The organism is Cryobacterium tepidiphilum (assembly GCF_003716325.1).
Lineage (GTDB): Bacteria > Actinomycetota > Actinomycetes > Actinomycetales > Microbacteriaceae > Cryobacterium > Cryobacterium tepidiphilum.
Genome location: NZ_RDSR01000025.1, coordinates 1 through 50,690, shown reverse-complemented (window position 1 = coordinate 50,690; position 50,690 = coordinate 1). Strand labels below are relative to the sequence as shown.

Annotated in this window: 52 protein-coding genes, 2 tRNA genes and 1 riboswitch; of the genes, 25 read left to right on the top strand and 29 right to left on the bottom strand. The window is 68.9% G+C overall.

Annotation, left to right across the window (positions count from 1 at the left end):
* Positions 1-180 precede the first annotated feature (180 nt).
* Genes EEJ31_RS12740 through EEJ31_RS12730 form a run of 3 tightly spaced genes read right to left on the bottom strand, consistent with a single transcriptional unit; the run spans position 181 to position 2,855 of the window.
* Positions 181-948 (bottom strand): amino acid ABC transporter ATP-binding protein, encoded by a 768-nt coding sequence (locus tag EEJ31_RS12740; RefSeq protein WP_123046666.1) that lies wholly within the window; start codon positions 946-948, stop codon positions 181-183.
* Complete coding sequence (locus EEJ31_RS12735; RefSeq protein WP_233563889.1) at positions 948-1,934, bottom strand: amino acid ABC transporter permease; 987 nt, start codon at positions 1,932-1,934, stop codon at positions 948-950. The genes EEJ31_RS12740 and EEJ31_RS12735 overlap by 1 nt, the downstream gene beginning before the upstream one ends.
* 3 nt (positions 1,935-1,937) lie before the next feature.
* The gene (locus EEJ31_RS12730; protein WP_123046665.1) at positions 1,938-2,855 is read right to left on the bottom strand and encodes an ABC transporter substrate-binding protein; all 918 of its coding nucleotides are present in this window, start codon (positions 2,853-2,855) and stop codon (positions 1,938-1,940) included.
* 179 nt (positions 2,856-3,034) lie between these two features.
* Between EEJ31_RS12730 and EEJ31_RS12725 the strand changes: the two genes are divergently transcribed.
* The 3 genes from EEJ31_RS12725 (at position 3,035) to EEJ31_RS12715 (ending at position 5,535) form a co-directional block, all read left to right on the top strand.
* Positions 3,035-3,277, top strand: a complete 243-nt coding sequence (locus tag EEJ31_RS12725; RefSeq protein ID WP_123046664.1) for a hypothetical protein — start codon at positions 3,035-3,037, stop codon at positions 3,275-3,277.
* Between the two features lie 70 nt (positions 3,278-3,347).
* Positions 3,348-4,556, top strand: coding sequence for an MFS transporter (locus EEJ31_RS12720; protein WP_123046663.1), 1,209 nt, complete (start codon positions 3,348-3,350; stop codon positions 4,554-4,556).
* A gap of 154 nt (positions 4,557-4,710) precedes the next feature.
* A complete protein-coding gene (locus tag EEJ31_RS12715) occupies positions 4,711-5,535 on the top strand; it encodes an aldo/keto reductase (protein ID WP_123046662.1) in 825 nt (274 codons plus the stop codon).
* Positions 5,536-5,559: 24 nt separating this feature from the next.
* On the opposite strand, the gene EEJ31_RS12710 is transcribed toward EEJ31_RS12715, so the two are convergent.
* Entirely contained in the window at positions 5,560-6,552 is a 993-nt protein-coding gene (locus EEJ31_RS12710) for an aldo/keto reductase (protein ID WP_123046661.1), read from the bottom strand.
* 90 nt (positions 6,553-6,642) lie between these two features.
* Here EEJ31_RS12710 and EEJ31_RS12705 point away from each other — a divergent pair, with 90 nt between their 5' ends.
* Both EEJ31_RS12705 and EEJ31_RS12700 read left to right on the top strand, forming a co-directional pair.
* On the top strand, positions 6,643-7,824 hold the full coding sequence (locus EEJ31_RS12705) for an acyl-CoA dehydrogenase family protein (protein ID WP_233563888.1): 1,182 nt from the start codon (positions 6,643-6,645) through the stop codon (positions 7,822-7,824).
* A gap of 28 nt (positions 7,825-7,852) precedes the next feature.
* Entirely contained in the window at positions 7,853-9,196 is a 1,344-nt protein-coding gene (locus tag EEJ31_RS12700; protein ID WP_123046660.1) for a threonine/serine exporter family protein, read from the top strand.
* Here EEJ31_RS12700 and EEJ31_RS12695 read toward each other — a convergent pair.
* A complete protein-coding gene (locus EEJ31_RS12695; protein ID WP_123046659.1) occupies positions 9,193-9,432 on the bottom strand; it encodes a hypothetical protein in 240 nt (79 codons plus the stop codon). The genes EEJ31_RS12700 and EEJ31_RS12695 overlap by 4 nt on opposite strands.
* Positions 9,433-9,590: 158 nt before the next feature.
* Between EEJ31_RS12695 and EEJ31_RS12690 the strand changes: the two genes are divergently transcribed.
* The 4 genes from EEJ31_RS12690 to EEJ31_RS12675 all read left to right on the top strand — a co-directional run bounded on the left by EEJ31_RS12690 (position 9,591) and on the right by EEJ31_RS12675 (position 12,714).
* Entirely contained in the window at positions 9,591-10,553 is a 963-nt protein-coding gene (locus tag EEJ31_RS12690; RefSeq protein ID WP_123046658.1) for an alanyl-tRNA editing protein, read from the top strand.
* A 60-nt stretch (positions 10,554-10,613) separates the two neighbouring features.
* A complete protein-coding gene (locus tag EEJ31_RS12685) occupies positions 10,614-11,303 on the top strand; it encodes an SOS response-associated peptidase (protein WP_123046657.1) in 690 nt (229 codons plus the stop codon).
* 98 nt (positions 11,304-11,401) lie between these two features.
* The gene (locus tag EEJ31_RS12680) at positions 11,402-12,487 is read left to right on the top strand and encodes an iron-containing redox enzyme family protein (protein ID WP_407643247.1); all 1,086 of its coding nucleotides are present in this window, start codon (positions 11,402-11,404) and stop codon (positions 12,485-12,487) included.
* On the top strand, positions 12,487-12,714 hold the full coding sequence (locus EEJ31_RS12675) for a CDGSH iron-sulfur domain-containing protein (RefSeq protein ID WP_123046656.1): 228 nt from the start codon (positions 12,487-12,489) through the stop codon (positions 12,712-12,714). The genes EEJ31_RS12680 and EEJ31_RS12675 overlap by 1 nt, the downstream gene beginning before the upstream one ends.
* 97 nt (positions 12,715-12,811) lie before the next feature.
* On the opposite strand, the gene EEJ31_RS12670 is transcribed toward EEJ31_RS12675, so the two are convergent.
* Complete coding sequence (locus EEJ31_RS12670; protein ID WP_123046655.1) at positions 12,812-13,288, bottom strand: ATP-dependent zinc protease family protein; 477 nt, start codon at positions 13,286-13,288, stop codon at positions 12,812-12,814.
* Between the two features lie 25 nt (positions 13,289-13,313).
* On the opposite strand from EEJ31_RS12670, the gene rimK reads away from it, so the two are divergent.
* The gene (gene rimK / locus EEJ31_RS12665; RefSeq protein WP_123046654.1) at positions 13,314-14,501 is read left to right on the top strand and encodes a 30S ribosomal protein S6--L-glutamate ligase; all 1,188 of its coding nucleotides are present in this window, start codon (positions 13,314-13,316) and stop codon (positions 14,499-14,501) included.
* Positions 14,502-14,566: 65 nt separating this feature from the next.
* Positions 14,567-15,496, top strand: a complete 930-nt coding sequence (locus EEJ31_RS12660; protein WP_123046653.1) for a DUF4349 domain-containing protein — start codon at positions 14,567-14,569, stop codon at positions 15,494-15,496.
* Between the two features lie 65 nt (positions 15,497-15,561).
* Here the strand turns inward: EEJ31_RS12660 and EEJ31_RS12655 are convergent, their stop codons facing one another.
* The 5 genes from EEJ31_RS12655 to galU form a co-directional block, all read right to left on the bottom strand.
* Entirely contained in the window at positions 15,562-15,810 is a 249-nt protein-coding gene (locus EEJ31_RS12655) for an SCO4226 family nickel-binding protein (protein WP_123046652.1), read from the bottom strand.
* Between the two features lie 194 nt (positions 15,811-16,004).
* Positions 16,005-16,080 (bottom strand) — tRNA-Ala (locus EEJ31_RS12650).
* Positions 16,081-16,204: 124 nt separating this feature from the next.
* On the bottom strand, positions 16,205-17,155 hold the full coding sequence (locus tag EEJ31_RS12645; RefSeq protein ID WP_123046651.1) for a hypothetical protein: 951 nt from the start codon (positions 17,153-17,155) through the stop codon (positions 16,205-16,207).
* 63 nt (positions 17,156-17,218) lie between these two features.
* Positions 17,219-17,878 carry a GNAT family N-acetyltransferase gene (locus tag EEJ31_RS12640; RefSeq protein ID WP_123046650.1) on the bottom strand — a complete coding sequence of 220 codons (660 nt, stop codon included), beginning with the start codon at positions 17,876-17,878 and terminating at the stop codon, positions 17,219-17,221.
* Between the two features lie 10 nt (positions 17,879-17,888).
* Positions 17,889-18,785: a UTP--glucose-1-phosphate uridylyltransferase GalU gene (galU, locus tag EEJ31_RS12635; RefSeq protein ID WP_123046649.1), complete on the bottom strand. Its 897-nt coding sequence runs from the start codon at positions 18,783-18,785 to the stop codon at positions 17,889-17,891.
* Between the two features lie 32 nt (positions 18,786-18,817).
* Here galU and EEJ31_RS12630 point away from each other — a divergent pair, with 32 nt between their 5' ends.
* From EEJ31_RS12630 to mscL, 3 genes are all read left to right on the top strand, one after another.
* A complete protein-coding gene (locus tag EEJ31_RS12630) occupies positions 18,818-19,396 on the top strand; it encodes a 5-formyltetrahydrofolate cyclo-ligase (protein WP_123046648.1) in 579 nt (192 codons plus the stop codon).
* A 42-nt stretch (positions 19,397-19,438) separates the two neighbouring features.
* Positions 19,439-19,765, top strand: a complete 327-nt coding sequence (locus EEJ31_RS12625; protein WP_123046647.1) for an FmdB family zinc ribbon protein — start codon at positions 19,439-19,441, stop codon at positions 19,763-19,765.
* Positions 19,766-19,830: 65 nt separating this feature from the next.
* Positions 19,831-20,256, top strand: a complete 426-nt coding sequence (gene mscL, locus EEJ31_RS12620; RefSeq protein WP_123046646.1) for a large conductance mechanosensitive channel protein MscL — start codon at positions 19,831-19,833, stop codon at positions 20,254-20,256.
* Between the two features lie 224 nt (positions 20,257-20,480).
* Here mscL and EEJ31_RS12615 read toward each other — a convergent pair whose 3' ends face one another.
* The 5 genes from EEJ31_RS12615 to EEJ31_RS13920 form a co-directional block, all read right to left on the bottom strand.
* Entirely contained in the window at positions 20,481-20,690 is a 210-nt protein-coding gene (locus tag EEJ31_RS12615) for a hypothetical protein (RefSeq protein WP_123046645.1), read from the bottom strand.
* Between the two features lie 5 nt (positions 20,691-20,695).
* Positions 20,696-24,421, bottom strand: a complete 3,726-nt coding sequence (locus EEJ31_RS12610) for an AAA family ATPase (RefSeq protein ID WP_233563886.1) — start codon at positions 24,419-24,421, stop codon at positions 20,696-20,698.
* A 139-nt stretch (positions 24,422-24,560) separates the two neighbouring features.
* On the bottom strand, positions 24,561-25,190 hold the full coding sequence (locus EEJ31_RS12605; RefSeq protein WP_123046643.1) for a hypothetical protein: 630 nt from the start codon (positions 25,188-25,190) through the stop codon (positions 24,561-24,563).
* A gap of 99 nt (positions 25,191-25,289) precedes the next feature.
* Positions 25,290-25,841 carry a flavin reductase family protein gene (locus EEJ31_RS12600; RefSeq protein ID WP_123046642.1) on the bottom strand — a complete coding sequence of 184 codons (552 nt, stop codon included), beginning with the start codon at positions 25,839-25,841 and terminating at the stop codon, positions 25,290-25,292.
* On the bottom strand, positions 25,841-25,978 hold the full coding sequence (locus EEJ31_RS13920) for a hypothetical protein (protein WP_158603958.1): 138 nt from the start codon (positions 25,976-25,978) through the stop codon (positions 25,841-25,843). Before EEJ31_RS13920 ends, EEJ31_RS12600 begins: the two co-directional genes overlap by 1 nt.
* 104 nt (positions 25,979-26,082) lie before the next feature.
* Between EEJ31_RS13920 and EEJ31_RS12595 the strand changes: the two genes are divergently transcribed.
* Positions 26,083-27,378, top strand: coding sequence for an MFS transporter (locus EEJ31_RS12595; RefSeq protein WP_199727350.1), 1,296 nt, complete (start codon positions 26,083-26,085; stop codon positions 27,376-27,378).
* Positions 27,379-27,384: 6 nt separating this feature from the next.
* On the opposite strand, the gene EEJ31_RS12590 is transcribed toward EEJ31_RS12595, so the two are convergent.
* Entirely contained in the window at positions 27,385-27,651 is a 267-nt protein-coding gene (locus EEJ31_RS12590) for a CBU_0592 family membrane protein (protein WP_123046669.1), read from the bottom strand.
* 12 nt (positions 27,652-27,663) lie between these two features.
* A riboswitch (guanidine-III (ykkC-III) riboswitch) is annotated at positions 27,664-27,733 on the bottom strand.
* Between the two features lie 61 nt (positions 27,734-27,794).
* Between EEJ31_RS12590 and EEJ31_RS12585 the strand changes: the two genes are divergently transcribed.
* From EEJ31_RS12585 to EEJ31_RS12575, 3 genes are all read left to right on the top strand, one after another.
* The gene (locus tag EEJ31_RS12585) at positions 27,795-29,009 is read left to right on the top strand and encodes a glycoside hydrolase family 3 N-terminal domain-containing protein (protein ID WP_123046641.1); all 1,215 of its coding nucleotides are present in this window, start codon (positions 27,795-27,797) and stop codon (positions 29,007-29,009) included.
* Between the two features lie 95 nt (positions 29,010-29,104).
* Positions 29,105-29,986 (top strand): Rieske 2Fe-2S domain-containing protein, encoded by an 882-nt coding sequence (locus tag EEJ31_RS12580; protein WP_123046640.1) that lies wholly within the window; start codon positions 29,105-29,107, stop codon positions 29,984-29,986.
* A 236-nt stretch (positions 29,987-30,222) separates the two neighbouring features.
* Positions 30,223-31,224, top strand: coding sequence for a glycoside hydrolase family 3 N-terminal domain-containing protein (locus tag EEJ31_RS12575; RefSeq protein ID WP_158603957.1), 1,002 nt, complete (start codon positions 30,223-30,225; stop codon positions 31,222-31,224).
* Positions 31,225-31,387: 163 nt separating this feature from the next.
* Here EEJ31_RS12575 and EEJ31_RS12570 read toward each other — a convergent pair whose 3' ends face one another.
* The 6 genes from EEJ31_RS12570 to EEJ31_RS12545 form a co-directional block, all read right to left on the bottom strand.
* Complete coding sequence (locus tag EEJ31_RS12570) at positions 31,388-33,004, bottom strand: ATP-dependent nuclease (RefSeq protein ID WP_123046638.1); 1,617 nt, start codon at positions 33,002-33,004, stop codon at positions 31,388-31,390.
* Between the two features lie 313 nt (positions 33,005-33,317).
* Positions 33,318-33,389: transfer RNA gene (locus EEJ31_RS12565), tRNA-Arg, on the bottom strand.
* A gap of 36 nt (positions 33,390-33,425) precedes the next feature.
* Positions 33,426-34,271, bottom strand: coding sequence for a CHAP domain-containing protein (locus tag EEJ31_RS12560; RefSeq protein ID WP_123046637.1), 846 nt, complete (start codon positions 34,269-34,271; stop codon positions 33,426-33,428).
* A 274-nt stretch (positions 34,272-34,545) separates the two neighbouring features.
* On the bottom strand, positions 34,546-35,043 hold the full coding sequence (locus EEJ31_RS12555; protein ID WP_123046636.1) for an HNH endonuclease: 498 nt from the start codon (positions 35,041-35,043) through the stop codon (positions 34,546-34,548).
* A 399-nt stretch (positions 35,044-35,442) separates the two neighbouring features.
* Entirely contained in the window at positions 35,443-36,297 is an 855-nt protein-coding gene (locus EEJ31_RS13785; RefSeq protein ID WP_233563885.1) for a C40 family peptidase, read from the bottom strand.
* Positions 36,298-36,527: 230 nt separating this feature from the next.
* Positions 36,528-37,235, bottom strand: a complete 708-nt coding sequence (locus EEJ31_RS12545; protein ID WP_123046635.1) for a metal-dependent transcriptional regulator — start codon at positions 37,233-37,235, stop codon at positions 36,528-36,530.
* A gap of 85 nt (positions 37,236-37,320) precedes the next feature.
* On the opposite strand from EEJ31_RS12545, the gene serC reads away from it, so the two are divergent.
* Complete coding sequence (serC, locus tag EEJ31_RS12540) at positions 37,321-38,436, top strand: phosphoserine transaminase (protein ID WP_123046634.1); 1,116 nt, start codon at positions 37,321-37,323, stop codon at positions 38,434-38,436.
* A 68-nt stretch (positions 38,437-38,504) separates the two neighbouring features.
* Here serC and EEJ31_RS12535 read toward each other — a convergent pair whose 3' ends face one another.
* Together EEJ31_RS12535 and EEJ31_RS12530 are read right to left on the bottom strand one after the other, a co-directional pair.
* Positions 38,505-39,179: a DUF3027 domain-containing protein gene (locus EEJ31_RS12535; protein ID WP_123046633.1), complete on the bottom strand. Its 675-nt coding sequence runs from the start codon at positions 39,177-39,179 to the stop codon at positions 38,505-38,507.
* Positions 39,172-39,552, bottom strand: coding sequence for a cold-shock protein (locus tag EEJ31_RS12530; protein ID WP_123046632.1), 381 nt, complete (start codon positions 39,550-39,552; stop codon positions 39,172-39,174). The genes EEJ31_RS12535 and EEJ31_RS12530 overlap by 8 nt, the downstream gene beginning before the upstream one ends.
* 95 nt (positions 39,553-39,647) lie before the next feature.
* Between EEJ31_RS12530 and EEJ31_RS12525 the strand changes: the two genes are divergently transcribed.
* The 3 genes from EEJ31_RS12525 to EEJ31_RS12515 all read left to right on the top strand — a co-directional run bounded on the left by EEJ31_RS12525 (position 39,648) and on the right by EEJ31_RS12515 (position 43,644).
* Positions 39,648-39,923, top strand: a complete 276-nt coding sequence (locus EEJ31_RS12525) for a hypothetical protein (protein WP_123046631.1) — start codon at positions 39,648-39,650, stop codon at positions 39,921-39,923.
* 7 nt (positions 39,924-39,930) lie between these two features.
* Positions 39,931-41,820, top strand: a complete 1,890-nt coding sequence (locus tag EEJ31_RS12520; protein WP_123046630.1) for a helicase-associated domain-containing protein — start codon at positions 39,931-39,933, stop codon at positions 41,818-41,820.
* A gap of 180 nt (positions 41,821-42,000) precedes the next feature.
* Entirely contained in the window at positions 42,001-43,644 is a 1,644-nt protein-coding gene (locus EEJ31_RS12515; RefSeq protein ID WP_123046629.1) for a DNA repair helicase XPB, read from the top strand.
* Positions 43,645-43,680: 36 nt separating this feature from the next.
* On the opposite strand, the gene EEJ31_RS12510 is transcribed toward EEJ31_RS12515, so the two are convergent.
* Genes EEJ31_RS12510 through folE form a run of 4 tightly spaced genes read right to left on the bottom strand, consistent with a single transcriptional unit; the run spans position 43,681 to position 47,298 of the window.
* A complete protein-coding gene (locus EEJ31_RS12510) occupies positions 43,681-44,391 on the bottom strand; it encodes a pyrimidine reductase family protein (protein ID WP_123046628.1) in 711 nt (236 codons plus the stop codon).
* Positions 44,391-45,308, bottom strand: a complete 918-nt coding sequence (folP, locus tag EEJ31_RS12505) for a dihydropteroate synthase (RefSeq protein WP_123046627.1) — start codon at positions 45,306-45,308, stop codon at positions 44,391-44,393. Before folP ends, EEJ31_RS12510 begins: the two co-directional genes overlap by 1 nt.
* A gap of 1 nt (position 45,309) precedes the next feature.
* The gene (locus EEJ31_RS12500) at positions 45,310-46,569 is read right to left on the bottom strand and encodes an NAD(P)/FAD-dependent oxidoreductase (protein WP_199727349.1); all 1,260 of its coding nucleotides are present in this window, start codon (positions 46,567-46,569) and stop codon (positions 45,310-45,312) included.
* A 42-nt stretch (positions 46,570-46,611) separates the two neighbouring features.
* Positions 46,612-47,298, bottom strand: a complete 687-nt coding sequence (folE, locus tag EEJ31_RS12495; protein ID WP_233563884.1) for a GTP cyclohydrolase I FolE — start codon at positions 47,296-47,298, stop codon at positions 46,612-46,614.
* A gap of 89 nt (positions 47,299-47,387) precedes the next feature.
* On the opposite strand from folE, the gene EEJ31_RS12490 reads away from it, so the two are divergent.
* The 3 genes from EEJ31_RS12490 to EEJ31_RS12480 are packed head-to-tail and all read left to right on the top strand — an operon-like array spanning position 47,388 to position 50,623.
* On the top strand, positions 47,388-48,149 hold the full coding sequence (locus EEJ31_RS12490; RefSeq protein WP_123046625.1) for a helix-turn-helix transcriptional regulator: 762 nt from the start codon (positions 47,388-47,390) through the stop codon (positions 48,147-48,149).
* Positions 48,150-48,167: 18 nt separating this feature from the next.
* Positions 48,168-48,860, top strand: a complete 693-nt coding sequence (locus EEJ31_RS12485; RefSeq protein WP_123046624.1) for a response regulator transcription factor — start codon at positions 48,168-48,170, stop codon at positions 48,858-48,860.
* A 29-nt stretch (positions 48,861-48,889) separates the two neighbouring features.
* The gene (locus tag EEJ31_RS12480; protein ID WP_123046623.1) at positions 48,890-50,623 is read left to right on the top strand and encodes a sensor histidine kinase; all 1,734 of its coding nucleotides are present in this window, start codon (positions 48,890-48,892) and stop codon (positions 50,621-50,623) included.
* The last annotated feature ends 67 nt before the right edge of the window (positions 50,624-50,690 follow it).

Below are 50,690 nucleotides of genomic sequence, written 5' to 3'. Positions count from 1 at the left end.
CGATAGTCACAGCCAGGCGAGATGACCCCGTTGTCGCACCACAGAATGCTGACTCAACACGCCGCTTGACGGCCATTGGCGGCATCTCGCCCACCGCCAACACCCCCATTCTTCAGCAGCCTCCTAGTCGGCGAGCCGAAACACTAGGCGTTGTTGGCCCCTCACGGTAGCGGGGCGGGGCTAGAGCACCTTCGAGAGGAACGCCTGCGTGCGCTCGTGCTTCGGGTTCGACAGCACCTCGCGCGGATCGCCGGACTCCACGACCACGCCGCCGTCCATGAACACCAGCTCGTCGGCGACTTCCCGGGCGAACCCCATCTCGTGCGTCACCACGATCATGGTCATACCCGAGCTGGCGAGGCCCTTCATGACGTCGAGCACCTCACCGACGAGTTCCGGGTCGAGGGCACTCGTGGGCTCGTCGAAGAGCATGAGCTTCGGCTCCATGGCCAGGGCCCGGGCGATCGCCACGCGCTGCTGCTGCCCGCCGGAGAGGTGCGCCGGGTAGTAATCGGCCCGTTCGGCCAGCCCCACCCGGTCGAGCAGCTCCAGCGCGCGCTGACGCACCTGCGCCTTGGGTTGCCCCTTCACGAGCACCGGCGCCTCCATGACGTTCTCGACAGCCGTCATGTGTGGGAACAGGTTGAACCGCTGGAAGACCATGCCGATATCGCGGCGCTGCCTCGCGGCCTCCCGCGGGTGCATCTCGTAGAGCTTGCCTCCCACTTCGCGGAAGCCGATGAGCTCGCCATCCACGCTGAGGCGCCCGGCGGAGAGCACCTCGAGGTGGTTGATGCAGCGCAGGAACGTGGACTTCCCCGACCCCGACGGGCCGAGCAGGCACATCACCTCGCCGCGCCTGACCTCGAGCGAGATGCTCTTGAGCACCTGGTTCGATCCGAAGCTCTTCGAGACTCCCTCGGCAAGCACCATGGGCACGTCGGTCATCAGTGGCCTCCGGATTCGTTCGGGGGGAGCACGACGGTCGGCTTGTCGACGCCGACAGCCGGCGCGACGCCGGTGAGGTCGTCACCCTTGCGGTCGGGTCGCCGGTCGCCCACGCCGCGCGCGAACCGCTTCTCGAGGAAGTACTGCCCGATCATGAGCACCGATGTGAAGGCGAGGTACCAGATCGACGCCACGATGAGCAGCGGAATCGGGTTGAACGTCTCCGCGGAGATGTCACGGGAGCGTCCGTACAACTCGAGGCTGAACGGAACAGCGGTGACCAGCGACGTGGTCTTCAGCATCGAGATGACCTCGTTGCCGGTCGGTGGAATGATCACGCGCATCGCCTGCGGAATGATCACGCGACGCATGGTCTGGAACCAGCTCATGCCGAGCGCCGTCGCCGCCTCCTCCTGCCCGCGGTCGACCGAGAGCAGGCCGGCGCGCACGATCTCCGCCATATAGGCGGCCTCGTTCAGCGAGAGGCCGATGATGGCGAGCGTGAACGTGTTGAGCGCCACCTTGGTGTCGAACGACACCCACGGCTCCATGAACGGGATGCCGATGTCGATCGTCTGGTAGATGATCGCGATCAGGCCCCAGAACACCAGCTGCACGTACACGGGCGTTCCGCGGAAGATCCAGAGGTAGAACCAGGCGACGCTCTTGACCACCGGGTTCGGCGACAGCCGCATGATCGCGAGGGTCACACCCAGGATGATCGCGATGATCATCGAGTAGACGGTCAGTTGCAGCGTGTTGAACGCCGCCATCGAGATCCGCCGGTCGAACACGTACTTGGCCACCGTCGGCCAGTCGTACGCCTCGCGCCCGGCCGCGTCGATGACGAACAACGCGAAGATGACCACGAGCACCACGGCGAAGGCCATCCGCCACGGATGCCGCAGGCGGATCGCCTTGATGGGTTCCGAGTCGGGCTCCTGGGGCGAGCGTGCGCCCGCCCCAGGAGTGTTCGTGGTTGTCACCACTTAGCCCTTCGTGGCTGCGTTGACCGTGATCTCGTCGAGCGCTCCCGCTTCAACACCCCACTCCTTGAGGATGTCCATGTAGGTGCCGTCCTCGAGCATCGACTGCAGCGCCGCCTGCACGGCCTTGGTCATGTCCGAGTCCTTCTCGGTCGCGATGCCGTACGGGGCGACGTCGAAGCTCTCGCCCGCAGGCTGCAGCTTGCCGTCGGTCTTCGAGATTGCGTAGAAGGTGACCGGCGAGTCGGCGCTGAGAGCGTCGGCCTTGCCCAGCACGACGGCGTTGGTCGCCTGGTCCTGCGAGTCGTACTTCTGCACCTCGATGGCGGCCTTGCCCGCGTCGAGGCAGGCCTTGTTCTTGGCGGGAAGCTCGTCGGTGTCCTCGACGGTCGTCGCCTGAACGGCGACCTTCAGGCCGCAGGCGTTGTCCGGGTCGATGTCCGTTCCGGTCTTCGACGCCCACTGGATGCCGGCGGTGTAGTAATTGACGAAGTCGACCTGCTTCTCACGCTCGACGTTGTCCGTGAACGACGACTCGCCGATGTCCACCTTGCCCCCGGTGATGCTGGGGATAATGTTGTCGAACTTGGAAACCTGGTAAACCGGCTCCAGCCCGAGCTTGGCGGCGATGGCATCCGAGATCTCGATGCCCCAGCCAATGGGGTTGCCGGCCTCGTTCTTGTACTCGTTGGGCGGGTAGGCGGCGTCGGTGCCGATGATGAGCTTGCCGGCCTTGGCGACGTCGTCCGGCAGCAGGGCGGCCGCGGCGTCGTCCTTGGCGACCGCGGGGGGCGTGCTGCTGGCGTTGCCGGCACCATTGCCGGCAGAGCTACCCGGTTCGGGCGCCGAGTTGTCGACACAGCCGGTGAGGGCCAGGGCGGCAACGGCAGCCAGTGCCGGGAGTACGTATCGTGCTCGCATGTGAGTCCTTCGTGCGGGGAATGGGACAGTGCCATCCGGCGGACCGGTAAATGACACAGTGAGCCTATTACACGCGCTGCGGCGGGAGACCGCGCGCGGATAACGTTTTTGCGGCTGATCTCGGCCTTGCCGAGCCTGACGGCTGTGCCTAGCATCGCAGCAAGGACAAGGAGCGTGACATGAGCGATCAGAGTGACTACCCGAGGAACGACGGCACGTCGAGCGCAACGGATGACAGTTCGGTCGGCCTCGGCAACCGTCCCGACGAGTTCCTGGAGGACACCTCGCCGCACGAGCCCAAGCGCAGCGAACCGGGGAGTGCGGTGGAGGACGACGGACCGCCAGAAGAGCCCGGCATCGACAAGGACCGCGACCTGAAGCAACGCGCGTCGGCACGCCCCGACTCGGAGGTTCCCGACTGACGACGGCCCGAGGCGCGCAGGCCCGAAGCACGGACTGGCCGGGGAGTTTTCGCCCTAGACTTGAGGGACTGTGAGCACGTACTGGAGCCTTCTGCGAACCTCCGGCGTCGCTCGTATCCTCGCGGCCCAGCTGACCGCCCGTTTCCCCTTCGGGATGCTGTCGCTGGCGTTCCTGATCCACATCGAGCGGGTCTACAACTCGTATACGGCGGCCGGCCTCGTGCTCGGCGCCATGAGCATCGGCCAGGCGATCGCCGGCCCGCTGACCAGCCGCCTGATGGGCCGGCTCGGCATGCGCCCGGTGATCGCCGCGACCCTCGTCATCTGTTCCGTGTCCATCATCCTGATGGCCCTGCTGCCGCTTCCGGTCATCGGCCTGGTGCTCATCGGATTCGTCGCCGGCATCACCACCCCGCCGATCCAGCCGGCCGTGCGCACCATCTACCCCAAGATGGTGAACTCCCGGCAGCTCAGCCCGCTGTTCTCCCTCGACGCCTCGGCGCAGGAGGTCATCTGGGTGCTCGGCCCGGTCATCGCCACCTTCGTGTCGATCCAGATCAGCACCGTGCTCGGCATCCTGCTCGCCGCGGCGTTCCTCGTCGTCGGCGGCATCTGGTTCCTGTCCCTGCCCGAGGTCGGCCGGGTGCGCATCCCGCGCAGCCGACGCAAGCTGGGCGTCGTCCTGAAGCGGCCCGCCGTGCTGCTGAGCACCGTGGTGGGCTTCATGCTCGTGGCCGCCTGCGCCGCCGTCGAAGCGGGCGTGGTGTCGGTCTTCGGGCAGGGCAGCTCCGACTCGGGCTGGATCCTCGCCATCTTCGCCGTCGGCTCGCTCGTGGGCGGCCTCGCGCTCGGCCACGTACCGATCGGGCCCCTCGCGCTCGCCGGCCGCATGCTCATCGTCACCGTCGGCATCGGGCTGGCCTGCGTGTGGCTCAACTTCTGGTGGCTGGGCGCGACACTGTTCCTGGCCGGCATCGGCATCGCCCCGTCCTTCGCGGTGCTGTTCGGCATCGTGTCGGCCAGCGTCAAGTTCAGCGACACCGCCGAGGCCTACGGATGGGTCGGCACCGGCCAGCTGATCGGTGCGGCCATCGGGTCTGCCGTCGCCGGCTTCATGATCGACAATCACGGCCCGGTGTCCGCGATCCTCAGCGCGGCCGGTTTCGCCGCGCTGGGCTTCCTCATCGCGCTCCTCGGCAAGCGTTGGCACCCCGACCTGCGCGGCCGCGATGCGAGCCCCATCCCCGACACAGAGCCGGTCTCCGTCACCGTCTCCTAGCGCTTCCGAGCTCCCCCCAGCGCCGAAACCGACAGATCCGGTCCAGACAGACAGGCGTGCCCGTCGGTTTCGACCGGAAGTGGCCATCTCGTCGAAAACGCAGCGGGCGGCGCGCGAGACCGGCCGGGCGGGAAGCGCGCGGTTGAATGGACACATGACGTCTTCGCCACTGGTCAGCCTCAACGACGGACGCAGCATCCCGCAGCTCGGTTTCGGGGTGTACAAGATCGCGGATGCCGCGGCCTCCGACGCCGTGCAGGTCGCGTTGCAGGCGGGGTACCGTCACATCGACACGGCGGCGCTCTACGAGAACGAGGCGGGCGTGGGCCGCGGCGTCGCCGCCTCCGGCCTGCCGCGTGAGGACGTCTTCGTGACCACGAAGGTGTGGAACGACCGGCACGGCTATGACCAGACGCTCCGCGCCTTCGACGAGAGCCTCGCCAAACTGCGCCTCGACTACGTGGACCTCTACCTCATCCACTGGCCCTCACCGCGGCAGGACCGCTACGTGGAAACGTATCGCGCCCTCGAGAAGCTGCGCGCCGACGGTCTCGCGCGCTCGATCGGCGTCTCCAACTTCCACCCGCATCACCTCGACCGGCTGCTGGCCGAGACGGATGTCGTGCCGGTACTGAACCAGGTAGAACTGCACCCATGGCTCGCCCAGCGCGATGTGCGCGCCTACGACGACGCCCACGGCATCCGCACCGAAGCCTGGTCACCCTTGGCGCGCGGACGCGCCGCCGACGACCCGTTGCTGCAGGAGATCGGCCGCAAGTACGGCAAGAGCCCGGCGCAGGTGGTCATCCGCTGGCACCTCGATCTCGGCACCATCGTCATCCCGAAGTCGGCCACGCCGAGCCGCATCCGCGAGAACATCGATGTCTTCGACTTCCACCTCGACACCGACGACATGGCGCGCATCGCCACGCTCGACGACGGGTCGCGCACCGGCCGCGACCCCGACGACCTCGGCTGAGACGGGCTGGTTCTGCGGTGGGCGCTACCAGCGCTCGTGGATGTCGGCGCGCAGCAGCGTGTCGTAGATCTCGTGCACGCCCTGCGTGAAGGCCGGGCTGAGGAGCGGCAGCGAACCGGCGACTGCGTTGGCCTCGGCCTGCGCCACCGACCGGGCGCCAGGGATCACCGAGCTGACGCCGTCGAGCTGCGCCACCCAGGCCAGCGCCGCCTGCGCCGGGGTGAGGGCGGGGTCTTCAGCGGCGACGAGCTCGCTGAACTGCTGCGCGGCGCGCAACCCGGTCTCGTAGTCGACACCCGAGAACGTCTCCCCCACGTCGAAGGAGCTGCCGTCGCGGTTGAAGCTGCGGTGGTCGGTGGCCGCGAAGTGGGTCTCCCGCGTGTAACGGCCGCTCAGCAGCCCGCTGGCCAGCGGCACCCGGGCGATGATGCCGACGCCGGCATCGCGCGCGGCCGGCAGCACCTGGTCGAGCGGCTTGAGCCGGAACGCGTTCAGGATGATCTGCACGGTGGCCACGCCGGGCCGCTCCATCGCGACGAGCGCCTGGTCGCAGGTCTCCACGCTCACGCCGTAGTTGGCGATCGCCCCCTCATCGACGAGGGTGTCGAGGGCGTCGTACACCTCGCCCGACTCGATCACCGCGGTGGGCGGGCAGTGCAGCTGCACCAGGTCGAGCGTCTGGCTCGCGAGGTTGCGCCGCGACCGGTCCACCCACACGCGAAAGTTCTCCAGCACGTAGTTCTCCGGCAGCTGCGCCGCCCGGCGCCCGATCTTCGTGGCCACCGTGAGGCCGAGGCGGCTCTGGTGCTGCAGGTAGCCGCCGATGAACGTCTCGCTGCGCCCGTCGCCGTAGACGTCGGCCGTGTCGAAGAAGGTGATGCCCGAATCGACGGCTGCCGAGAGGATTGCGTCGGCGTCGCCCTCGGTGAGCTCGCCCCAGTCGGCGCCGAGCTGCCAGGTGCCGAGGCCGATCACGGAGACGGTGCGGCCGGTCTTTCCCAGAATGCGTGTCTGCATGCCACCCAGCCTAGCCACGAGCCTGCCGCGTGCGGAGGGGTCACTTCGATCAGACGGGACAGCGGGGGCGCGGTCGCTTAAGCTGGCAGCGTGACCGATTCTGCGCGCGACACACCGACGTCCGCCACGCTGCTCCTGGGCGACGACCTGCTGGAACGGATCCGTTCCCGAGCGGCCGGCTACGACGAACGAAACGCCTTCTTCACCGAGGACCTCGCCGACCTCGAAGCCGCCGGTTACCTGCGCGCGCTGGTGCCGGCCGAGCACGGCGGACTCGGCCTCAGCCTGCAGCAGGTCGCCCGCGAGCAACGGCGCCTGGCCGCCGCTGCCCCGGCGACGGCCCTCGCCGTCAACATGCACCTGGTGTGGACGGCCGTCGCCAAGGTTCTCGTCGACCGGGGCGACGACTCCCTCTCCTTCCTGCAGGAGGAGGCGGGCGCCGGCGAGATCTTCGGCTTCGGCGTGAGCGAGCCGGGCAACGATCTCGTGCTGTTCGGGTCGATGACGGATGCCGCACCCCAGCCCGACGGCGGCTACCGGTTCAGCGGCACCAAGATCTTCACCTCGCTCTCCCCCGCCTGGACGCGGCTCGGCACCATGGGTCTCGACAGCTCCGACCCGGAGCAGCCGAAGATCGTCTGGGCGTTCATCGACCGCGACGAGCCCGGCATCCGCCAGAAAGACGACTGGAACACCCTCGGCATGCGCGCGAGCCAGAGCCAGTCCACGGTGCTGAACGGCGCGTACGCCCGGCCGGAGCGGGTGGTGCGCATCCTCGACCCGGGCCCGAACCCCGACCCGCTCATCTTCGGCGTCTTCGCCACGTTCGAGATCCTGCTCGCGTCGGTCTACACCGGCGTCGGCGCACGCGCGCTCGAGCTCGCCGTCGAGGCCGCCAAGCGGCGCACCTCGATGAAGAACGGCGGTCGCCCGCTCGCCGAGGATCCCGACATCCGTTGGCGCATCGCCGACATGGCGATGGCCCTGGACGGCATGTACCCGCAGATCGACGCCCTGGCCACGGATGTCGACACGCTCGCCGACCATGGACCGCGCTGGTTCGCGCTGCTGGCCGGCCTCAAGCACCGGGCGACCGAGAACGCCGTGCGCGTGGTGGAGCAGGCGCTCCGGGCAAGCGGCGGGTCGTCGTACTTCGCGGGGAACGAACTCGGGCGGCTGTACCGCGACGTGGTGGCCGGGCTCTTCCACCCCTCCGACGCGGAGTCGGCGCACGCGACCGTGGCGAGCGCGTGGCTGGGACCGCTCCCGTGAGCCGCGCCATGGAGCGGGGTCACGGCGCATGATGGAGCCCACGGGGGCGGTGCCCGTGCACGACGCCGTGTACACGCGGCGGGTGCTCGACCTCACCATGCGGCTGGCCGAGGTGATCTTCGCCGCCGGCGCGGGCGCGGAAGACGCGACAGCGGCCATGCAGGCCGTCGCCCACGCGTACGGGCTGCGAAACACCGAGGCCGACATCACGCACACCATCCTCGCGCTGAGCTACGAGGACCCGATCACCCACGAGTCCACGGCGCGCAGCCGCAACGTGAAGTACCGCACGCTCGACTACTCCAAGCTCACCGCGACCAGCGAACTCATCGCGGAGCTGATCGAGCACCCCATCGACGTGCTCGACGCGCGCAAACGCCTCGCCGTCATCATCAGTTCGAAGCCACGCATCCCCGTGCTCGTGCGGCGCATCGGCTGGAGCCTGGTGGGCGCCGGCGCAGCCGTGCTGATCGGCGGCGGCGCGGTCGTGCTGGTCGCGGCGTTCATCGCCACGTTCTTCATCGACCTGATCACCACGGCCATGGCCAACCGCAAGCTTCCAGTGTTCTACCAGAGCGTCGTGGGCGGCGCGGTCGGGCCGGTGGTCGCGGCGGTCGTGCAGGTCGTCGACCCCACCGCCTCCCCGTCGATCGTCGTCGTCGCCGCGATCATCATGCTCCTGGCCGGTGTCACCACGTTCGGCGCCGTCCACGACATCCTGTCGGGTTTCTACATCACCGGGACCGCCCGCATCATGGAGGCGATCCTCGTCACCGGCGGCCTCGTCACCGGCGTGGCCGGGGCGGACTTCCTCCTCGGCCGGCTCGGGCTGCGGCTGCACATCGACGCCGCGGCGCCGCCGACGCTCGCCGACCTGCCGGCGCTGCTCGGGGCATCCGTTGTGATCGTGCTCGGTTTCGCCATTGCGGTGCAGGTGCCGTGGCGGGCGTTCTGGGTGGTCTGCCTGCTCGGGGCGCTGGCGGAGTTCCTGTTCCTCACCGGGTCGGGCGCCGACTTCGGGCTGGTCTGGTCGTCGGCGATGAGCGCGATCGGCGTGGGCCTCGTCGCTGCCATCGCGGCGCGGCTGGTGCGCACTCCGCCGCTCGTGATCGTGGTCTCCGCGCTCGTGCCGCTGGTGCCGGGCCTCAGCCTGTTCCGCGGGCTGCTGCAGATGTCGGAGGGGGACATCTCCGGGCTGCTCAGCATGATCACCGCGGCGGCCATCGCGGCAGCACTGGCCGCGGGCGCGCTCCTCGCCCAGTTCGTCGTTCAGTACCTGTGGGGCCCGGCACGGCGCCTGCAACGCCGCTTCATCGGCCCGCTCATGGCCCTGCCGGTGCGCCTGGGGCGCGGACCGACCGGCCGGATCTAGTTCTTGACCGCGCCCTCGCCGGTGTCGTTCTCCTCGACGAACCGGTACGGGATCGGCTCCTCGGTGTCGGCGCCCCGGCGGTAGCTGCGCACGATGGGGTCGCCGTCTTCGCCCGCGGTCTCCACCACGAGCACGTCCTGGTAGGCGCCGTCCACGTAGTCCAGATCTACTTCCTCGCCTGAACCGATGGTGTTCGGCCCGTACAGCACTGCTCGGTAGGTGCTCTTCCCGTCCATGAACTCCGGCCCTCCTGGTCGCGGCCGGCACTCGCGTGTGCCGGCTCGTTGTCAGCTTACGGCGGCCAGGCCGGCGCGAACAGGCCTCTCGAACAGGGCCTCGCGAACAGGAGAAGAATAGCGGCGACCTGCGCTGCCGAAGAGATGACGAGGACCGAATGACCCTTCCCACCCAGGACACCCGCGTCGACTACCCCGTCGGGGCGCTGGAGACCGCGACCGTGGTGCTGCACACCGAGCCGGTGGCCGACGGCCGCACGGCCGTGCTGCTCGAGGCGACCAGCGCGCATCCGCTCGACGCGGGCTGGCCCGACCAGGGGCCCGACCGGGCGTCGATCCTTGTCGGCGCGGTTCCGCTCGCGGTCGTCGCGGCCGGCGGAGCCGCCACCCCCACGAGCGTGGCCGGCGACCTGCTCGCGGGCAGCGACGAATTGCGCAGCATTCCGGTGGTGGACTGCGTGGTCGCCGCGACGGACGGCAGCGCGCTGCACCTCGGCCGGGACATCCCCGTGCCCAAGGGCACACCGGGCTGGGCGTTCGTCGTCGCCCACCTCGTCGACGGCGACCCCGGCCTCCGCGAGGGCGACCGCGTCGAAGTCGTCGTCGACGCGTCCTTTAGACACAGCATCTCGGCCGGCCACACGGCCTGCCACCTCGCCTCGCTCGCGTTGAACCGCGCGCTCGCCGACCGCTGGAAGAAAGAGGTGCGCCCCGACGCACTCGCGCAGCCCGACTTCGACGGCACCGCCATCGACGCCTCGCTCATCCGCGAGAACGGGTCGACCGACACGTACCGGCTCGGCAAGTCGCTGCGCAAGAAGGGCTTCATCACCGACGGGCTCGTCGACGTACTTCCCGACGTGCAGGCCGCGGTCGAGCAGACGCTCGCCGACTGGCTGGCAACGGATGCAGCGGTGCGGATCGAGCGCGACGGCGAGTTGCTCACCGACCGGCGGTACTGGGTGTGCGAGTTGCCCGGCGGCGCGGCGCGCATCCCCTGCGGTGGCACGCACCTTGCATCACTCGGCGAGCTCGCGCAGATCGGCGGGCTGTCGGTGCGGCTCACGGTCGCGGACGTCGATGGCACACCCGTGCTCACCATGGAGACCGACCTGGTATAGCGACCGCTGGTGCGGGCCCAGGCAGGCGGCCGTGTCAGCGGATGCGAGTAGCCTGAGCGCATGTGTGGACGTTTCGCCATGGACAAAAGCACCGACGACCTGATCCAGGAGTTCGTCGCCGAGGGAGGCGACGTGCGCGACTGGCGGCCCTCATACAACATCGCGCCTACCGACCGGGTTCCGGTGGTGCGCTCGCGTGAGCGCGGCGGCACTATCACGCGCACCGTCGACAGTGCAACGTGGGGACTCCGGCCGATGTGGGCGGGCGAGAAGGCGCCGGCGCCCATCAACGCCCGGCTCGAGTCGGTGGCTACGAACGGACTGTTCCGGCACGCGTTCGGCTCCAACCGGCTGATCGTGCCGATGAACGGATACTACGAGTGGGAGGCGCGGCCGGAGGGCAAGCAGCCCCACTTCATCCAGAACAACTCGCTGCTCGCCGCCGCCGGGCTGTACGAGCCGCGCAAGCAGCCCGACGGCAGCTGGTCGCTCACCATGACCATCATCACCCGGGAGGCGAAGGACGCGTCCGGCGAGATCCACGATCGCATGCCCGTGTTCCTCACCCCCGACACCTACGATCAGTGGCTTCGCCCCGGCCAGGCCGACACCGAGAATCTGCTGGCGATGCTCGACCGCGCCTCGCTGGCGATGGCGGCGACGATGCACACCTATCCGGTGTCGAAGCGGGTGAACAGCGTGCGCGACGAGGAGGCCAAGCACGACCCGGCGCTCACCGAGCCGCTCTGAACCGAGCCACACGGCGCCCGAGGCCGGCCGAGGCATCCGCTGGCCGTTGGCGTGCACCAGGGCTTGACGACGAGCCCGCTCCCCCGCACAGTGGCCGTATGCGCACCAATGATCCCTCCCCCGGACAGGCCTCCGCCGCGCCCGCGCTCTTCCACTCCCGTGGCCCGATCAGCGCGGCGCTGCTGGGCATGCTGCCGCATCCCCTGGAACAGGCCGACGGCCTCGCCGTGCTCGCGCAGCACGTCGACGCGGCGATCGCGGCGACGCCCGACATCCTCCACGACGATGACCTGCAGCTGTCGCTCTTCGTGCTGTACGGGCTGAACTACGGGTCGGTCGTCGCCGCCGACGACGACTGGGAGTGGAACCCCGGCCTCATCGCGATTCGCGGCGCCATCGAGCGGGCGTTCGAGGCGGCGCTGCGCGAACGCGTGCCGGCCGTGCCGTTGCCGCCGGCGAACCGGGAAGCCGTGGCGGAGGCGCTGTTCGAGCTCACCAAGCCGAGCACCGGCCCCAGCCTGTCGAAGTACGTCGCCCGGCAGGCGACCGACGAGCAGCTGCACGAGCTGGTCATCCAGCGCTCGGTGTACACCCTCAAGGAGGCAGACCCGCACTCGTGGGGCATCCCGCGGCTTTACGGGCGGGCCAAGGCGGCCATGATGGAGATCCAGGCCGACGAGTACGGCGGCGGCAACGCCACCCGCATGCACTCGGCGATCTACGCCGGGCTCATGAGACTGCTCGGCCTCGACGACCGCTACGGCGCCTACGTCAACCAGGTGCCCGCGATCACCCTCACCTCGTTGAACATGTCGAGCATGTTCGGCCTCAACCGGCGACTGCGCGGCGCGGTGTGCGGTCACCTCGCCGCGTTCGAGATGACGTCGGCGATCCCCTCCCGGTACTACGGCAACGGATTCCGCCGGCTCGGCTACGGAGAGGACGTCACCTGGTACTACGACGAGCACGTCGAAGCGGATTCGGTGCACGAGCAGATCGCGGGTCGCGACCTGGCGGGCTCCCTGGCGGAGGACGAACCGCAGCTGCTGCCGGACATCCTGTTCGGCGCCAACGCGTGCCTCACCATCGACGGCTGGGCCGGCGACCACATCCTCGCGTCGTGGGAGGCCGGGCGGTCGTCGCTCCGCGTCCCCCTCGCGCCCGCCGAACGGGTCTCGGCATAATGGACGCACCCGGGCACGAGGTCCCACCGCTGCATCCGTTGATCGTCGCCTGCACCGACGGACCGCTGCTCGTGCGCGGCGACGTGGAGCTGGTGGCGGCCGATGGCGAGCCCATCGAGCGCACCCGCAAGGTCGTGGCCCTCTGCCGGTGCGGCGCCTCCACGATCAAGCCCTACTGCGACGGCACCCACAAGCTCACCGGCTTCACGACCGGCCCCGAGCACTGACCCGCCTCCGAGTCCCGCCCGGGCTGGTGTTCGGGAAGCCGGCCCCCGTCCTGACACATGCCCGCTTCCCGAACACCTGCCGCACGGCTCGATGCGGCTATCGCCCGCGGTTGGTGCGGCGCACCGGTCGTGGGGCGCGACCGCCGAGGTACGACTGGGCGGAGTCGACGAGGAACCCCTGGCGCAGCGCCTCACGACCGATGAGCATTCGGAACCCCATCGAGTCGCGGTTCGTGAGCGTGACCTCCGCCGGCACCGTGCGCCCGAGTATCGTCACGTCCATGAGCACCACGATGCGCTCCTCCTCGTGACCCGAGGAGCTGCGGACGCTCCGGCGGTCGTGCACGGCGCATTCGACCTCGACGGCGTCCTCCTCGGATTCCTGCCACGGGTGCACCCCGAAACGCACCCGCTCCCCGCCGGCGCCTTGCGAGACCCGGATGTCGAAGGCGTGGAGCGACGAACTGCGCGCCCCGGTGTCGAGTTTCGCCTTGATCCACGGCACGCCGATGCCGGGGAGGTTCACCCACTCCCGCCAACCGGCGATGGTGCTTAAATGGGGAGGCTCTGTCATCCCATCATCTTCTCAGGGGCTCCACATGAAAATCGCTATTCTCTCGCGCGCCCCGCAGTCGTATTCCACACAGCGCCTTCGTGCGGCTGCGGCGCAGCGCGGCCACGAGGTGAAAGTGCTCAACACGCTGCGCTTCGCCATCGACCTCTCCGGCCCCGAGCCGGACCTCCACTTCCGCGGCCGCCCGCTGTCGAGTTACGACGCCATCCTGCCCCGCATCGGCAACTCGATTACGTACTTCGGAACCGCCGTCGTGCGCCAGTTCGAGCAGATGGACGTGTACACACCGAACACCGCGAACGGCATCACCAACGCGCGCGACAAGCTGCGGGCCACGCAGATCCTGTCGCGGCACAACATCGGGATGCCGGCCACGGCCTTCGTGCGCAACCGGGCGGACGTGCGCCCGGCCATCGACCTCGTCGGCGGAGCGCCGGTGGTCATCAAGCTGCTCGAAGGCACCCAGGGCATCGGCGTGATCCTCGCCCCCGAGGCGAAAGTCGCCGAGGCTATCATCGAGACGCTGCATTCCACGAACCAGAACGTGCTGATCCAGCGGTTCATCGCCGAGAGCCGGGGCCGCGACATCCGCGCCCTCGTCGTCGGCGACCGGGTCGTGGCCGCCATGCGCAGGGTCGCGAACGGCGACGAGTTCCGGTCGAACGTGCACCGCGGCGGCTCGGTGGAGCCGGTGGAGCTGTCGCCGGAATACGAGCGCGTCGCGGTGCGGTCGGCGCAGATCATGGGTCTCAAGGTCGCCGGTGTCGACATGCTCGAGGGCAACGAGGGGCCCCTCGTCATGGAGGTCAACTCCTCCCCGGGCCTGCAGGGCATCGAGACCGCCACCAAGCTTGACGTGGCCGGTGCCATCATGGACTACATCTCGAACGAGGTCGCGTTTCCCGACATCGACGTACGACAGCGGCTGGCCGTCTCGACCGGCTACGGCGTCGCGGAAATCCTGGTGCACGGTGGCGGCGACTTCGTCGGCAAAGAGCTTGGCGAGTCCGGGCTCTCCGAGCGCGACATCACCGTGCTCACGCTGCACCGCGGAACGACCGTGGTCCCGAACCCGCGGCGCAACCACGTGCTGCAGGCCGGCGACCGGCTGCTCTGCTTCGGCAAGCTCGCGGAGATGCGCTCGATGGTTCCCAACCGCCGCCGACGGGCGAAGGTGCGGAAGCTGCCGAAGGAGCCGGTCGCGGAGTCGTGAGCGCCGGCCGAGTTGATACCAGAATGTGACTCTGACCGGCTCGAAGTCCCGCTACCGTGAGGAACATGAGACGCATCGTCGCGGTCACCGGTGTGCTGCTCGGAGCCCTGCTGCTCTCGGGCTGCACGATGTCCGACTCCGGGAGCAGCAGCGATGGTGGCTCCGGCGGAAGCGTGGGCATGCCGGCGCCGGTCGGCCCCGAGATCGGCGGCGACTCCGCTGGCGGGAGCTCGGGCGGCGACACCGCCGGCGGGGGAACCGTGGTGCAGCGACAGGTCGTCACGACCGGCTCGGTCTCGCTCAGCGCCGATGCGCCGTTGGATGCCGCGGACAAGGCAACCAAGATCGTCGAGGCGAAAGGCGGCCGGGTCGACGACCGGGTTGAACAGGCTCCGACCGACACCCAGAAGCCGAGCGCCCGGCTGACGCTGCGCATCCCCTCGGACCGTCTCACCGCGACCCTCGCCGAACTCGAGAAGCTGGGCGAGACCAATCAGGTCTCGATCTCCTCGTCCGACGTCACCACGAAGGCTCAGGACCTGGACGCTCGCGTCAAAGCCCTGCAGACCTCGGTCGACCGGCTTCTCAGCCTGATGGCGAAGGCCACCGACACGACCGACCTCATCACGATCGAGTCCGCGCTCTCAGAGCGTCAGGCCGAGCTGGACAGCCTGCGGGCGCAACGCGACTACCTGTCCGGTCAGGTCGAACTCTCCACCATCACGCTCGACATCGTCGCCACCGGCGTCGCTCCGGCCGGAACGCCCGGCGACTTCTGGGGCGGGCTCGCCGCCGGCTGGGCTGCCCTGGTCGCCTTCCTCGGCGGCATCGTCGTGGTCATCGGCGTCGTGCTGCCGTGGGCGGCCCTGACCGCGGTCGTCGTGCTCATCGTCTGGTGGATCGTACGCGCTGCGAAGCGCCGCAGGACGCGGAACGCGCAGTCGGAGCCGGGGAGCGGAACAACGACCAGTCCCCAGTACACGGAGGGCCATTGATGCCCATTGTCGGGCTGATGCCGTCCCTCGGCAGGCCGTTGCTCGCGACCTAAACGTGCAAACCGTCAGACAGCCAACGGAATCTCATGGATCTCGTCTGCCGCATGCCCGGCGCGCTCGTGGATCCGTTGGACTGCATCGGCGGACGGACCTTCCGAGAGGCAGTAGACGATGCCCTCTTCAGGACTCGCCCACGCCTGTTTGAAGTTCACCCCTTCATCAGCCTGAATCGCCAAGTCGGCGTTATGCGCTTCAAGCAACTGCTCGGCAGTCAATCCGGTCATGTTGTGATGCACATCCATGAATTGAGGCATGATGCCGCCTCCCTCTCACCGAGAATTTCTCATCCGAGAATAGGCTCGCCATGAGGCTACGGTCAAGGGATCCGGTCTCGCTCTGGCGCGCGGGGGGCGTCGAAGCGGCGAAGAAATCAACTGCTTCCCTGATCGACGCACCAGCGGGCGTCCTAGACCACTGGCGGCCGTATCCGCGGGGCGCGAACTGCATTTGGTGGAGCTAAGGGGATTCGAACCCCTGACCTTCTCATTGCGAACGAGACGCGCTACCAACTGCGCCATAGCCCCAAACTGCTTATGCAGAATATCACGCCCGCGAGCGCTCCCCGTCAACGGCGACCGCACTTGCGCGGCGCGCCGTGCGTCACGACGTGAAGGGCAGCGGATGCCGCGAGCGGCGAGGCGCGAAGGCTCAGCTGGCGGCGCGGCGGCGACGCAGCACGGCGTCGAGGTCGCCGATGCCCGGCGACGTCTCCCCGACGACGCCCATCGACGCGAAGCGACTCGGCGGCCCGGCCGGCGCCTGCACGGTGATCGCAGCCGTGATCGGCGTGATGCCGCCTGTCTGGGTCGCGAGCGATGCAGCCTTCCGGGCGATCTCGTCCTCGGCCATGGCGCGGCGGAGGTCGGCGGCGGCGTCGACAGAGGCCATGGCAGCCTGCGCCACCGAACCGCGGGAGAGGTGGAGGGGGCGTGGCAGCGGCTGCGGCGTCCACGTGTGCGGGGCGGCGGGCTCAGCCGCGTTCCGCGCCGGCTGACGGCGCGCAGGCGCCGCCGGTCGCTCCACAGCCTCGGGCAGGTGCACGACACGCAGTTCCTGCGCTTGGCGGGCGAAGTGGGCGAGCGCCATCACGGCGCCAACGATGAGCGCGAATCCGGCCATGACAAGGAGCGAGGAGCCGCCGAGTGCGGAAATGACGAGCCCGGTCACCGTCAGCGCCAGGCCGGCCAGGAGCGTGAGCGCGCTGAGCGCACGGCGGCGCCGGAGCTGCCGCAGCTGGCCGAGGGGCGTCAGGAGGTCCTCGGCGCGCATGGCCTTCTCGGCCTGCATGCGCGCCACGGCAGCACGGCGCGCGGCTCGAGCGGCATCCACCGCGGCCTTCGCCTCACGTTCGGCGTCCGCCTCGGCCTGCGCCAGCATCCGTTGCCTACTCGACACGGCGCGGGCGTTGGCCTCGACGCGCACGACGCCCGGCACCTCCGACGTCTCGGCCAGAATCCGCAGGGTCTGCTGCAGGCGCACCGCGTTGCGCTCGGTGGCGAGGTACTGCCGCCACCGCGACCAGGCGGGCACGAGGTAGGCGATCCAGAGGGCGGCGGCAACGGCCACCATCACTCCCCCGCCGAACACCTCACTCTGCATAAGCACTACGGTATGAGTCCTTTACGCCAAAAACGCTGATTAGCGTGGGTGTGTCTCGGCGTGTCACGGTCTTATGATCGGCAGCGGATGCGCCGCCGCCTCGAGATCCGCCTCTGGCACGCGCGCGGCATCCGCTCGCACCAACCCGTCGTGCCAGCGGCGAAGTACCCCGCGCGGCACCTCCTCCGCGACCAGCCCGAAGCTGAAGTGGTCGCGCCAGTCCCCGTCGATGTGGATGAACCGGCGCCGCAGCCCCTCGTAGCGAAAGCCGAGTTTCTCGACGACGCGCAGCGACGGTGCGTTCTCGGGGCGGATGCAGATCTCGATGCGGTGCAGCCCGAGCTGCGAGAAGCAGTAGTCGGTTGCGAGCGCCACACCGGTCGGCGTCACCGACTTTCCGGCGAAGCGCTCGGCCACCCAATACCCGATCGTGGCGCTGGAGAGCGAGCCCCATGTGATCGACGACACGTTGAGCTGGCCGGCGAGTTCACCCTCGTACTCCACGATGAACGGCAGGCCGCTGCCGCTGCGCGAATGGGCGAGCAGATTACGGATGCTGGCGCGCGTGTCGAACGCGACCGGCGTGTAGGGGCTGGTCGCCTCCCATTTCCGCAACCACGAGCGGCCCCGCAGGAGCTCCTCTTCCAGCCGGCGCGCGTCGCGCAGGCGGATCGGACGCAGGGTGACGGCGCCATCTCGCAGTGTGGGGATCGAGACCGGCACGGGAGGGCTCTCAGGCTTCGAGTCGCTGGGCGAAATCGCGGATCCAGGGGCGAAGTTCCTTGCCCAGGTCCTCGCGATCGGATGCGAGCTGGATGATCGCCTTGATGTAGTCCAGCCGGTCACCGGTGTCGTAGCGCCGGCCGCGGAACACCACGCCGTACACGCCGCCGGTGCCCTCCTGGTCGACGGCCATCTCCTGCAGCGCGTCGGTCAGCTGGATCTCGTTGCCCTTGCCCGGCTGGGTGTGCTCGAGCACACCGAACACCTCGGGCCGAAGCACGTATCGGCCGATGATGGCCAGGTTCGACGGGGCATCCGCTGCGGCCGGCTTCTCGACCAGCCCGGTGACCCGCACGACGTCGGGGTCGTCGGTCTCCTCGATGGCGGCGGCGCCGTACATGTGGATCATCGAGGGGTCGACCTCCATGAGGGCCACGATGGTGGCGTTCCGCTTCTCCTGCTCGTCGAGCATGCGGCCGAGCAGCGGGTCGCGCTCGTCGATGATGTCGTCGCCGAGCAGCACCGCGAAGGCCTCGTTGCCCACGTGCATCTTCGCGCGCAGAATCGCGTGGCCGAGGCCGCGGGGGTCGCCCTGCCGCACGTAGTGCATGTCGGCGAGGTCGGTCGACTCGTTCACCTTGGCGAGGCGGTCGCGGTCGCCCTTCTCCTTGAGGAGCACCTCGAGCTCGAACATGCGGTCGAAGTGATTCTCCAGCGCGTTCTTGTTGCGGCCGGTGACCATGAGCACGTCGTGCAGGCCCGCGGCCACGGCTTCCTCGACCACATACTGGATCGCCGGCTTGTCGACCACCGGGAGCATCTCCTTCGGCATCGCCTTGGTGGCGGGCAGGAAGCGAGTGCCGAGACCGGCGGCAGGAATAACAGCCTTGGTAATCCGTGAAGTCATGTCCTCACAATATCGGCATCTAGGATTGCTGCATGGATTCCGATATCGGACACCGAAAGCGGGCGCTCCGCGCCGATCTGCGGGAGCGCCGCCAGAACCTCACCTCGGTGGAGCGGGAGAATGCCACATCAGGCATAACTCGCAACCTGCAGAAGCTGGTCCAGGACCACTCGGCCCGCTCGATCTCCTGCTACCTCTCTTCTCCGAACGAACCCGACACGCGCCCTTTCCTCAACTGGGCCGAGGCGGAGGGCGTGCGCATCCTGTTCCCGATCTCCCGGGAAGACGGCCTCCTCGACTGGACGGTCGGCGAGGGCCGCGAGGAGATCCAGGGGCTCGCCGGGGCGCCCGAGCCGATGGGCGAACTGCTCGGTCCGATCGCGATCAACGACGTCGACCTCATCATCATCCCGGCCGCGGCCGTCGATCATACCGGCCTGCGCATGGGCTGGGGGCGCGGCTATTTCGACAAGACCCTCGGTTCAATGGAAAAATGTCCTCCGGTGTATGCCGTCATCTACGACCTGGAATACATCGACGAGGTGCCCCGCGAGGTGCACGACCAACCGGTCAACGGCATCGTCACGCCCTCCCGCATCATCTCGTTCTAACCGGGCAGGCACCCGCCTGCCCACCCGACACCCGGAGCCACAGTGCCTACATATTCCTACCGCTGCACGCAGTGCGAGACCGCCTTCGACATCCACCAGTCGTTCAGCGACTCGTCGCTCACCGAGTGCCCCAGCTGCGAGGGCCGGCTGCGCAAGGTCTTCTCGTCGATTGGCGTGACCTTCAACGGCTCCGGCTTCTACCGCAACGATTCGCGTTCGTCCGGTAAGGGCAAGGGCACAACGGATGCGAAGTCGCCCGCGAGCACGTCGACGTCCGGGTCGTCGGAGAAGGCGGCCAGCGGCTCCAGCAGCGGCAACAGCTCGAGCAGCAGCAGCGGCTCCAGCAGCAAGGCGACCAGCGCCTCCTGACCCGCCGCCGGCATCCGCTCGCCCGCCGGCACCACCAGCACCCCGACGACCAGCAGGAGTACGACGTGATCCAGGGCTTCAAGAAGTTCATCATGCGCGGCAACGTGATCGACCTCGCGGTGGCGGTCGTCGTCGGCGCGGCGTTCACCGCCATCGTGAACTCGATCGTCGAGGGCATTCTGAACCCGCTCATCGCGTCGATGTTCAGCGCTGACACCCTGGCACAGTCGCTCGTGGTCGACCTGTCGGGCAAGAACGATCTCCTGTTCGGCAAGGTGCTTGCTGCCGGGATCAACTTCCTGCTGGTCGCCGCCGTCGTCTATTTCGTCTTCGTGCTGCCGATCAACAAGTTCAAGGAGGCGCAGGCGCGCCGCGACCAGCCCGCCGACGTCTCGCCTGCCGACCAGCCGCCCACCGAGCTCGAGCTGCTCACCCAGATCCGCGACCTGATGGCCGCGGGCAGCGACCACGAGTCCAAGCACACCGCCTGACCCCCGCTGACCCTCTCATCCCGCGAGCCGCCCCCTCCCGCGAGTGCGCGGTTTCCGCCGCCCGGGCGACGCTCCGACGGCACAAAGCGCGCACTCGCGACCACACCGCGAGCCGCCCATCCCGTGGGTGCGCGGTTTCTGCCGCCGCCACCGCTCCAAGACGACACATAGCCCGCACTCGCGGGCCGAGCAGGGGCACGCGAGCGGATGCGGCCGCCCGCCTGCTACCAGTGCGGCGGGCGGTCCCGCCTCAGCCGGTCGTCGTTCTCGCCGCGCACACCGGAGGACGCGACACCGCCCTCACCGCGCGGCACCGGCACCTCGGGGCTGGGATCGGTCTCCGGTGCGGGCGTCAGCGCGGCCCGCCGGGCACGCCCGGGCGCCTTGACCACGCGCTGCCGCGGCTCGTCGCCCGTCTCGGCCGGCTCAGCCACGACGGTCAGGCCCCGCGGGCGATGGTGTCGTCGTGCGGCTGCGTCGCCGTCTCCCCCGGCAGCAGCCCGACGAGAGCCGCGACCCGGTCGGCCACGGCCTCGGGATTGCTGAACAGTTCGAAGCTGTGCACGCGCAGGTAGTGCCAGCCCAGGCGCCGGAGCACCTCCGGCCGCAGCCGCAGCGACTCGCGCAGGCTCGCCCGGTTGACCACGGCATCCGTTTCGACGACGGCCGCCCGCCCGGCGTGGGCGACCGCGAGCGCCAGCTTGCCCCGGTGCCCGAGCGACACCCGGAGGCCACGGCGCTCCAGCCGGTAGGCGAGGTCGACGAGCATGGCCTCGCTGCCGTCGCGCATGGGGCCCTCTTCGCCGTAGGCGACGGTACCGCCGAGCACCTGGGCCAGGGCCAGGATCCCGTGCCGCTGGCGGTCCTCCTCGATGTCGTCGGGGCCGAAGCAGGTGACGATGTCCATCGACCGGCGTGCGCGCGTCATACCGATCGCGAGCAACCGGTCGCCGCCCGGCTCGCCGAGCGACCCGAAGTTCGACAGCAGGCGACCGTGCGGGGTGCGGCCGTAGCCGATGGAGAAGATGACGCGGTCGCGGCTCTGCGCGGCGGCCTGCTCAAGGGTGAGCACCGTGAACGGCTCGGCGCGGTCCTTGAGAATGAAGTCCGACAGGTCGGAACGCTTCGCGAACGCCGCGAGCACGGCCTGGTTGACGCGCACGGCGTGGCGGGGGCTCGCGGTGATGACCATGAGCGACTCGCGGGTGCGCTTGACGGCGTGCTCCATGACGAGCTCGACGACCTTGGTCACCTCGGCGTCGACGCTCTCCACGGCGCCGGTGTCGGCGTCGGGCATGCCGTGCCCACCCTCGACGTAGTTCACGGTGAGGCTGCCGTGCCCGAGGAAGCTTCCTGCCCACGGCAGGGAGTCGATGCGACCACCGTAGAAGCGGTGGTTCACGAGCTCGGCGAGGTCTTCGCCGCCGGCGCGGTAGCTGCGGGTGAGGGTCAGCGTGGGCAGCAGCTCGCCGAGGCGCGCGAGGGCCGAGTCCGCGTGCAGGGCGTCGACGCTCGCGTCGGGCCCGGCCGCGTCATCCGCTCGGTCGGTGATGCCTATCTCGAAGGACGACGGTGTCTGCGTGACCGGGTCGCCGAATGCGACGACCTGCTTGGCCCGGCGGATCGCCCCGGCGTTCTCGGCCAGCGTGGTGGCTCCGGCGTCGACGAGGAGCACGGTGTCGAACGTCATCTGGCCGGTGAGTCGCGGGATCTCGTACGGCGACGCGAGCCAGACCGGCGCGAGCACGCGACCCAGGTGCGGCACGGTCTCGTGCAGGCGTGCCGGGGTGGCCTTGTCGGCGCGCAGCAGCCGGCGCAGCTGATCGGCCTCATCCGGGTAGTCGACGATCGCGATCTTCCAGGTTTCGGCGAGCAGCCAGGCCAGCAGCCCGCCGGCAGCGGATGCGTGCGCCTCGTCGACGAGTTTGAAGTCGGCCTCGAGGCGGTCGAGCACGGGCGTGTTCGCGTTCAGCAGCGCCTTGTCGCCCGCGAGCAGGGCCTCCAGGGCCGACTGCCACCAGGCCAGTTCCAGTTCGGCGGCGACGTTCTCCTCCGACACGTGCCGCTGCGACAGGTCGGTCATGAGCGGGTCGAGGTTGTGTTCGCGGAGCGTCGAGAGCAGCGCGGTGCGTTCGTGCAGGTTGGCGAGCACCTCGCTCTCGGCGGCGAGTCCCGACATCATGTGCACCAGCTCCCGGATGGGCCGGTTGGCGAGCTGACGCGTGGTGCCGGAGATGCCAAGCGGCACGTCGAGGGTGGCGAGGTCCTCCGAGACCCGCTGGAAGGCCACGTGCACGTCGGCGATGCCGACCGGAACCTCGGGGGTCGCGCCGGCCACCACGTAACGCTGCCAGAGCGTGCGCTGCTGCTGGATGCGACGCAGGCAGTCGTTCATGTCGCTCACGTGCACGCCGGGGCGCAGGTATTCCTCCGCGAGCTTGCGGAGTCGGCGGCGGCTCGTCGACGACATGTCGCCCGACTCTCGGCGGGAAGCCGTCGCGGCGATGAGCTCGGTGAGGGGCCGGTCGTAGACGGCCGGCTGGAACTTGTCGAGGGTCTCGCGAATGTCGAGCAGCAGGCGCAGGTAGATGCCGAGCTCGGTGATCGACTCGAAGGGGCGCAGCTTGGTCTGGTTGATCAGCCCGAAGGCGCGCTCCAGAAGTCGGGGCAGTTCGACCTGGTCGATGCGCTTGGCCAGTTCGTGGGCGGAGGTGGCCTCCGACGTGGAGGTGAACGACGCGCCGTACCAGGGCGAGTCGCCGGGGCCGTAGCGGAACTCGCCGAGCGCGGCGGCCTTGATCAGGGTCTCGGCGGCACGCGAGCGGTCGCGCGCCAGCAGCTCGAGGGCGCGGCGGTCGAGCCGGGCCGTGGTCGACGGAGGCGACGGCAGCTGCGCCAGGCGCGCCAGCTCACCGAGCGCGTCGAGCACCGACACCCCGAGGGCAGTGTCGTGCCGGGTGAGGGCCGATCGGTAGTCGAGCAGCACCTTCCGCAGCCGCACCAGCGCGTCGTCGACGTCGCCGACCTTCGGCTGCTCGGCCTTCTCGTTGCGGTTGATCGACTGGATCAGGTCGTGGCGCAGCGTGCGCGGGCTGACACCGAGCCCCGGCAGGCCCACCTGCGCCAGCCGGTGCGCGATGCCGTCGAGGCTCGAGCGACGCGCACTCACCACGAGCACCCGCTTGTGCTGCGAGACGAGCGATCCGATGGCGTTGACGATGGTCTGCGTTCCGCCGGTGCCGGGAAGCGTCTTCACGACGAGCGAATTCCCGGCGGCGATCTGCGCGATCACGCTCTCCTGCTCGGAGTCCGCGTCGAGGAGGAGCGTGTCGGTGGCGGGCGGCCGGGCGTCCTGGCCGAGCGGCTCGACCGGTCGGTAGGCGGCCTCGATGGTTCGGCGCGCACCCGGGTTTCCGGCGAGGGCATCGAGCAACGGATGCTGCGGCTTGACGACATCCGCTGCCAGCGCTCGCGAGACATCCGCGAACGACGACACGACCAGGCGCGGCAGCACCTTGAACCACGGCAGGTGCGTCGTGAGCCCGCGCAACCGGTCGATGACCGGCTGCGGCTTGAAGGCCCCGTTGGTGATGGCGAGCGCCACGAAGGCATCGGCGTCGAGGGTGATCTGGAACTGCTCGTGCAGGGCACGGGCGAGCTCCGGGTTGAGATAGGGGGCGCCGCGGAGCTTCAGCTCGAAGTCGCGGCCGTAGCGGCGGATGGCGAGCGGGCGCAGCAGCACCGGGGCGCTGAACTCCTCGCCCTCGAAACGCCACTCGGCCAGGCCGATGGCGAGGTGCACCGACTCGATGCCGCGCATGGAGCGCAGCTCGATGCCCTTCTGCGTGATCACGCCGGCGGCGAGACGGGCGTTGCGCAGCGCGAGCTCGTCGCGGATGAGGTTCGAGAGCAGCGTGGACTTGCCGGTGATGAACTGGGGCAGGCCGCCCGGATGCGTGGCGCTCAGTTCGATGCGCGTGCGCACGCTGTCGCTGAAGTGCAGCAGCGGCGAGCGCCCGCCGACCTCGGCGAGTTCGTCGTGCCAACGCTGCCACACCGGCTCGGCGATGTTGCCGGCGACGAAGGCCGGGTCGCCCAGGCTCACGTGGTGAGGGGCGGATGCGGGTGGTGCCGCGGGCGCAGGCGAACCCAGGGAGTCGGACATCCTGTCGTCGTCATCTGCATTGGAATCGGGTCGCCACACACCGACACCCTAATTGCATACCCTCGGTTTCACCGGTAAGGCACCCCGGTTTCTGCCCGATTCTGCGCGTTCAACGGCGATTTCGGCCGTCCGGCCGACCTCAGGTGACGGGTTCGTGCCGCCGATAGTGCTCGGTGAGCACGTACGCCGGCGTGAGCCCCAGCCAGAACACCCCGATCCCGAAGACCAACTGGCCGACGACGAAGGCGGGGACCACGCTCGAGAAGCTCGGAACGACGGTCACGACCGCACCGATCATGATGACGATCGCCGGCGCGTAGCCGTAGATGTGGGCGCGCAACAGGGCGACGCCGGCCATGATCCACCCGATGCCGAAGATGACGCGGGCCACGAGCTCGCCGAATCGGAACGGCCCGGGAACCACCGTTCCGTCGAGGAGTTCCGGCGCCGCCTGCGCGAGCGACGGCCACAGGAAGGAGTGGCTCCAGTAGACGGCGCAGAGGAGCACCGTCCCGGTGCCGGCGACGAGCACGGCCGAGAACCCGAAGGACCCGACCTGTGCCGCCCGCCGCACGTACAGGGAGGCGAGGGCGAGCACGAGCAGGAGCGACGCGGCGAGCAGCACGATCGACGCGAAGAGGAAGATCGGCGATTGCGCCCGGCCGCTCTCCGTGCGAGCCACCGGTATCAGTTGCACCGCGCTCCCGAGAACGAGCAGCACCCCGGCGGCCAGTGCGGACGGCTTCGTCAATCCCTCATACCGGTTCACAGCAACCTCACCCCAGTGAAAGGCGTCCCACGGCCGGGAGCGGATGCACGCGGCTCACGGGGCTGCTGGTGCTGATTGTGCCACCGGTTCAGCCGGCGCTCAAGCCCGCGAGGCCGCCCCGTGATAGGCCGACTGGTAGCGCACGAGCGGCGGCGGCGGGTCCTGGTCGGGACGGCCCATCCAAGTGACCTCGCCGACGAAGAGTGTGTGGGTGGCTGCAGGGTGCTCGGCCACGGTGCGAAGCTCGAACCAGGCGAGGGCGTCACGGAGGAGCGGAGGCGCTCCCGGCTCGGTACGGAAGTGCGGCACCTGGTCAAGAAGGCCGACGAGAGGCGAGCCGGGCTCCCCCAACTGCTCGGCGATGCCCTTCTGCCGGGCGGAGAGCAGGCTGATCCCCCAGCGACCGGACTCCTCGATCGCCTCGGCCAGGCGCGAGAGTCCGTAGATGCTGGCCACCATGGTGGGCGGGTCGTACGACACCGACAGCACGTCGGTGACGGTGGCCGCGTGGTCCCAGCCGCGGTGCACGGTCGTGATCACGGCGACCCCCTTCGCGGCCCGGGCGCTGATGCTCTTGTACAGCTCCGCGTCATCCGTTGTCACGGCCGACGGGTCGAGCGTTCGGCTGGTGGCGCCGGGCAGCGGCTCCATCAGCGGCCCCCGATGGCGGCGATGATGGTGGCGACGAGCGCGATGACCACGAACGCGGCCAGAGCCAGGCGTCGCAGCAGCACATCGGCCACGGAGTACCAGGTGCGCTTGCGCCGCGGCTTCGGGTCTTCCTCCACGGCCTGTCCAATCCTTGCGCGCGGTGTGAGCATCCGCTTCGACCAGTCTAGAAGAGCGGATGTCGATGAACGTCGGTCGCGAGGACTAGCGTTTAAGGGCGACCATGACCTCCCCACACCCTGACGACTATCCCCTCACCGAGCCGATTCCGGTGCACAGCGGCAAGCAGCCGTGGCGCCAGAGCCTGGAATCGCTCACGGTGCGCAATTACCGCATCTTCACGGCGTCCAACATCATCGCCATGACGGCGGTATGGATGCAGCGGATCGCGCAGGACTGGCTCGTGCTGCAGGTCACCGGGAGCGTCGCCGCCGTCGGCATCACCGTGGCGCTGCAGTTCGCGCCGATGCTGCTGTTCGGGCTTTACGGCGGCGTGATCGTCGACCGGCGCTCCAAGCGGATGCTGCTCATGCTCACCCAGGGCACCGCCGCCGTGCTGAGCGCGGTGCTGGCGGTGCTCGCCCTCACCGGCACCGTGGAGGTGTGGCACGTCTGGGTGATCGCGTTCGCGATCGGGCTCGTCACCGTGATCGACAACCCCGCACGGCAGGTCTTCGTGAACGAGATCGTCGGGCCGCGCTACCTGCGGAACGCCATCACGCTGAACTCCTCGGTGTTCCAGCTCGGCGGTCTCCTCGGGCCCGCCGTTGGCGGGTTCCTCATCGAGGCCGTGGGCGGCGGGTGGGCCTTCGCGATCAACGCGGTCGCCTGCGTCATCACGGTAATCACGCTCGCCCGGATGGACGCAGGCGCCCTGCACCTCACGCCGCCGGCCCCACGCGGCAAGGGCCAGCTGCGGGAGGGCCTCCGGTACGTCGTCGCCAAGCCCACGATCTTCTGGTCGATCCTCATGCTCGCGTTCCTCGCGGTGTTCACGCTGAACATGCCCGTGCTGCTGGCCGCGTACGCGTCGGAGGTCTACCGGGTCGGCGCCGGCGGCTACGGGCTCTTCAACTCGCTGGTCGCCGTGGGCGCGCTCGTCGGGGCCCTCGCCTGCACGCGCCGCGCCAACATCCGTTTGCGCACCGTGATCTACAGCGGCGGCTTCTATGCGCTCCTGCAGGCCGGCGCGGGGCTCATGCCCACCGAGATCGCGTTCGGCATCGCCCTGCTCGTGGTGGGGTTCACCAACCAGCTGTTCTTCACCGCGGGCAACCCGCTCGTGCAGATGTCGTCGAACATGCGCGTGCGCGGTCGGGTGATGTCGCTCTACGTGCTCGTGCTGCTGGGCGGCCAGTCGCTCGGTGGAGTCGTCATGGGCCGGCTCGTCGAATTCGCCGGGCCGCAGGTGGGGATGCTGGTGAGCGGCCTGGTGCCGGCCCTCGCGGCCGCCGTCATGGCCGTCATCATCGCCCGGCAGCACCACCTGCACCTGCCGATCCGGCTCCGCCGGCGCTGAGTAGGGTCAGGCGGAAGCCGAGGGTTCCCGCAGCTCGCGCCGGCCGCCGCGGAGAACGCCGACGAGGCTGATCGCCGACACGATCGCCCACACTCCTTCGAGGAGCAGGAAGCCCCACTGTGCTTCGAGCAGGGCGTTAATGGCAAGAATCGCCGACCCGACCGTGTTCAGCACCAGGTAACTGAGTGCCTTCTGATTGAGATAGCCCCACTGGGCCAGGGCGAACCCGGCCAGGACGAGGAGCGATCCGATGATCTGAACGAGTTGACTCATGACGACCTCCATCAAGCGTCGTCTTTTCTGGCCGGGTACGATGCTTCACTCGTCCGGGGTGCGATGCCGACCATCACGCCTCCGACAGCTTAACCGAGCGACCCAGCCGCGGCATCCGTCGCGACCCGGGGTAGCGTTGAAGAATGCGGCCCCGAATCTTTGTTGCCGTCGCCTGCCTCGCCGTCGCAACGCTCTGCGCGTCGTGCGAGAGCAATTCGGGGGCGGGCGGCGCGGCGTCCAGCGTGGGCCGTTCTCCGTCGGCGAGAGCAACGACTCCCGCAACGCCCACGCCCACGTCGTTGCCGACCGTGACGCCCACCCCAACGCCATCGCTCGCGGAAGCGACGCTCGCGCGCATGTCCGACGCGGAGAGGGTCGGCCAGCTGTTCATGATCGGCTGCCCGAGCACGACGGCCACGGATGCATGCCGTCGCACGATCCGCGCGGGGCACATCGGCGCGGTCATCCTCACGGGCAACAGCACACTGAGTATCGCGGGCGAGAAGAATGTGACGGCGGCGTTGCTGGCGGCGGCGCCCGCCGGTGTGCGGCTGTTCATCGCGACCGACCAGGAGGGCGGCCTCGTACAGCGGATGCAAGGGTCCGGCTTCACCGACATATCCTCGGCTGTCGATCAGGGTCAGTGGGCCACGGCAGACCTGCAGCGCGCCGCCACCACCTGGGGGCGGGAGCTGTGGGCGGCCGGCATCAACGTCGACCTCGCCCCTGTGCTCGACACCGTGCCGCCGGGCGTGGACAACGCGCCGATCGGCGAGCTCGACCGTGGATACGGCCACACGCCGGAAGTCGTGAGCCGGCAGGGCAATGCGGTCGCACAGGGCCTCGCGGCGGCTGGCCTCATCGCCGCTGCGAAGCACTTCCCCGGTTTGGGGCGGGTCACCGAGAACACCGACACGAGCGCGCACGTCGTCGACGACACGACCACGGCCGACGACCCGGCACTGCTCCCCTTCGTCACTGCGATCCGGTCGGGGGTCGCGTTCGTGATGATGTCCACCGCCGTCTACACGCGCATCGACGACAGCACGCCCGCCGCCTTCTCGCGGCCGATCGTCACCGGGCTGCTCCGCCACGACCTCGGTTTCGGCGGCGTCGTCATCAGCGACGACCTCGGCGCCGCCGAACAGGTCGCAGGCTATGCGGTCGCCGAGCGCGCGCTCAAATTCATCGCCGCCGGTGGTGACCTCGTGCTCACGGTCGATGCCTCTCAAGCCGAGGAGATGACATCCGCTGTGTTGAACCGCATGCGGTCGGATACGGCATTCCGTGAGCAGGTGGATGCCGCGGCGTTACGGGTGCTGGCTGCGAAGCAGGCGCACTCGCTGCTCTCGCCATAATCGGTGCTGCTGGCCGGTGACACGGGGACCGGACGGTCGTAACGTGGGCTCGAGCGTTGCTGACGCGCGCGCGGATTCTCACCGAGGAGCGTTCCATGAAGGTATTGCCCGGTCTGAAGCAGGTCGAACGTCTCGAGGATGCCGCGTGGCTCGATCCGCTCGCCAAGCCGCTGCGGCGGGTCGCGCGGGCGGCGCTGCGCACCCGGTGGCTCGCGGACATCCTGCACGGGGTGCCCTTCGGGCATCCGCTGCACCCGTCAGTGGTTCTGGTGCCGATCGGCGCCTGGTCGTCGGCCGCGATCCTCGATGCTCTTCCCGAGAACGAGCGTGCGTCGCGGCTGCTCGTGGCCGCGGGTGTGGCCGGCGCCGTTCCATCTGCACTGTCCGGCTATGCCGACTGGTCCAACCTGCTGAAGAAGCAGTCCCGTGTCGGGCTCGTGCACGCCGCGAGCAACTTCACCGCGGTCCTCCTCTATACCGCGTCGTTCGTGCAGCGCTCCCGCGGTCGGCAGGGCAGCGGCAAGGTGCTCGGATACGCCGGCTTCGGCGCGGTGATGGTCGGCGGCTTCCTCGGTGGTCACCTCGCCTACCGCCAGACGGCCGGCGTCAACCACACCTGGAATGTCGCCGGCGACGTCTCCCCCGGTTGGCACCGCGTCGGGATGCTCGACGAGCTTCCCGAGGGCCGGCTGCGCCACCTCACCCTCCACGAGGTACCGCTCGTGGCCCTGCGCACCGGGAACCGCGTGCAGGTGCTCGCCGACACGTGCAGCCACCTGACCGGCCCGCTGCACGAAGGCACGCTCATCCCCGGCACGTCGGCGACGGATGCCTGTGTGCAGTGCCCGTGGCACAAGAGCGTCTTCTCCCTCGCCACCGGCGAAGTCGTGCACGGTCCGGCGACGGCGCCCCAGCCCTGCTTCGAGACGCGCATCACCGACGGGGCCGTCGAGGTGCGCCTCCCTGCGGCGGGCTGACGCCGACAAATTTTTCAGCCAGGGACGCCCGCGAGACGTATCCTTGAAGCATGAAATACAGGGGCTTCGGGGCCTTTGTTGGTGTCGCATGCGTTGCCCTCTGCGTATCCTGCGTGGGAGCGCCGAGCGCGGGCGAAGTCGTTGCATCCACCGCCGCCTCCCCCAGCACCTCGACGAGCGCCCCGGCAGTGGCTGCCACTGTGCCCCCGTCGCCCGCTGATAAGGCGTTCGCCGCGATGACCGACGCGCAGCGCGTGGGCCAGCTGTTCATGATCGGCTGCCCGAGCATGAGCGTCAGCACGGACTGCCTGAACACGATCAAGGCTGACCACATCGGCTCCGTGATCCTCGACGGCAACAGCACGCTCAGCATCACGCAGGAGAAGGCGATCACGGCAGCCTTGCAACGGGTAGCGCCCGCTCACAACAAGCTGTTCATCGCCACCGACCAGGAGGGCGGGTATGTGCGGCGGATGCGCGGGTCCGGCTTCACCGACTACTCGACCGCCCTGGTGCAGGGCACCTGGTACACCGCGGACCTGCAGTACTGGGCGACCACCTGGGGCAAGCAGCTGAAGGCCGCGGGCATCAACGTCAACCTCGCGCCCGTGCTCGACACGGTTCCCCCCGGCGACACCCACAACCCGCCGATCGGCGACCTCGACCGTGAGTACGGCCACACGCCATCCATTGTGAGCACCCAGGGCAACGCCGTCGCACGTGGACTCGCCGCCGGCGGGGTGAGCGCGACCGTCAAGCACTTCCCGGGGCTCGGCAGAGTGACCGCGAACACCGACACCACCGCCGGAGTCACCGACCGCACGACCACGGCCACCGACGCGTACCTGCGGCCCTTCGCCGCGGCGATCAAGGCCAAGGTTCCGTTCGTCATGATGTCCACCGCCATCTACACGCGCATCGACGCCAAGAACCCCGCCGCCTTCTCCCGCACCATCGTGACCGGGCTGCTGCACAACACGATGGGCTTCCGTGGCGTCGTCATCAGCGACGACCTCGGGGCGGCGAAGCAGGTCGCGGCGTACTCCGTGGCGTCCCGTGCGACGCGCTTCATCGCCGCGGGCGGCGACATGGTGCTCACCGTCAACGTGAAGCAGGCGCACACGATGACCACGGCAGTCCTGGTGCGCATGAAGACGGATGCCGCGTTTAAGAAGCAGGTCTACGCGGCGGCCCTGGTGGTCCTGAAGTCGAAGCAGGCGCGAGGGTTGCTCGCCTGAAGGTACCGCGGCCGCGAGTGTCAGTCGGTGCCCAGCATATCCACCCGGCGCTGCGGAGAACGCCAATAATTAGGACCCGCGCATGGTTGACCGCCGGCCGTCGAGTAGCAGGGCGTGTCTGCGCTTCGAGTTGAGCGTCCATAGCAAGGAGCGCCGGCCGACCTTACAACGCTCCGCTCCCCGGGTCAACCTCAACCGCTGCACTTGTGAGCCTTCTGCTCGGCGCCAATCCGTCAACGGCATTCTCGCGAAACCCGATGCCATCGAGGGGCGGTTCAACGATCGTGCCCGGATGGTCCGGAATTACTCCCACGGCATTCTCGAAGAGTTTCGCTACTTCATTCGGATAGTTCTCCGCCCACTGGGTCAGAAATGCACGCGCCACGGTCTGCCCTGCCAGAAAGTCCAGGTCTTCCCCGATTTGCTCAAAAATTAAGTGCGGGTCCCGATTCGTCAACAATCGGCTACGAACGGCTGTCGCGACGCGTTGCTGATCGGTTGTTCGGAGACCCAAGTTGAGCGCGAGTCGAGCGGCGATTGTGTCTAGCTTTGCGGCTACAGCCGTCGCGACATGGATCTCCGGGTCGGCCGCCCCGGGGAACGCGTATACGTGATGTGTCGGATCGGTTTCGTTCGGGACATCGCCATCAACGATGCCCATCGCCTTAAAGGGAATGCTGGGGTTCTGGTTATGCGCAAGCGTGAGCCTCCGAACGTTTCCGGCACCGCCAAGCTGATGCACTTCCACGCCAAGCATCGAGACACCTACCCGTCTTGCAAAGTCTCGGAACGCAGCGATCGCCATCTCCTCGCCGAAATCGTCCTCGACAAATATCGCGAACGACGCGTTTACTTCGCCAGTGAGCGTTCGAAGGGTATTGACGTCCAGTTTGCCCTGAGTAAGCACGCCGTTAGCACACGACCAGACTCCCTCGTCAGGAAGTGGTGCCAGCGCATCATTCGAATGGGTCGTGAAGATAACCTGGCACGCCTTGCGTCGAGCTACGTCGATGAGATACTCAACCAGTCTTCGCGCCGCGACCGGATGCAGACCATTTTCGATCTCCTCAATGACGATCAGCGAACCATCAGGACTCTCTTCAATATCGCGAACGATCCGAATCACGCTCGCTTCACCAGCGCCAAAGTGAAACTCGGAGTATGCGTCACCCGAAGTAGTTCGAGCAGCGTAAAGCTGCTTGTCACCCTTCTTGTTCCCATCAACCAGCAGGTACTTCTGAGCTTCCTTTCCGAGAATCGCCTCAACCGCTTCGATTGTCTCCTTAGAGAGCACGGTCTCACCAAAGCCCTTGAAGGAGCCGCCGATGAAACTGGCGAGGTCGTTGCGCTCGGTCGCAGGAAGCGTGCGTGCGATTCCAAATGTCAGGATTTTCCGCTTAACCGCATTCCGGTTCCACTTCGACTTCGGGTAGCTCGCCGTTCGGCTGATTGGCTTTCGATTCTCGAGAATGTCATATTCAATTCGCCAGTCCACCATGCTCTTGTCGTAGACACCGCTCTTCGCAAAGTACTGTCGCGGCTTTACTTCGTGGTGGATTAGCGCCGCCGCTCCTAGGACTGTCGATTTTCCCCCGCCGTTGGGGCCGACCAATGCAGTTACGGGGAAATCGAAGCGAATGTGCGCGTCTCGGTACGAGCGCAAGTGAGCCAGATTCATAGACACCAGATACGTGTCGTACGCTCGACGGGAAACGCGCTTGATTAGGTCCGCTCGTTCCGAGTCGCGAATTTCGGAGCTGTCTCGTGTACCCAGTGCCATAGTGGAACGCTACCGGCTAGCCGATTAGGTGGCTCGTCGACACTCCCACTTGGCACGGGCCCCCCTTGACCGGTTCACACTCGTCCAGACGCCCAGTGGATCGGGTAGTGCCCAGCCAATTTTGCGGAAGATATTGGGGTGTTACTTGGTGCAAGTAGGAGAACTCGGGCAGTCGCTACCACCTAGATAGCTTGACCAGGGAGAGGTAAGCCCGAAGCGCTGCGACCCCACGAAGTCGCGAGTAGCTAGATACCGGTAGTGACCGTCAAGACGGCCGACGAGCTCGACGCAAGCCCTGGTAGCCCACGCAAGGTGCCCCTGGAGGGACTCGAACCCCCAACCCTTTCCTTAGGACGGAACTGCTCTTCCATTGAGCTACAGAGGCTGACCCCGAAAGCCTACCGGGTCACAACGGAGGGCGTCAGGCCGGCGGGTACAGGAACAGGTTGACGTCGCCGGCCGGGATGGTGCGTGTGTTGTAGGTGTGGCTGCCGCCCCAGTTGTACTCCTCGAGCGACACGGTGCCATCGTCGTTAACCGACTGCACGTAGGCCACGTGGTTGTAGTCGAACCATGCGACAGCGCCGACGACGGGCGTGTCGCTGGTAGCCCATCCGTGATTCTGCCAGGCGCTGGCCCACGCGGAGGCGTCGCCGCCACCGGGCGTCAGGTTGCTCCACGTGAAGCGCCACGGGCTGCCGGTCGACCCGGCGTCGCGGTTGAGGCGCCACGCCACGAAGTCGACGCACTCGCGGTAATAGTAGCCGAGCGGGGAGAGCCCACCGCCGGCGAAGTCGGGAGTCTCGTAGGGCCACGGGTAGTCGTCGCCCTCGGCACGCACGCCGTAAACCGACCAGGCGCCCTCCGACGAGCTCGCGAGTTCCGCCGCCTGCTCAGCCGCTTCCTGGGCTGCCGCCGCTTCTGCCGCCGCCTCAGCCGCGGCCTTCTTCGCCGCCAGTTCCTCGGGCGTCGTCGCCGAGAACCCGTCGCGTGCCACGGTGACCTTGGCCGCCGACGCTGCGACGGTCACGCCCTGGGCCGGCGCAGACGCCGACGTTCCCTGCGTCACGGGCGACTCCCCCGGCGCGAACGCATACGCGGGCAGGCCGGCCGTGAGGAAGATGCCGGGGATCGCCACAATCGTGAGGGCGCTGATCACCGGGTGACGGCGCTTGGCCCGGGCCTGGCGAACGGATGCCGCGGGCGGCGTTTCCGACGCAACGGATGCCACCGGCGCGGGTGCCTCGGATTCCCGCGAGACCGTCATGGGCGCGGAATCCGCCGCATGTTCCCGTTTGACCGTCGAGCGTTTCGCCGTCGACCGCTCGCGCTGTTCGCGCAATTCGCGTCGGGAGGGGAAGGCGTTCAACTCTGCCGAGGGTTCGGCAGAACCGGTAGGGCCGGTTTGGGTCACAGGTGGATCCTCCGGGGTAGTTCGTGGGACCCCCCAACCCTATGTCACAGGTAACGATTGCATAAACCCTCGCGCCGAAGGATCTTCACCCCCCGTTCGGAGGGATTAGCGATTCTTCACGCGGCGTTCAGGCGGCCGGAACCAGGTAGGCGTCCCAGTCGCGTAGCGGCTGCTCCACCCCACGCACGGCCCATGCGCCGCCGTGGGGAACGGTCGGCGTGAACAGCATGCTCCAGCCGACCTCGGCCGGCGTCTGGTCGCCCTTCGCGTTGTTGCAGCGCAGGCAGCACGCCACGAGGTTCTCCCAGCTGTCCCTGCCGCCGCGGGAGCGCGGCAGCACGTGGTCGATGGTGTTGGCCGTGAGGCCGCAGTAGCAGCATCGGCGCGCGTCCCGGCGCAGCACCCCCTGGCGGCTCACCGGCGCGGGCCGGGTTCGGGGGATGCGCACATACCGGGTCAGCAGGATCACGCTGGGCCGCTCCCACAACCCGGTTGCAGACCGCACCGGATGCCCGGCGTCGGCCTGCACGATGGTGGCCTTGTCATTCATCACCAGCACGAGCGCCCGTTTGAACGACACGACAGCCAGCGGTTCGTACCCGGCGTTGAGGACCAGTGTGCGCATGCTCTCCCTTTCGAACCAGGCTGGACGGCTTCCAGCCATTCGAACTACGGCCTGTGTCGGCGAGGCGTCGGCATGCGGGCAAACAAAAAGGGCGCTGTCACAATGACAACGCCCGAACGGCAAGGTGACCCGGTCACCTGACACCGTTCTGTTTGGCCGCCCGGCCGGCACGACTCGTTTCCGCACGGGCCCATGGGGTGGGTCGTGCGGGACGGGCGTATCGGCAGTTCCAACGACTCGCAGAACATCAGGCACTCAGGTTAACGCACAATCGGCGCGCCGCGAAGAGCTGGCGCGCCGCATCCGTTGTTCGTGCGCGCGATCGGCGGGTCGAACGCCGTTGCGCGGGCTGAATTCAACCCGCGCAACGGCGTTCACACCGCGCAGCTCGCCAGCGCCTCAGATGCCGAGGCGCACGATGTAGTAGTCGTCGGTCCAGAGCGGCTGCACACGAACGGATGCGCCTTCGTACGGCGCGTGCAGAATGTTGCCGTTCCCGGCGTAGAAGCCGTCGTGCCCGTCCATGATCACGAGGTCACCCGGCTGCGCGTCCGCGCGGTCGATGCGCGTGCCGGCCGCGGCCTGCCCGCTCGCCGAGTGCGGCAGGCTGATGCCGTACTGGGCGTACACGTACATCACGAAGCCCGAGCAGTCGAAGCCCGCGGGCGTCGCGCCACCGAAGACATAGGGAACGCCTTGGTACTGCGACGCCGTGCCGTAAACCGAGCCGAGGTCGAAGTCGGGGTGCGCCGGCGCGGCCAGGTAGTCGTCGACCGATGGCCCGGTGTACGACGAGGCGTAGGAGCTCATCTGCTCCGTCGCCGCCTCGCGCTGCCGCTGCGCCTCCTCGGCCGCTGCGGCCTCGGCGGCGGCAGCCGCTTCTGCGGCGGCCTTCGCCTTCGCGCGCGCCACGAGTTCCTCGTGGGTGGTGGCGCTGAAGCCGTCGCGGGCGACGGTCACGGTCGCCGCACGGGCGTTGACCTCCACTGTCTGCGCGCCGTCCTTCGCCAGCTGCGTAGACTCGCTGGCACCGAACCGCGCCTGGTCGGACCCAGGCGTGAACGCGTAGGCGGGGATGGCCATCGTGGCGACGATGCCGCCGGCCAGGCTCATCACGACCAGGTTGCCCACCATCCGCTTGCGCGATGGGCGCGGCGCCGAGCGTCGCGGGGCGGAGTCGGTGGGGAGCTTTTCAATGGTGTTGCGTGTCGGGTCGATCCCGTTGCGGGACCGCGTGCTACCTGAAAATGCCAATGTGCGAACCTCCAGCGCCCCAGCGACGACACGTCGTCACCCCGTCCAATGCGCTTATCGCTTGAGCTTTCCGGAGCAAGAGACGGGCCGAGAAGGCGTCTTGATCCGGGTCCCGGTGCCGTGTGCTGGCCGGTGGGACGTCTAGACGTTACGTGTTCGTTACCGTTTTGTCATCCTTAAGGCGGACAAAAACTAACGAATCGGTAACGTTTCCCCGGAAACTCTCAGGTTCAGACGGTGATTTCGGGTGTCGCGACGAAAATGTGGCTCGCGATCTCGCTGGGCAGTTCGAGCCCCTCACCGAAGCCGTCGACCTGCGCGAGCACAGCGGAACCAGCCGCTGTGAACTCCCCCGTGTTTCCGGGCATCACGCCGCACTCGCGCAGCTGGGCGAGCAGTTCCGGGTCGAACTGCACCGGTTCGGCGAGACGACGGATGACGGCGCGCACCGGTTGCCGGGAGCCTGCGACGAGGTCGACGCTGCTGGTGACCCCCGTCATGAACGAGTCGGCGGGCGTGTGCCCGAGCTCCTCGAGGCCCGGGATGGGGTTGCCGTACGGCGACTCGGTCGGGTGCCCCAGCATCTCCAGGATCTTGCGCTCGACCTGCTCGCTCATCACGTGCTCCCACCGGCACGCCTCGTCGTGCACAAACTCCCACTCGAGCCCGATGACGTCGCTGAGCAGCCGCTCGGCGAGCCGGTGCTTGCGCATGACGTGCACGGCCTTGCTGCGGCCGGAAGGCGTGAGCTCGAGGTGCCGGTCGCCCGACACCACGACGAGACCGTCGCGCTCCATGCGGGCGATGGTCTGGGAGACGGTGGGCCCGGAGTGTCCGAGGCGCTCGGAGATGCGCGCCCGCAGCGGGATGATCCGCTCCTCTTCGAGGTCGAGGATGGTGCGCAGGTACATCTCGGTGGTGTCGATCAGATCCGTCATCCCCAGCCTCCCGCTCGCCCGGTGCACAGCCTCGCCCGCGCTCGCTCAACCCTACCTGCCGGGATCGAGCAACTAGAATCGGCTCATGGCGCCCCTGACTATTCCTTCTGAACTGCTGCCCGCCGACGGACGATTCGGCTGCGGCCCGTCCCGCATCCGAACGGAGCAGTTGGACCACCTCGTCGCCTCCGCCGGCATCCTCGGCACCTCGCACCGCCAGGCATCCGTCAAGGACCTCGTCGGTCGCGTGCGCAGCGGCGTCGGCGAACTGCTCGGTGCGCCGGAGGGCTACGAGGTCATCCTCGGCAATGGCGGCTCGACGGCGTTCTGGGATGCCGCGGCGTTCTCGCTCGTCGAGAAACGCAGCCAGAACCTCGTCTTCGGCGAGTTCGGCCAGAAGTTCGCAGCGGCCGTGAAGACGCCGTTCCTCGAGGCCCCCGACGTCATCAGTGCCCCGGCTGGTTCGCGCAGCCGGCCGAGCCCCACCCAGGGCGTCGACGTGTACGCGTGGCCGCAGAACGAGACCTCCACCGGCGTCATGGCGCCGGTCACCCGCGTCGACGGTGACCCGGGAGCCCTCACGGTGATCGACGCCACCAGCGCCGCCGGCGGCATCGACTTCGACGCCAGCCAGGCGGACGTCTATTACTTCGCCCCGCAGAAGAATCTCGCCTCCGACGGCGGTCTCTGGCTCGCCCTGTTCTCCCCCGCCGCGATCGAGCGCGTGGAGCGTGTCGCCGCGAGCGGCCGGTACATCCCCGAGTTCCTCAGCCTCACCAACGCGATCAGCAACTCCCGGCTCAACCAGACCCTGAACACCCCGGCCCTTGCCACCCTGCTGCTGCTGGAGAGCCAGCTGGACTGGATCAACGGCAACGGCGGGCTCAGCTGGGCGTCGGAGCGCACGCAGGCGTCGTCATCCGCCCTGTACCGCTGGGCGGAGGGCGTTGACTATGCGACCTCGTTCGTGGCCGACCCGGCCGACCGCTCGCAGGTGGTCGTCACGATCGACTTCGACGACGCCATCGACGCGGGCGCGATCGCCAAGACCCTGCGGGCCAACGGCATCGTCGACACGGAGCCGTACCGCAAGCTGGGCCGCAACCAGCTGCGCATCGCGACGTTCACGACGATCCCGACGTCCGACGTCGAGCAGCTCATCAGGTCGATCGAGTTCGTGGTGGAGAACACCGCGCGCTAACGCTCCCCTCTTATGCAGAAGAGCCCGGGCCGCCACAACGGCGCCCGGGCTCTTCTCGCGTCAGGAGGTCACTTGTCGCGCTCGTCGGACTCGTCGCTGACGGAGTCGTCGTCCTCGGATTCGTCGTCGTCGTGCTGGGCAAAGTCGATGCCGTCGAGCTCGTCGTCACCGTGGTCGCCGTCGAGGTCGTCCTCGTCGACTTCGTCGTCCAGGTCGTCGAGTTCGTCGACGTCATCCTCGTCGAGGTCATCTTCGTCGAGGTCGTCGTCCTCGTCGTCGGCCGTCGCTTCAGCCGCCTGGGCGGCTGCGAGCTCCTGCGCGGCACGGTAGTCGGCGAGGCGCTCCGACCACGGCACCCAGTCGGGTGCGAGCATGGCGCCCTCACCGGGGGTGAGCTCGGTCTCGAGAACGAACGCCGGGGCGTCGTCGTCGATGCGCGACAGGCTCACCGTCCAGTGCCACCCCGGGTAGCCGGGCAGCGTGCACGCGAAATACAGCGACAGCACGTGGTCTTCCAGCGCGCGGTGCCCCACGGGCTCGCCGATCGTGTCGGCCGGCGTGATGTCGAGAAGCGCCGCCCGGGCGAGGTCGACGGCGCCGAGCAGCACGGCATCCGTTTTCGGTTCGGGCAGGGCGGATGCGTCGACCTCGGCAGGGTCAGCGACCGCGTCAGTGTGAGCGTCAGTGCCAGTGTGAGCGTCAGTGTCTGCGGCCGGGACTGCGTCGGTCTCCGCGTCAGACATCCAACTCCTCGGCGACCTTTCGCAGAACGGCCGCGATCTTCTTGCTGTGCGCACTGTCGGGGTAGCGGCCGCGACGCAGGTTCGCGCCGATGCCATCGAGCAGCTTCACGAGGTCTTCGACGATGATCGCCATGTCGTCAGCGGGCTTGCGGCTCATCTTCGCCAGGCTCGGCGGCGCCTCGATGACCCGCACCGACAGCGCCTGCGCACCGCGCTTGCCATCGGCGATGCCGAACTCGACCTTGCTCCCGGCCTTCACGCTGGCTCCCGCGGGCATGGCGGATGCGTGCAGGAAGACTTCCTGGCCGTCATCGGAGCTGATGAAGCCGAAGCCTTTCTCCTCGTCGTAGAACTTGACCTTGCCGGTGGGCATGTGAACCTCGCTGCGTTTCAGGGCGCGCTGAACTGCGCGTCATATGCCTCCAGCTTAGGCGGTTTGCCGTTGCCGCGCCTGAGTATCCTTATGATGTGACCAGCCAAACCCCGCGTGCCGCCGACGTCGTCGAACGGGTGCTGGCGTACGCCATCGCGGCGCTCGTGGTGCTGTCCCTGATCGCGTTCGTCGCCGACATTGCGGGCACCGCTTCGGGGGCCTCCGCCGACAATGGTTTCGGCCAGGGCCTCTGGCCGATGGTGCTGATCTTCCCGCTCCTCGCCCTGCCCCTCGGGTTCCTCCTGGTGATCACGTTGCTGGTGATGAGCTTCGTCCGCCGCGGCCGCGAAGCACGAATGAACCGGCAGTAGCCCGCGCATGCTGACCTTGGCGACGCGACTTCGGGCCTCCGAAGACCATGCGTTGCGCCGCGCCGTGCGGGTGCGCGACCTTGGCGGCAGCGGCATCCGCGACTTCTTCGACCTCGCCGAGGCGTTCCTTTCCCCCGACGCGCTGCAGCAGGCCTTCACCGGCCTGGAGCGTTTCACGCTCGCCGTGCTGGCGGTGGCCGCCGAGCTCGACGCTCAAGCTGCGGGTGCCGAGACGGCCGGTGCGGCGGCCCCGGAACTCGCCGCGATCGCGGGCCGGCTCGCAGAGCTGCGCGGCGCATCCGTCGCCGTGACCGACGTGCGGGCGCATGCTGCCCTGCTCGACGACATGTTCCTCGGCGTGCTCGACGGCGACCGCTTCTCCCCGTATGCCGCGGCCGCCCAGCGCCTGGCGGCGTGGCCCACGGAGGTCCTGCCCGGCACCCGGGAGCTCGCCGCCGACCGTGGCGAGAAGGCCTCGCCGACGCCTGATGCGTCCGACGTGGAGGTCGCCGACAGGCTGGCCGCCGAGCGCGCGTTCGCGGTGGTCTCCTCGATCACCGAACTCGTCACCGGCCTGGCCCGGGAACCGGTGCGGGAGCTCAGCCGCGGCGGCCTCGGCCTCCCCGATACCCGCCGCCTCGCCGAGATCATGGCCGTCGAGCCGGAGTCGGTGGCCCCGCTCGTGGCCATCGCCCGCAATGCGGGACTCGTGGGGCTCATCGACGGGCAATGGGTCGAGACAAACGCCGGCGAAGCATGGCTCCGCGAGGGCAGCGCCGCCCGCTGGGCCACGGTCGCCGCCGCCTGGAATACGGCCCTCCCCGAGAACCTGCGGCCGGTCGTGCCCACCGCGGCGGGGTCCGGCTGGGGCGACGCGCTGCGCGCGTCGACCGCGTGGCAGTACCCGGCGGGCGGGCAGCGGATGCGCGACCAGGTCGACGAGATCGCCCGCGACGCCGCGCTGCTCGGCATCACCGCCCGCGACATCACCAGCACCGCCGGCGCCGCCGTCCTCGCCGGCGACCACGGGGCCGCCGCCCTGACGATCAGTGCCTTCCTGCCTCCGGAAGTGGAGCAGGTGTACCTGCAGAACGACCTCTCGGTCGTCGCCCCGGGGCCGATGGCACCCGCCATCGATGCCCGCCTGCGGCTGCTCGCCGACGTGGAGAGCCGCGAGCTGGCGTCGAGCTATCGCATCTCCGCGGCATCCGTGAACCGGGCCCTGGCCGCCGGCGAGACCGCGGACTCCCTGCTCGACTTCCTGCGCGGCATCTCGCTCACCGGCATTCCGCAGCCGCTGGAGTATCAGATCCGCGAGGCGGCGTCCCGCTACGGAAAGGTGCGCGTGGGCACCGTCCGGCCCACCCGCGGCGGCGACGGGCCTCCGGCCCAGAGTTACGTTCGCTCCGGCGACGCGGTGCTCCTGCGTACCATCAGCGTCGACCAGTCCCTCGCCTCGCTCGGGCTCGTACGCGACGGCGACCGTCTGGTCAGCCGGTTCCCGGCGGAGCCGGTGTTCTGGGCGTTGACGGATGCGAAATACCCGGTCGCCGCCGAGAACGCGGACGGTGAGGTGCTGCGTCTCCGCCGCCACCAGCCGGGGAGCGCGCCGAAGGCATCCGTTGCCGACCCAGCCGCCGCGCTCGTGGAGAAGGTGCGCGCGAGCGACGGTGACGGCGACACGGGCCAGGCCTGGCTGGTCAAGCAGCTGGAGGCCGCCATCCGCACCCGCCAGGCGGTGACGGTGAACATCGCCATGCCCGACGGCGTGGTGGTGGACTACCTCCTCGAGCCGGCCAGCATCGGCGGCGGCCGCTTCCGGGCGAAGGACCGCCGGGCGGACATCGAGCGCACCGTGCCGCTCTCCAGCGTCATCAGCATCACCGTCGCCCCGTGACCCCGACCCCGAGCCCCCGCGCCCCCGCTTCCCCGCGCCCCATCCACTCCCCCACCCCTGCACGCGAGGGAGCAGTATCTGTCGCTATGAGTCGCTCTTTCCAGCAGTTTCTGCTCACTCGCGTCACGGAATGGGCGGCCAGGGCGGGCGGGAGTGCGCACTGCCGTAGAATTGGCCCTTATGTCTGACGGGCCCCTGATCGTCCAAAGTGACCGAACCGTTCTGCTCGAGGTCGCGCACCCCGACGCCGAAGACGCACGCCACGACCTCGCGGTCTTCGCCGAGCTCGAGCGCGCGCCGGAACACATCCACACCTACCGCATCACCCGGCTGGGTCTCTGGAACGCCCGCGCTGCGGGGCACGAGGCGAGCGACATGCTCGCAACCCTCGAGAAGTACTCCAAGTTCCCGATCCCGCAGACGGTGTCGGTCGACATCGCCGAAACGGTGGGACGGTACGGCCGGCTCGTGATCGAGCGCGACGACGAGGGCCAGCTGGTGCTGCACAGCACCGACGAGGCCGTGCTGCGGGAGATCTCCCACGCCAAGCGCATCTCGCCACTGCTGATCGGGCATCCGTCGCCCGACACCTACCTCGTCGAACCGTGGGCACGCGGGCAGCTGAAGCAGGAGCTGGTGAAGCTCGGCTGGCCGGCCGAAGACCTCGCGGGCTACACGCCCGGCACCCCGCACCCGATCGACCTCGTCGAAGACGGCTGGGCGCTGCGCGACTACCAGCACAAGGCGGTCGACAACTTCTTCGTCGGCGGATCGGGCGTTGTGGTGCTGCCCTGTGGGGCGGGCAAGACGCTCGTCGGTGCCGGCGCCATGGCGACCGCGAAGACCAACACGCTGATCCTCGTCACCAACACGGTGTCGGCCCGGCAGTGGCGCGACGAGCTGCTGAAGCGCACCACGCTCACACCCGAGGAGATCGGCGAGTACTCGGGCCAGATGAAAGAGGTCAAGCCGGTCACGATCGCGACGTACCAGATCCTCACCGCCAAGCGGAAGGGCGAGTACGCGCACCTGGCCCTGCTCGACGCCATGGACTGGGGGCTCGTCGTGTACGACGAGGTGCACCTGCTCCCGGCGCCGGTCTTCAAGCTCACGGCCGAGCTGCAGGCCCGCCGGCGGCTCGGCCTCACCGCGACGCTCGTGCGGGAGGACGGCCGGGAGGGCGACGTGTTCAGCCTCATCGGCCCCAAGCGCTTCGACGCGCCGTGGAAGGAGATCGAGGCGCAGGGCTACATCTCCCCCGCCGCCTGCTACGAGGTGCGCGTGGACCTGCCGCACGACGAGCGCCTCAGCTACGCCGCCGCGCCCGACGACGAGCGTTACCGCATGGCCGCGACCGCGCCGGCCAAGCTCGCCGTCGTGAAGGAGCTCGTCGAGCGCCACCGGGGCGAGCGCATCCTGGTGATCGCGCAGTACCTCGACCAGATCGACGAACTGGCGGATGCGTTGGGCGCGCCCCGGCTCACCGGCTCCACCCCCGTGGACGAACGGGAACGGCTCTATCAGGCGTTCCGGGTCGGCGAGGAGAACGTGCTCGTCGTCTCGAAGGTCGCGAACTTCTCGGTCGACCTGCCGGAGGCGACCGTCGCCATCCAGGTCTCCGGGTCGTTCGGCTCACGGCAGGAGGAGGCCCAGCGCCTCGGCCGGCTGCTGCGTCCGAAGGAGTCGGGGCTGTCGGCGAACTTCTACACGCTCGTCGCGCGCGACACCGTCGACCAGGATTTCGCGCAGAACCGGCAACGCTTCCTCGCCGAGCAGGGCTACAGCTACACCATCCTCGACTCGCACAACCTCGAGGCCGCCTGACCCTCCTCGTCCCAGGGGGGTGCGAGGGTAGGCGGGTCAGCGGATGCGGCGGTAGCGCAGGAAGAGCATGTCGCCGGCCGGGATGGCGTGCACGAGCTGCATGTCGCGGGTGGTCTGCGGGCCGCCGCGGGCGATGCGTCCGGCCGGTCCGCCTTCGAGCTTGGGGCTGAGCGTCAGGCAGAGCTCGTCGACGCAGTCGACCGTGACCAGCGAGCCGAACAGGTGCGGTCCGCCCTCGCACAGCACCTGGGTGAGCCCGCGCGCGGCCAGCTGGGTGAGCATCTCCGGCGCGTCAAGCGAGTCCTCCCCGCACACGAGCACGTCGGCCACCTCCCCCAGGCGCTTCCGCCGGTCGGCGGGCGCCGACGCGGGAACGATCAGGATGGGCCGCGTCACCGATTGGGTGAAGAACGGATGCGCCGGGTCGAAGTCGAGTTCCGCCGACACGACCGCAACGGGCGGCTGCTCACTCAGACCGTGGTCGGCTCGCCACGCCACGTCCTCCGCGGACAGCTCGACCCCGGTGTAGCCCTCGACGCGCACCGTGCCCGCCCCGACGACGATCACGTCGGCGAGCAGCCGGAGGGTGTCGAAGACCAGCTTGTCGTCGGCATTGCCCAGACCGCCGCTGCGGCCGTTTTCGGTGGCGGCACCGTCGAGGCTGCTGATGAAGTTCGCGCGCAGCATCGGGGTGTCCCGGTCCTCCACGCGGTAGCGTTCGATCAACGAGGTTCGCTCCAGCATCATCACTCCAGGTTGTGGCGCAGGTAGGCGGGGTCGCGGAAGCCGAGGATCGCCTCGGTCATGCGCACGGCTTCGACGGCGGCGGCGACGTTGTGCATCCGAACGATACGCGCGCCCTGCATGATACAGAAGACCGCGGCGGCCAGGGAGCCGTTCACGCGCTCCCCGCGGGCCCGGTCGAGGGTCTCGCCCACGAAGTCCTTGTTCGAGACGGCGACGAGGGTCGGCAGCCCGAGTGTCGTGATCTCGCCGAGCCGCCGCGTGAGCTCCAGGGAATGCAGGGTGTTCTTGTTGAGGTCATGCCCCGGGTCGATGACGATCCGCTCCAGGGGGACGCCGTAGCTGAGCGCCCGGTCGACCCGGTGCAGGAGAAAACCGGCCACCTCGGCGACGACGTCGTCGTATTGCGGCGCCGGGTACGGCATCCGCGGCTCGGCCAGGCTGTGGGTGATCACGAGCGTCGCGTCGCTGTCGGCGACAACTTCGGCCATGGCCGGATCGTGCAGGCCGGTGGTGTCGTTGATGACGTGGGCGCCGGCGCTGATCGCTGCGAGCGCGACCTCCGGGTGGAACGTGTCGATGGAGAGCACGGCGCCCGATCCGCGGAGGGCCTCGACGACGGGAACGACCCGGTCGATCTCCTCGGCGATCGGCACGGCAAACCCCGGAGCGAATTTCACCCCGCCGATGTCGACCCAGTCCGCCCCGTCGGCGATCGCCTTCCTCGCGGCGGCGACGGCGGCATGCAGGCTGTCGGTGGCACCGCGGTCGTAGAACGAGTCGGGCGTGCGGTTGACGATGGCCATCACGGCCACCTGCCGCGAGAAGTCGAACAGCCGGCCGCCGATGCGCCGCTTCGGCCGCGTCAGCTCGGGCAGGAGCAGCGCGGGCGCGGGAGCAGCATCGGGCGGAACGGCCATGTCAGTTCCCTTCGTCGGCGCCCACCGGGCTCAGCAGGTCCTCGAGTGCCATGCTCTCATCCTGGAGGCGGGCGGCGTCGACCGGCACCCGCTCACGGATCAGTCTCTGCACGGTCTCGTTCACGTCCCACACGTTCACGTTCATGCCGGCGACCACGCGCGAGTCCTTCACCCAGAAAGCGATGAACTCGCGGCCCTCGACGTCCCCGCGGAAGACGACCTCGGCATCCGCGGCGAGCACGCCGTAGCCGGAGTACTCCATGCCGAGGTCGAACTGGTCGGTGTAGAAGTACGGGATCTCGTCGTAGCTCACCTCGGCGCCGGCCATCGCCCGGCCCGCCGCGGCGCCGGCGTTCTCGGCGTTGGCCCAGTGCTCGATGCGGATGCGCCGGCCCAGAACCGGGTGATAGACCGAGGCGACGTCGCCGACGGCGTACACGTCGGCATCCGTTGTCTGGAAGGAGGCGTCGGTGACGATGCCGTTGTCGACCTCGAGGCCGGCCGCCTCGGCGAGCCCGCTGTTGGGGATGACGCCGATGCCGAGCACGACGACATCGGCCGGGACGACGTCGCCCGACGCGGTGCGCACACCGGTGACGCCGCGAGCGTCGCCCAGCAGCGCATCGACGTCGGTGGAGGAGCGCAGGTCCACCCCGTGCTCGCGGTGCAGCCCGGCGAAGACGTGGCCGACACGCTCGCCGACGGCGGCGGCCAGCGGCACCGGTTCGTGGCCGAGCACGGTGACGCTGTTGCCGTAGCCGAGCGCTGTGGCGGCGACTTCGAGCCCGATCCAGCCCGACCCGACGACGACCACGCGCCGGTTCCCTGGCGACAGGGCAGCCCGAAGCGCCGAGGAGTCGGCCACGGTGCGCAGGTAGTGCACGCCCGGCAGCTGCGCTCCTTCGCCGCCGAAGCGCCGGGGCGTGGCGCCGGTGGCGAGCAGGAGCTTGTCGTACCGCCGCACCTCGCCCGAGACGAGCGTCAGCTCGTGGCTGCCCGGCGAGAGCGCGGATGCCTCGTGGCCGCGCAGTACCTCGATGTCCTGCTGGGCGTACCAGTCGGCTGGGTGCACGAAGACGCTGTCGCGATCGGCGCCGCCCTGCAGGTACTCCTTCGACAGCGGCGGCCGGATGTACGGGTAGGCGTCCTCCGCGGCGACGATCACCACCCGACCGGTGAACCCCTCACCGCGGATCGCTTCGGCCGCCCGGGCGCCGGCGAGCCCGCCGCCCACGATCACGAATGTCTGTTGCTCAGCCATGATTTCTCGTCTCCTCTTCGAGTCGCCCTGCGCCTGCAGCCCTTATGCCTGCAGGCCGCACAGAGTGAAGAATTCCTCGCGCGTACGCCGGTCATCCTTGACCGCGCCCAGCAGCGTCATCGTGCGGGTGCGCGACCCGCTGCTCTGCGCCCCGCGCAGCGACATGCACATGTGCTCGGCCTCGATCACCACGCCCACGCCGCGCGCTGCCAGCTGCGCCTGCAGCCAGTCGGCGGTCTGCCGGGTCAGCCGTTCCTGCACCTGCAGGTTCCGCGCGAAGTGCTCCAGAGTGCGGGCGAGCTTCGACAGGCCGAGGATCCGCTCCCCGGGCAGGTAGCCGATGTGCGCGACGCCCTGGAACGGCAGCAGGTGGTGCTCGCACAGGGAGTGGAACGGGATATCGCGCACGACCACGAGTTCGTCGTAGCCCTCGTCGTTGGGGAAGGTGGTGAGGGCGAACTCGCGGGGCGTGAGCATCTCGATGAACGCGTCCGCGACCCGCCGCGGGGTCTCCCGCAGGTTCACCTCCGTGGTGTCCCGCCCGAGCGCGCGCAGCAGGTCGGCCACGGCCGCCGCCGCGCGTTCCCGGTCGGGTTCCTGGCGACCGGGCAGCGGATGCCGTCGGCCGGCCGGGCGCTCGGCGTGCGGTGCGCTCCGCACGTCCGTCAGGGCGGCGATCTCCGCCACTTCGGCCAGTTCGACGATCTCCGAGATCTCTGCGAGTGACACGATGGCCCCTTTCTCCGCTGTTATTGGCGACGTTAGATCCGCGTCATTCTTTTGTCAAGTTTTTTTGATTTTAGAGTTAGGCTGGGGGCATGAACGGCGCACCAGGTTCCGATCCCCCTGTGAACGACCAGGCGCGGCCAGCGGATGCCGTGCCGGCTCCCCCGCTGACGGAACGGGTCGAGGCGGTCACCGCGCTCGCCGACCCGACGCGGCTCGCGCTCTACACCTACGTCAGCCGCAGCCCGGAACCGGTCAGCCGCGACACGGTGGCGCAGGTGCACGACCTGTCACGGAGCACCGCGGCGTTCCATCTCGAGCGGCTCGCCGCAGCGGGCCTCCTCGACGTGGAGTACCGGCGCACCAACGGCCGGAGCGGCCCCGGTTCGGGTCGGCCGACCAAGCTCTACCGTCGCGCCACCGGCGAGGTGCTCCTGTCACTGCCCCAGCGCCACTACGACCTGGCCGGCGACCTTCTCGCCGGCGCGGTCGAGCGGTCCGCCGAGACCGGCGCGCCGGTACGCGAGACCCTGCGGGAACTCGCGGCGGCCGAGGGCCGGGCGCAGGGCGCCGTCGCCGCCTCCCTGCCGGAGGCGCTGGAGGAGAACGGGTTCGAGCCGCTCCCTGAGGGCGCCGACATCGTGCTCGGCAACTGCCCCTTCCACCGCCTCGCGCAGGACCACACGGCCGTGGTGTGCGAGATGAATCTCTGGCTCGTGCGCGGCATGGCCGAAGGCGCCCGTGACACCGGATGCCGCGTGGAGAACGACCCGGGGGCTGCGGGCTGCTGCATCCGGATCAGTCCCGACCCGGATGACAGGCACACTGAAGGTTCACAGCATAGATCCAGCTGACGCGCAGATACTGGAGCCATGACTGACGGCCCCCGTATTCTGATCGTGGACGACGAGCCCAACATCCGTGACCTGCTCACCACCAGCCTGCGCTTCGCCGGATTCGCCGTGCGCGCCGTGGGCAACGGCGCCCAGGCCATCTCAGCGGTGCTGGAAGAAGAGCCCGACCTCATCATCCTCGACGTCATGCTGCCTGACATGAACGGTTTCGGCGTCACCAAGCGCCTCCGCTCGGCCGGTTACACGGCCCCTATCCTCTTCCTCACGGCGAAGGACGACACCGAGGACAAGATCACCGGCCTCACGGTCGGCGGCGACGACTATGTGACCAAGCCGTTCAGCCTCGACGAGATCGTGGCGCGCATCAAGGCCATCCTGCGCCGCACCATGCACGCCGACGAAGACGCGGTCATCCGCGCCGGCGAGTTGACCATGGACCAGGACACCCACGAGGTGCTGGTCGGCGACGTTCCCATCGAGCTCAGCCCGACCGAGTTCAAGCTGCTGCGCTACCTCATGCTCAACCCCAACCGGGTGCTGTCGAAGGCCCAGATCCTCGACCACGTGTGGGAGTACGACTTCAACGGTGACGCCGGGATCGTCGAGTCGTACATCTCCTACTTGCGGCGCAAGGTCGACGCGCACTCCAGCGAGCCGCTGATCCAGACCAAGCGCGGGTTCGGGTACATGCTGAAGGCCGCCAAGGCATAGTCCCAGCTTGTTCTCGTAGGTTAAACGGGATGCACGAGTCACTCACCGAGCGCTGGAGCCGGATCTCCCTCCGCACGAAGATCACCGGGGTCACGGTCCTCCTGCTCACGCTGGGCCTCCTCGTCTCCGGCATCGGCACGATGGCGATGCTCCGGGTCAGCGCCATCCAGCAGCTCGACGAGCGCTTGCAGGCGGAGGCGCAGAACGTGCTCCAGTCGTCGGGCACCGACAGCGTGCAGCCGGAGTACTTCGTCGCCCTCTACGACGAGCATGGGAAGCTCATCACCCGCACCTGGCAGGACCGCCCGAGCGCCGAGCTGCCCAAAGTGACGATCCCGCTCGACCTGGTGTCGATCACCAAGCTCGGCGGCCGGGTGCAGTCGCTCTACAACGCGCCCCACGACACCGAGTTCCACGCCGTGGCCGTGCCCGTGACGATCAGCTCGCAGGGCACCCTCGGCACCCTGGTGCTGGCCATCTCACTGGCGCCCACCGAGAACACCATGGCGACGTATCTCACGATCTTCCTCGGCTTCGGCGTCGGCGTCGTGATCGTGGGGGCGCTGCTCACACGCCTGCTCGTGACCACCACCTTCCTGCCACTGCGAGAGGTGGAGCGAACCGCCGCCGCGATCGCCGACGGCGACTTCAGCCAGCGACTCGGCGGCGCCACGCCCAACACCGAGGTCGGTCGCCTCAACCGCTCGCTGAACACCATGCTCAACCGCATCGACCGGGCGTTCAAAGACCGTGCGCGCACCATCGACCAGATGCGCCGGTTCGTGGGCGACGCGAGTCACGAACTCCGCACTCCGCTGGTGTCGGTGCGCGGCTACGCGGAGCTGTACCGCATGGGCGCGCTCCAGTCCACCGAGGACGTCGCCCAGGCGATGGAGCGCATCGAGAAGGAAGCGATCCGCATGGGCGGCCTCGTGGAGGACCTGCTCGAACTCGCCCGCCTCGACGAGACGAAACCGCTGGTGCTGACCCCCGTCGACCTGGTGCCCCTGGCCCGGGACGCGGCCCTCGACGCCATGGCGTCCTCCCCGGGTCACACCGTCACCGTTGTGACCGCCGGGCAGGACGAGTTCGGCGAAACCGCGGAGATACCGGCCATCGAGCTGGCGAACTCCACCGGCGACCTCACCCGGCTGACCGCCCAGGTGCGGGAGGAGATCGGCACGCAGGACACTCAGCAGCCTTCAGGCAAGCAGCCCGATCGCCGCGAGAACGCAGCCGCGGCGAAGCCCGGCGCCAAGCTCGGCCTCTTCCGCGGGCGCAAGCCGCGCCGTCCCGACGAGCCTGCCGCCCGCGCATCCGCTGTCACCGACGCGCCGTTCGAGTCGGAGGCCGTGCCGGCCATCGTCATGGGCGAGGAGAACAAGATCCGGCAGGTGATCACCAACCTGATGGGGAACGCGCTGCGGTTCACGTCGGCCGACTCCCCCATCGAGCTGGTCGTCGCCGTCGATGCGCGGCACCAGCGCGCCTCCATCGCCGTCGTCGACCACGGCGAGGGCATTCCGCCGCAGATCCGGGAGAAGATCTTCCAGCGCTTCTGGCGCGCCGACACCTCCCGCACGCGCGAGACCGGCGGCAGCGGGCTCGGCCTGGCCATCGTCGCGTCGATCGTGGCGAGCCACAACGGCAGCGTCGAAGTGCTCGAGACCCCCGGCGGCGGCGCGACCTTCCGCGTCTGGTTCCCCCTCGCCGGCTCGCCCGCCGCCCCGCAGTCCCTCGCGGCCGCTCCCTCCGCCTCCTAGCCCGCGCGCGAGTGCGCGCTTGATGTCGCCCGCCAGCTCCGAAGGCGGCAGTTAGCCCGCACTCGCG

Coding starts and splice junctions, on each gene's coding strand:
- EEJ31_RS12510 (WP_123046628.1), bottom strand. CDS start 44,391: ATGATGCTGGAGCGAACCTCGTTGATCGAACGCTACCGCGTGGAGGAC.
- EEJ31_RS12630 (WP_123046648.1), top strand. CDS start 18,818: ATGGATTCCGATATCGGACACCGAAAGCGGGCGCTCCGCGCCGATCTG.
- EEJ31_RS12655 (WP_123046652.1), bottom strand. CDS start 15,810: ATGCCTCAATTCATGGATGTGCATCACAACATGACCGGATTGACTGCC.
- EEJ31_RS12570 (WP_123046638.1), bottom strand. CDS start 33,004: ATGGCACTGGGTACACGAGACAGCTCCGAAATTCGCGACTCGGAACGA.
- EEJ31_RS12490 (WP_123046625.1), top strand. CDS start 47,388: ATGAACGGCGCACCAGGTTCCGATCCCCCTGTGAACGACCAGGCGCGG.
- folP (WP_123046627.1), bottom strand. CDS start 45,308: ATGGCCGTTCCGCCCGATGCTGCTCCCGCGCCCGCGCTGCTCCTGCCC.
- EEJ31_RS12575 (WP_158603957.1), top strand. CDS start 30,223: ATGACCGACGCGCAGCGCGTGGGCCAGCTGTTCATGATCGGCTGCCCG.
- EEJ31_RS12530 (WP_123046632.1), bottom strand. CDS start 39,552: ATGCCCACCGGCAAGGTCAAGTTCTACGACGAGGAGAAAGGCTTCGGC.
- EEJ31_RS12545 (WP_123046635.1), bottom strand. CDS start 37,235: ATGACGGATCTGATCGACACCACCGAGATGTACCTGCGCACCATCCTC.
- EEJ31_RS12485 (WP_123046624.1), top strand. CDS start 48,168: ATGACTGACGGCCCCCGTATTCTGATCGTGGACGACGAGCCCAACATC.
- EEJ31_RS12725 (WP_123046664.1), top strand. CDS start 3,035: ATGAGCGATCAGAGTGACTACCCGAGGAACGACGGCACGTCGAGCGCA.
- EEJ31_RS12670 (WP_123046655.1), bottom strand. CDS start 13,288: ATGACAGAGCCTCCCCATTTAAGCACCATCGCCGGTTGGCGGGAGTGG.
- EEJ31_RS12610 (WP_233563886.1), bottom strand. CDS start 24,421: ATGTCCGACTCCCTGGGTTCGCCTGCGCCCGCGGCACCACCCGCATCC.
- rimK (WP_123046654.1), top strand. CDS start 13,314: ATGAAAATCGCTATTCTCTCGCGCGCCCCGCAGTCGTATTCCACACAG.
- EEJ31_RS12555 (WP_123046636.1), bottom strand. CDS start 35,043: ATGCGCACACTGGTCCTCAACGCCGGGTACGAACCGCTGGCTGTCGTG.
- EEJ31_RS12600 (WP_123046642.1), bottom strand. CDS start 25,841: ATGGAGCCGCTGCCCGGCGCCACCAGCCGAACGCTCGACCCGTCGGCC.
- EEJ31_RS12500 (WP_199727349.1), bottom strand. CDS start 46,569: ATGGCTGAGCAACAGACATTCGTGATCGTGGGCGGCGGGCTCGCCGGC.
- EEJ31_RS12645 (WP_123046651.1), bottom strand. CDS start 17,155: ATGCAGAGTGAGGTGTTCGGCGGGGGAGTGATGGTGGCCGTTGCCGCC.
- galU (WP_123046649.1), bottom strand. CDS start 18,785: ATGACTTCACGGATTACCAAGGCTGTTATTCCTGCCGCCGGTCTCGGC.
- EEJ31_RS12590 (WP_123046669.1), bottom strand. CDS start 27,651: ATGAGTCAACTCGTTCAGATCATCGGATCGCTCCTCGTCCTGGCCGGG.
- EEJ31_RS12560 (WP_123046637.1), bottom strand. CDS start 34,271: ATGACGGTCTCGCGGGAATCCGAGGCACCCGCGCCGGTGGCATCCGTT.
- EEJ31_RS12700 (WP_123046660.1), top strand. CDS start 7,853: ATGATGGAGCCCACGGGGGCGGTGCCCGTGCACGACGCCGTGTACACG.
- EEJ31_RS12535 (WP_123046633.1), bottom strand. CDS start 39,179: ATGTCTGACGCGGAGACCGACGCAGTCCCGGCCGCAGACACTGACGCT.
- EEJ31_RS12480 (WP_123046623.1), top strand. CDS start 48,890: ATGCACGAGTCACTCACCGAGCGCTGGAGCCGGATCTCCCTCCGCACG.
- EEJ31_RS12690 (WP_123046658.1), top strand. CDS start 9,591: ATGACCCTTCCCACCCAGGACACCCGCGTCGACTACCCCGTCGGGGCG.
- EEJ31_RS12695 (WP_123046659.1), bottom strand. CDS start 9,432: ATGGACGGGAAGAGCACCTACCGAGCAGTGCTGTACGGGCCGAACACC.
- EEJ31_RS12580 (WP_123046640.1), top strand. CDS start 29,105: ATGAAGGTATTGCCCGGTCTGAAGCAGGTCGAACGTCTCGAGGATGCC.
- EEJ31_RS12685 (WP_123046657.1), top strand. CDS start 10,614: ATGTGTGGACGTTTCGCCATGGACAAAAGCACCGACGACCTGATCCAG.
- EEJ31_RS12520 (WP_123046630.1), top strand. CDS start 39,931: ATGCTGACCTTGGCGACGCGACTTCGGGCCTCCGAAGACCATGCGTTG.
- serC (WP_123046634.1), top strand. CDS start 37,321: ATGGCGCCCCTGACTATTCCTTCTGAACTGCTGCCCGCCGACGGACGA.
- EEJ31_RS12675 (WP_123046656.1), top strand. CDS start 12,487: ATGGACGCACCCGGGCACGAGGTCCCACCGCTGCATCCGTTGATCGTC.
- EEJ31_RS12730 (WP_123046665.1), bottom strand. CDS start 2,855: ATGCGAGCACGATACGTACTCCCGGCACTGGCTGCCGTTGCCGCCCTG.
- EEJ31_RS12710 (WP_123046661.1), bottom strand. CDS start 6,552: ATGCAGACACGCATTCTGGGAAAGACCGGCCGCACCGTCTCCGTGATC.
- EEJ31_RS12585 (WP_123046641.1), top strand. CDS start 27,795: ATGCGGCCCCGAATCTTTGTTGCCGTCGCCTGCCTCGCCGTCGCAACG.
- EEJ31_RS12595 (WP_199727350.1), top strand. CDS start 26,083: ATGACCTCCCCACACCCTGACGACTATCCCCTCACCGAGCCGATTCCG.
- EEJ31_RS12515 (WP_123046629.1), top strand. CDS start 42,001: ATGTCTGACGGGCCCCTGATCGTCCAAAGTGACCGAACCGTTCTGCTC.
- EEJ31_RS12715 (WP_123046662.1), top strand. CDS start 4,711: ATGACGTCTTCGCCACTGGTCAGCCTCAACGACGGACGCAGCATCCCG.
- EEJ31_RS12740 (WP_123046666.1), bottom strand. CDS start 948: ATGACCGACGTGCCCATGGTGCTTGCCGAGGGAGTCTCGAAGAGCTTC.
- EEJ31_RS12680 (WP_407643247.1), top strand. CDS start 11,402: ATGCGCACCAATGATCCCTCCCCCGGACAGGCCTCCGCCGCGCCCGCG.
- EEJ31_RS12660 (WP_123046653.1), top strand. CDS start 14,567: ATGAGACGCATCGTCGCGGTCACCGGTGTGCTGCTCGGAGCCCTGCTG.